Source organism: Psychrobacter sp. TWR1-1-1 (genome assembly GCF_049895865.1).
In the GTDB taxonomy this organism is placed as follows: Bacteria; Pseudomonadota; Gammaproteobacteria; order Pseudomonadales; family Moraxellaceae; genus Psychrobacter; species Psychrobacter immobilis_A.
This window is the reverse complement of sequence record NZ_JAFCTE010000006.1, coordinates 173,015-214,144: the sequence shown is the minus strand read 5'-3', so window position 1 is coordinate 214,144 and position 41,130 is coordinate 173,015. Positions and strand designations below refer to the sequence as shown.

35 protein-coding genes are annotated in these 41,130 nt (G+C 44.5%); 8 read left to right on the top strand and 27 right to left on the bottom strand.

The features are described 5' to 3' along the window. Positions 1–114: 114 nt before the first annotated feature. Positions 115–438, bottom strand: coding sequence for a hypothetical protein (locus ACP69U_RS08305; protein ID WP_426138267.1), 324 nt, complete (start codon positions 436–438; stop codon positions 115–117). Between the two features lie 661 nt (positions 439–1,099). Next, a complete protein-coding gene (locus tag ACP69U_RS08300) occupies positions 1,100–1,978 on the bottom strand; it encodes a LysR family transcriptional regulator (RefSeq protein ID WP_087816195.1) in 879 nt (292 codons plus the stop codon). Between the two features lie 90 nt (positions 1,979–2,068). On the opposite strand from ACP69U_RS08300, the gene ACP69U_RS08295 reads away from it, so the two are divergent. Both ACP69U_RS08295 and ACP69U_RS08290 read left to right on the top strand, forming a co-directional pair. Further along, on the top strand, positions 2,069–2,518 hold the full coding sequence (locus ACP69U_RS08295; RefSeq protein ID WP_045445595.1) for a PACE efflux transporter: 450 nt from the start codon (positions 2,069–2,071) through the stop codon (positions 2,516–2,518). A gap of 198 nt (positions 2,519–2,716) precedes the next feature. Next, on the top strand, positions 2,717–3,205 hold the full coding sequence (locus ACP69U_RS08290) for an META domain-containing protein (RefSeq protein WP_314886318.1): 489 nt from the start codon (positions 2,717–2,719) through the stop codon (positions 3,203–3,205). Positions 3,206–3,416: 211 nt separating this feature from the next. Here the strand turns inward: ACP69U_RS08290 and ACP69U_RS08285 are convergent, their stop codons facing one another. Both ACP69U_RS08285 and cynR read right to left on the bottom strand, forming a co-directional pair. Next, on the bottom strand, positions 3,417–3,803 hold the full coding sequence (locus tag ACP69U_RS08285) for a DUF6122 family protein (protein WP_314886319.1): 387 nt from the start codon (positions 3,801–3,803) through the stop codon (positions 3,417–3,419). A gap of 47 nt (positions 3,804–3,850) precedes the next feature. After that, on the bottom strand, positions 3,851–4,759 hold the full coding sequence (gene cynR / locus ACP69U_RS08280) for a transcriptional regulator CynR (protein WP_314886320.1): 909 nt from the start codon (positions 4,757–4,759) through the stop codon (positions 3,851–3,853). Between the two features lie 138 nt (positions 4,760–4,897). On the opposite strand from cynR, the gene ACP69U_RS08275 reads away from it, so the two are divergent. From ACP69U_RS08275 to ACP69U_RS08260, 4 genes are all read left to right on the top strand, one after another. Next, positions 4,898–5,560, top strand: coding sequence for a carbonic anhydrase (locus ACP69U_RS08275; protein ID WP_314886321.1), 663 nt, complete (start codon positions 4,898–4,900; stop codon positions 5,558–5,560). Between the two features lie 113 nt (positions 5,561–5,673). Beyond that, positions 5,674–6,144 carry a cyanase gene (cynS, locus tag ACP69U_RS08270; RefSeq protein WP_238049890.1) on the top strand — a complete coding sequence of 157 codons (471 nt, stop codon included), beginning with the start codon at positions 5,674–5,676 and terminating at the stop codon, positions 6,142–6,144. Between the two features lie 152 nt (positions 6,145–6,296). Then, positions 6,297–7,508: a CynX/NimT family MFS transporter gene (locus ACP69U_RS08265; RefSeq protein ID WP_426138266.1), complete on the top strand. Its 1,212-nt coding sequence runs from the start codon at positions 6,297–6,299 to the stop codon at positions 7,506–7,508. A 55-nt stretch (positions 7,509–7,563) separates the two neighbouring features. Further along, entirely contained in the window at positions 7,564–8,124 is a 561-nt protein-coding gene (locus tag ACP69U_RS08260) for a GlcG/HbpS family heme-binding protein (protein ID WP_228244495.1), read from the top strand. 218 nt (positions 8,125–8,342) lie between these two features. On the opposite strand, the gene ACP69U_RS08255 is transcribed toward ACP69U_RS08260, so the two are convergent. From ACP69U_RS08255 to ACP69U_RS08210, 10 genes are all read right to left on the bottom strand, one after another. Continuing rightward, on the bottom strand, positions 8,343–9,089 hold the full coding sequence (locus ACP69U_RS08255) for an HAD family hydrolase (RefSeq protein ID WP_426138265.1): 747 nt from the start codon (positions 9,087–9,089) through the stop codon (positions 8,343–8,345). Continuing rightward, positions 9,089–10,231: a TIGR03364 family FAD-dependent oxidoreductase gene (locus ACP69U_RS08250; protein WP_314886329.1), complete on the bottom strand. Its 1,143-nt coding sequence runs from the start codon at positions 10,229–10,231 to the stop codon at positions 9,089–9,091. Before ACP69U_RS08250 ends, ACP69U_RS08255 begins: the two co-directional genes overlap by 1 nt. Positions 10,232–10,372: 141 nt before the next feature. Beyond that, complete coding sequence (locus tag ACP69U_RS08245; RefSeq protein ID WP_314886326.1) at positions 10,373–11,377, bottom strand: ABC transporter substrate-binding protein; 1,005 nt, start codon at positions 11,375–11,377, stop codon at positions 10,373–10,375. 102 nt (positions 11,378–11,479) lie between these two features. Next, positions 11,480–13,174: an iron ABC transporter permease gene (locus tag ACP69U_RS08240; RefSeq protein ID WP_314886324.1), complete on the bottom strand. Its 1,695-nt coding sequence runs from the start codon at positions 13,172–13,174 to the stop codon at positions 11,480–11,482. Between the two features lie 64 nt (positions 13,175–13,238). Further along, complete coding sequence (locus ACP69U_RS08235; protein WP_426138264.1) at positions 13,239–14,162, bottom strand: ABC transporter ATP-binding protein; 924 nt, start codon at positions 14,160–14,162, stop codon at positions 13,239–13,241. 581 nt (positions 14,163–14,743) lie between these two features. Next, the gene (locus ACP69U_RS08230) at positions 14,744–16,429 is read right to left on the bottom strand and encodes an AMP-binding protein (protein ID WP_314885962.1); all 1,686 of its coding nucleotides are present in this window, start codon (positions 16,427–16,429) and stop codon (positions 14,744–14,746) included. Positions 16,430–16,500: 71 nt separating this feature from the next. Then, positions 16,501–17,568: a CaiB/BaiF CoA-transferase family protein gene (locus ACP69U_RS08225; RefSeq protein WP_314885985.1), complete on the bottom strand. Its 1,068-nt coding sequence runs from the start codon at positions 17,566–17,568 to the stop codon at positions 16,501–16,503. A gap of 64 nt (positions 17,569–17,632) precedes the next feature. After that, positions 17,633–19,804: a 3-hydroxyacyl-CoA dehydrogenase NAD-binding domain-containing protein gene (locus ACP69U_RS08220; protein ID WP_314885964.1), complete on the bottom strand. Its 2,172-nt coding sequence runs from the start codon at positions 19,802–19,804 to the stop codon at positions 17,633–17,635. A gap of 85 nt (positions 19,805–19,889) precedes the next feature. Next, the gene (locus tag ACP69U_RS08215; protein WP_314885966.1) at positions 19,890–21,098 is read right to left on the bottom strand and encodes an acetyl-CoA C-acetyltransferase; all 1,209 of its coding nucleotides are present in this window, start codon (positions 21,096–21,098) and stop codon (positions 19,890–19,892) included. A gap of 101 nt (positions 21,099–21,199) precedes the next feature. Further along, on the bottom strand, positions 21,200–22,351 hold the full coding sequence (locus ACP69U_RS08210; RefSeq protein WP_314885968.1) for an acyl-CoA dehydrogenase family protein: 1,152 nt from the start codon (positions 22,349–22,351) through the stop codon (positions 21,200–21,202). A gap of 329 nt (positions 22,352–22,680) precedes the next feature. Here ACP69U_RS08210 and ACP69U_RS08205 point away from each other — a divergent pair, with 329 nt between their 5' ends. After that, positions 22,681–23,319 carry a TetR/AcrR family transcriptional regulator gene (locus ACP69U_RS08205; RefSeq protein WP_045445568.1) on the top strand — a complete coding sequence of 213 codons (639 nt, stop codon included), beginning with the start codon at positions 22,681–22,683 and terminating at the stop codon, positions 23,317–23,319. Positions 23,320–23,463: 144 nt separating this feature from the next. On the opposite strand, the gene ACP69U_RS08200 is transcribed toward ACP69U_RS08205, so the two are convergent. The 7 genes from ACP69U_RS08200 to ACP69U_RS08170 form a co-directional block, all read right to left on the bottom strand. Next, positions 23,464–23,919: a hypothetical protein gene (locus tag ACP69U_RS08200; RefSeq protein WP_201540306.1), complete on the bottom strand. Its 456-nt coding sequence runs from the start codon at positions 23,917–23,919 to the stop codon at positions 23,464–23,466. 373 nt (positions 23,920–24,292) lie between these two features. Further along, positions 24,293–25,579, bottom strand: coding sequence for an L-pipecolate oxidase (locus ACP69U_RS08195; protein ID WP_314885973.1), 1,287 nt, complete (start codon positions 25,577–25,579; stop codon positions 24,293–24,295). A 17-nt stretch (positions 25,580–25,596) separates the two neighbouring features. Continuing rightward, the gene (gene nhaC, locus ACP69U_RS08190) at positions 25,597–27,057 is read right to left on the bottom strand and encodes a Na+/H+ antiporter NhaC (protein ID WP_298908983.1); all 1,461 of its coding nucleotides are present in this window, start codon (positions 27,055–27,057) and stop codon (positions 25,597–25,599) included. A 285-nt stretch (positions 27,058–27,342) separates the two neighbouring features. Continuing rightward, a complete protein-coding gene (locus ACP69U_RS08185) occupies positions 27,343–28,833 on the bottom strand; it encodes an aldehyde dehydrogenase family protein (RefSeq protein ID WP_426138263.1) in 1,491 nt (496 codons plus the stop codon). Positions 28,834–29,003: 170 nt separating this feature from the next. Beyond that, positions 29,004–30,404 (bottom strand): 2-oxoadipate dioxygenase/decarboxylase HglS, encoded by a 1,401-nt coding sequence (gene hglS / locus ACP69U_RS08180; protein ID WP_426138268.1) that lies wholly within the window; start codon positions 30,402–30,404, stop codon positions 29,004–29,006. A gap of 199 nt (positions 30,405–30,603) precedes the next feature. After that, the gene (locus ACP69U_RS08175; protein ID WP_426138262.1) at positions 30,604–31,875 is read right to left on the bottom strand and encodes a 2-aminoadipate transaminase; all 1,272 of its coding nucleotides are present in this window, start codon (positions 31,873–31,875) and stop codon (positions 30,604–30,606) included. 270 nt (positions 31,876–32,145) lie between these two features. After that, entirely contained in the window at positions 32,146–33,111 is a 966-nt protein-coding gene (locus ACP69U_RS08170; protein ID WP_426138261.1) for a LysR substrate-binding domain-containing protein, read from the bottom strand. A 404-nt stretch (positions 33,112–33,515) separates the two neighbouring features. Between ACP69U_RS08170 and ACP69U_RS08165 the strand changes: the two genes are divergently transcribed. Continuing rightward, positions 33,516–34,715: a sugar transporter gene (locus tag ACP69U_RS08165; RefSeq protein WP_201565330.1), complete on the top strand. Its 1,200-nt coding sequence runs from the start codon at positions 33,516–33,518 to the stop codon at positions 34,713–34,715. A 101-nt stretch (positions 34,716–34,816) separates the two neighbouring features. On the opposite strand, the gene arfB is transcribed toward ACP69U_RS08165, so the two are convergent. The 6 genes from arfB to ACP69U_RS08135 all read right to left on the bottom strand — a co-directional run bounded on the left by arfB (position 34,817) and on the right by ACP69U_RS08135 (position 40,935). Next, complete coding sequence (gene arfB / locus ACP69U_RS08160) at positions 34,817–35,230, bottom strand: alternative ribosome rescue aminoacyl-tRNA hydrolase ArfB (RefSeq protein ID WP_426138260.1); 414 nt, start codon at positions 35,228–35,230, stop codon at positions 34,817–34,819. A gap of 75 nt (positions 35,231–35,305) precedes the next feature. Next, entirely contained in the window at positions 35,306–36,145 is an 840-nt protein-coding gene (locus ACP69U_RS08155; protein ID WP_426138259.1) for an HpcH/HpaI aldolase/citrate lyase family protein, read from the bottom strand. 220 nt (positions 36,146–36,365) lie between these two features. Next, positions 36,366–37,130, bottom strand: coding sequence for an SDR family oxidoreductase (locus ACP69U_RS08150; protein WP_372815288.1), 765 nt, complete (start codon positions 37,128–37,130; stop codon positions 36,366–36,368). Between the two features lie 171 nt (positions 37,131–37,301). After that, positions 37,302–38,096 carry an SDR family NAD(P)-dependent oxidoreductase gene (locus tag ACP69U_RS08145; RefSeq protein WP_087813786.1) on the bottom strand — a complete coding sequence of 265 codons (795 nt, stop codon included), beginning with the start codon at positions 38,094–38,096 and terminating at the stop codon, positions 37,302–37,304. A 3-nt stretch (positions 38,097–38,099) separates the two neighbouring features. Further along, positions 38,100–39,107, bottom strand: a complete 1,008-nt coding sequence (locus tag ACP69U_RS08140; RefSeq protein ID WP_314886410.1) for an NADP-dependent oxidoreductase — start codon at positions 39,105–39,107, stop codon at positions 38,100–38,102. 22 nt (positions 39,108–39,129) lie between these two features. Beyond that, positions 39,130–40,935 carry an acyl-CoA dehydrogenase gene (locus ACP69U_RS08135; protein WP_426138258.1) on the bottom strand — a complete coding sequence of 602 codons (1,806 nt, stop codon included), beginning with the start codon at positions 40,933–40,935 and terminating at the stop codon, positions 39,130–39,132. Between the last annotated feature and the right edge of the window lie 195 nt (positions 40,936–41,130).

Below are 41,130 nucleotides of genomic sequence, written 5' to 3'. Positions count from 1 at the left end.
ACGATTGGTTATGTGTCACCTTTTGAGTTTGAAAAGCAGTATTATGATAATTTAATCCTGTCAGGTGTTGCTGCCTGACTCAAGTAAATAAGCCTCCGATAAAGTCGGGGCGGTTCACACGCCTTGCTTGGGCAAAACATCGGTATAAGTGAGGGATATATCACGTTCACTTGGTTCGGCAGCAACCACTACCTCAGAGCAATCTGAATCTCTCTTCATCAGCTCATAAGGAGCAACAAAGCTCAATGTCTCATCGCTATTATTCACAAAGTAGATATCATCTTCATAGTTATTGATAGACTCGTTATGCAGATAAAACAGCGGCGTCTTTTGCTTAGTCTGTAAATCATTTTGAATTAATTCAGAAAGTCCTGACACCCCTGACCAATTTAAATTATCGATACGTTTTTGCTCAAAAGTGTTAGTTGTGTTCGTCATAGTATGGTCCTCATTTTTTAATTTATTTTGAATATCAGTAGCTTGTAGTATTTTTAATTTTGGGTGATTCTCAGAGCAAATTTAAGTCAGCCGAGCGTGTCCGCCACTTTTAGAGCAACGTTAAAAAGTAAAATGAGTGTTTCACTGATGATTTTAGAAGTTATTTAAACTTATTTTTAACAATATGAAATCTGTGCCATCATCGATATGACAGCTATAATTTATGAGTAGCTTGGGTTTAGTTGATTAGAAAAATAATGATTAATGCCAACCAGAGTGTTGATAGTTAACAGCAATAGCGAAGTTATAGGGTGAAGCGTTGCGCCTCGAGGGTTAACTCTATGTTGCTGTTTTCCTGACTGAATTACGTCCTAACTCAGTAACTATAATATAAGAATTGAGAAAGATAAAGCGTCTAATTAAAGTGGGCGACAACTGCTGTCGCTCAGCGGTATCGAATACTTAAGTTAAAAACATAATTTGGATTGAAGCATAGTATAACTTGACCACTAAAGCGCTTATATTAAAAACCGTCTAAATTTATAACCTACTCAAACTTATAGCCTATTAAAATCTATCGACAACATTATAAATTTTATAGACAGTACACCCGTAATAAATGGACGACCCTTTAAAACTCACTATTATTAACTGCTCAATATTACTTATTTAGCGCAATCGCAGCCGACTTCAACCAAGCAGCTGCTTTACCTAAAGGACGCTGCTTGTGCCATACAATTTCTAAAGCCACTGGCCAATCATGATCGTTAAAGTCCAATATTGGCTCGACTAAAAAACCATTATCCAAGGCACTGGCTACCACATGTTCAGGCACGAATGCCCAGCCTAGATTGCGCTGTACCAGCTCAACGATAACCCACTGGCTCTCAACCCACCAGACATCAGATGCTATTCGCAACCGTGCTTTTTCTTCGCTATGGTTACGTGTTGCCACCATCAATTGCCGATAGCGTTTCAACTCCTCCCATCCCACTGGCTGACGAGCTAGCTCATGGTTCGGCGCGCACACCATTTTCATCGACACCCAACCAAGCCCATGAAAATTCAGCGCTGAAGGTAGTATCTCTTGACGCCACATAATGCCTAAATCGGCGCGATCTTCTAACACCAAGCGGCTGACATCTTCCATCAGCGGAAACAATAGTTCCAGCTCCACACTAGGAAATCGGCGTGAAAACTCTTCCATCAAGCCGCCCAACGTTGCTTCGGGATACAGCTCATCAACCGCCAGTACCAATCGGCTCTCTACTCCTTCGCCCAGACTTTTGGCCACCCCGCGAAAATGCTCACAACGCTCTAGTATCACTCGCGCCTCTACCAGTAAGCGCTCTCCAGCTGGCGTTAGGACTGGATAGCGTCCACTGCGGACAAATAAGCTGTTGTCCAAATCAATTTCTAAATTTGACACCGCCGTGCTAATAGCAGACTGCGCCTTGCCTAGATAACGGGCGGCGGCTGAGAAAGAACCGGTCTCTACCGTGGCGACAAAGGCTTGCAGTTGCTCTAATGAAAGGCTCATCTATCTAAAAATCCTATAGGTTCTAACTTGGTTATAATAGTTTAACAGATACAATAGGCGCGAAAATAACTGATTCAACTAGGAAGCTTCATGCGCACCGTGAAAGATCGTATTCGTCATACTTTGGGTTTTGAGATAATAGGTTTAATTATATTTGTACCGTTGGCAAGCTGGTTATTTGGCTTTGATATTCAGTCGATAGGTCTTATCGCCGTGGCTGCTTCGATTATCGCGACGTTGTGGAACTATTTTTATAACCTGTTATTTGACCACAGTATGCTGAAGCTACGTGGCAATGTACATAAGACGGTTCCACTACGGATGTTGCATGCCTTTTTATTTGAAGGTGGTTTGCTGTTATTATTCCTACCAATAATTGCGTGGCACTTAGGCATCAGCCTTTGGCAAGCCTTTCTCATGGATATTACAATGGCTACTTTTTACTTGGTACATGCTTTTGTTTATAACTGGATTTATGACAATGTGTTTCCTATTCCAGCAAACCATCTGCTATCTCAACGTAATGACGTGGTCGCCTAATAGCAATGAGCCGTGCTAAAGATTTATCAACATAAAAACAACTTGGTATTTGAATGGTTACTGGCGCTTGTATCGCTATTATTACTTTGTAATAATGCCTGCATCTGCTAGCGTCTCATGTCAGTTATTGGGGCAGCGAGCACAATAATTTTGAGATAAATGTCTCTATATAATAATTGAAGCAATAAAGGACTTTATATGAAAAATATGACCAAGGTAATGATGGTAAGCGTTTTAGCAGTGGGAACATTGGCAGCAGGTTGTCAAACCACATCTACGCCAAGTGCATCCGTTACCCAGCCTATTACCTCGGATGCCTTGCAAGCCTATCATTGGCAACTCGTGGATGCCAAAAACACCAAGGGCGAGACCATTATTCCATTATTCTTTAATCCAGCCGAACCATTAACCCTCAATTTTATGACCGCGAATGGAAGCAATATCGTTACTTTGATGAATACTTGTAACAATATGAGTGCTGAATATAAGGTAGCAAATGGCGAGGTAACCTTAGGTCCAGTAAGAAGCACAAGAATGGCTTGCCCTGCCCCACAAGCCAGCTTTGATAGTGCCGCACTAGCAACCGTAAATGGTAAATATAGCATGAGCAAAAATGCCAATAACGTGCCTGTCTTGACCATTACCAATGCGAACCAAGTAGCGAATTTTAAAGCGGTTGCTAAATAATTATTGTCGTATAGAGTGCTAAACTAGCCACTCAATAAAAAAGCCTCACTTATTAATAGTGAGGCTTTTTTTGTCTATATTTATTGTCTGAATACTGAATTTAGGCTTAGCGCAGAACTAAATCCTCAGTAAATAATACGATTCTTTAGAAAATATAGTGTGCCCATAATAAATACGGGATTAATGAGCATGCGATGAAAAGTTAAAAATACTACTTAAACCTATTTGCTAGCCATATGACCAGCTCACGAGCTGGCGCATCATCCAACGCTTGGGGGATTTGGGCATACGTCATAACACAGTCATTCAGATCCGTCATCATATGCAACAGTAAGCCCAAACCTGTGACTCTATATGGTTTAGGCAGCACTAACATAGCCACATATACTGCCATTGCATAATAACTGTGCAGCGGGTGAAAGTTAATACTACAGCGATTGGGCGAGAAAATAGGCGTTGCTAGCAGATGATCCAAATCAACCAACATAGTGGCGAGCAGTATCAGATAAACCCTTTTGTAATCATTGCGGAAAAACACATAAGCCACGATTAAAGGCATGCCGAAATGAAAAAAGTAGTGAATTAAGGTTTGCGTCATTGACCTTTTGCCTGTCTCATCGTGACCGTTCGTTTTTTGAGTTTATTCTACCTAAAAAATAGTACATTGGATTCAACCGTGCTTGAGCAGACCTCATGTGCCAACGCAACAAACGCCTTGGTAGCAGCGCTCTGATACGCACCTTTTCGTTGTAGTAATACCGCCGTACGCTGGAGCAAAGACGGCGCTAAGGTAATCGCCACCAGCTCATCATAATTATGAGCGATGTTGGAAGGTAATAAGGTGGTCAGTTGGGTATGGCGAACCATTTCGATCACTGCGCTGAGCGAGTTTGCCTCCATCAGTACGTTTGGCGCAATGTCATGCTGGCGACAGTAATGCTCAATCTGTTCGCGCGTGGCAAATTCGCGGCTCAGCAATACCAGTGACTGCGCGTGTAGCGTTGGCAAGTCAATCGCCATTTGCTTAGCAAGAGGGTTATGTTTACTAACAACCAGTGCAAGCGTCTCTATCAGCAAGGTTTGTGTATCGATATCGGCAGACTGCACATCTTCAAAAGCAATACCCACATCAAACTCATCATCGAGTATTTGCTTTTCCATCTGCTCCTGTGATATTTCCTGCACGCTTAGCGTGAGACTCGGATAACGAGTATGAAACGCTTTGATTAAAGGTCCAAGCAAATACGTGGTAAAAGTAGGCGTAATCGCAATCCGCAACGCACCGCGACTGAGATCCTGCACATCGTGAATGGCGCGCCGTCCTTCCTCCAAATCCTGCAAGGCTCTATGGGCATAGCGCGCATAGACGTCACCGGCATCGGTCAATGTGACACGGCGACCAGAGCGATCAAACAAAGTCGCGCCTAGACCCTCTTCCAACTGCTTAATCTGCTGCGATAACGCTGGCTGTGAGACGTACAAAGACGCTGCTGCTTGGGTAAAGCTTTGGTACTCTGCCACTGCCAAGAAATACTTAATGTGCCGAAGAATCATGGGTCATCTCGTGTGGATTAGGGATTGCTCAAGGTTTAGTCATAAGTAATTATTATCGATATCATAATATACTGATATTTTACCTTATAACGATAGCGGCGTATCATTCCTTTCGTCAACTACACAGAGACCAACGCGATGAAAGATATTATTGAAGGTTTTCTAAAATTTCACAGTGACGCCTATCCTAAGCGCGCCGATTTATTCAAAAATTTGGCGACCAAACAAAACCCGCGCACACTGTTTATTTCTTGTTCAGACAGCCGCTTAGTGCCCGAGCTTGTTACTCAACACGAACCCGGTGGTCTGTTTGTGATTCGAAATGCAGGCAACATTGTGCCTTCTTATGGTCCTGAGCCTGGTGGTGTATCGGCCTCAGTTGAGTATGCTATTACCGCTTTAAAAGTCACGGATGTGGTGATTTGCGGGCACTCAGACTGCGGCGCGATGACTGCGATTGCCAACTGCACCTGCATGGATCATATGCCAGCGGTAGGCAGCTGGCTACGCTACGCTGACTCAGCACGGGTGGTCAATGAAGCCCGTGAACATGCCAGTGATAGCGAGCGGGTCGCCTCTATGGTTCGTGAAAATGTCATCGCTCAAATCGAAAATATCAAAACCCATCCTTCGATACGTTTGGCGCTAAGAGAAAATCGTTTGGCACTACATGGCTGGGTTTACGATATCGAGTCCGGTGACATCGATGCCTTAGATGGCGTGACCAATGAATTTGTCTCATTGGCCACGCACACTGAGGTTCGCGCTTATCCGCTAGCGCCACTGGCAGTCGCCGTTTAGCGTTACATAACTGTCATTATCAATGAATATGCATAATCAGAAAATCAATTAACCCAAATAATTCATAAGCATTATTAACCCAATAACCACCACCAACCTCAAAAGGTATTATTATGATTCAGTCTCAAGTAAGCAACACCGCACGTCAAACATTAACTGACACCATCATTGCTGCCAAAGCGGCAAAGAATCTGTCATTCGAGCAAATCGCTTCAGGAACAGGCTTGAGTGATGTCTTTGTCACTGCCGCTTTGCTAGGTCAGCATCCGCTACCTGCTGATGCCGCCCAAAAAGTTGGTGAAACTTTAGGACTTGATGAGGACGCCATCGCGTTACTACAATGCATTCCATCACGAGGCAGCGTTGGTAGTGAGATTCCTACTGACCCGACAATTTACCGTTTTTATGAGATGATGCAGGTATATGGCACCACGCTAAAAGCCTTGGTTCATGAGCAATTTGGTGATGGTATCATCAGTGCCATTAATTTCAAAATGGATATCAAAAAAGCAGCTGACCCTGAAGGTGGTGACCGCGCAGTGATTACTTTAGATGGCAAATTCCTACCGTTCAAACCTTTCTAAATGACGCTTTAAATAGCAGTTTTATCAGCGGTTTGTAAAAGTAGTACTTATTGAAAAAGTCGGCGTTCGACATATAGTGACGTCGGCTTTTTTGGCGACTCAGGCGGTGATTTTTTGATACTGCCTTTCTTAATATGGATTTTATATTATTCATGAGTACCGATCATATCTCCTCCACGGCGCGTTCGTCGATACTGACCTTGTTGTTTCCTATGCTGGTGATTGCTGGGTTGGCGATGACGCTGCGCCCAACGATCACTTCTACTGGTCCGTTGCTAACAGAAATTCGCCTAAGCACAGGTATGGGTTTGCAAGCCGCCTCTTTATTGGTGGTGCTGCCGATGCTGTGTATGGGTATATTTCCGCTACTATTGCCTTGGATTGGGCGACGATTTAGTGAAAGCGCGTGGATCACAGGCGGTCTGTTTTCGATTGCCTTAGCGGGTTTATGGCGCTTGTGGTTAGATACTGGAGGGACGCTGATAGCCAGTGCCTTAGTAGGCGGCACGGGTATCGCCATCGTGCAAGCAATGGCACCTGGTGTAGTTAAGCGTTGGTATCCTGCGCGTGTACCACTTGCTATGGGCGTTTACTCTGCTGCACTGATGACTGGTGGCGGGGTTGCCGCTATCTTGAGTCCCGTGGTCGCTCAACATTACGGCAGTTGGCAATCTGGTTTGGGTATTTGGCTGATAGTGCCAGTTTTTGCCCTCGTGCTGTGGTGGCGACGCCCCTCCGAGCAGATGGAAAATCGAGACGACGGGGTAAAAATCAACTTTTTTGGCAATCGCCGTGCTTGGCTGCTGGCAAGTTATTTTGGTCTGGCAAATGCTGGATATGCTTGTATGATTGCATGGTTGCCAAGCTATGCGCAGACTTTGGGCTGGAGCGCGCAAAGTAGTGGCGAGCTGATCGGTATCATGACGATTTTTCAGGTCATTGGTGCGCTGGTTATTCCAATGTTATCCGCCCATCGCCTCGACCGCCGACCTTGGTTGTTTTTTGCCGTAGGGATACAAATCGCTGGATTTATAGGTTTGATTACCATGCCGACAGCTTTGCTCATCTTATGGATTGCCTTGATTGGCTGTGGTCTTGGTGCCTGCTTTTCATTGACATTGACCGTCGCGTTAGATCATTTGTCCAAACCCAAACTCGCTGGGGCACTGGCAGCATTTGTCCAAGGCATTGGCTTTATTATTACCGCCATCGCGCCTTATGTCGCAGGTGTGCTTCGCGAGTCGACTGGCAGTTTTAAGGCGGTTTGGTGGATGCTATTGATCAGCCTTATCGGTATGCTGTTTGTCACCATCAAGTTTGCCCCAGCAAGTTATCATCAGGCAATTAACTTGTCTAAGCTTTGATTCAGGCGTATTGAGTCACGTCATGCAATATTCAAAACAACCTCAAGGATTAATTATGAAAGGGCTGATTATGAAAGAACTCGTTATCTATGCCGCGCTTGCAACTTCACTGTTGTCCATCTCCGCGTGTGCCAACACCTCACACTCACAGTATCAAGTACAAGTGATCAAACCAAACGTAATAACTCAAGGAGCAGAGATGGCAACCATTCCATTATTGACTGGCGAGATGGCACAAAACATGGTGAATGCCGCCGCATTAGAAGCCAAAAACAACAATTTGATGGTATCTGTCACCGTCGTTGACGCCTCTGGACAAACCTTAGCAGTGCTCAGAGATCACCGCGCAGGCGTGCATACCGTGCGTGCCAGTTACAAAAAAGCCTATACCGCAAACTCACAAAAAAGAGAAACGGCGGTCATCGCCAAAGGCATCAAAGACGGCACGATTCCTGAAGACCTACGCTATCTGGATGAAAACATCCTTATCTTAGATGGTGGCGTGCCCATTTATATCGATGGTATCGTAGTTGGTGGTATTGGGGTGGGCGGCGCACATGGCAGCGAAGATGTACACATCGCCAAAGCAGGTCTGAAAGCATTAGAGCAGCAGTAGCGCGGGCTAAAGTTTTAAGACAAGTATTCCACATATTATGCTGTTCGAAAATCGATAAGCCTGCCTGTCCTTATGTTTATTGTTACTTCTATAAAAGAAGAAGGAGAGAAACCATGTAATGATTTCTCTCCTTATAAAATGCGCCATTAAAGTACCCAATGTCTTAATCTAGCCATTTTTAGCCCATATAGACGCCTCAATTAAATTGAGGATATACTCTAGATCAATGCCGCTAGATCCGTGAGCTTCTCAAGCACGATATCTGGTGAATATTTTTCCAGTTGCACATGGGTTTGAGCACCAGTCAGCACCCCAACACATAGACCACAATGGGCATTTTTGCCTTCTTCGATATCAATGCCGCTGTCCCCTGCTTTCAATACCTGTTGCGAATGCTCAATCCCAAACTTGTCCATAGCAAGGGTAATCATATCTGGTGCAGGACGGCCATTGTGCACATCATCTGCTGTAATCAAAGCATCAATATCACGACCCACTGACCATCCTAAAATGGTTAATATTTTATTGGCTGTCTGAATATCGTAGCCCGTATTTAGCACGACTTTTCTACCCGACTGTTTTAACTGAGTGAAAAAGTCTAGCATGCCATCGAAGGTTGCTACCGTGTCCTTGGTATAGGCTGATGCCAACGCTGATTTAAACCTATCAAAGGCAGCATCCGTCCATTTTTCACTATCAGCGGCCGCGGTATTGTCATGTTTGCATACTTCATTGAGTATATCGCTAATGGCTTGTCGCTTTTCTTTGCCAGCCCCAAACTCTAAACACACCTCTAGATTAACCTGAATGTCTGTTTGACCAGCCTGTTGTAGGGTGTGATTGATCGCATCACATACGGTCTTATAAACCAAATTGTTTTCATTGACGGTCGTGCCTGCCATATCAAAGACACACAGTTTGATCGCGTCGAATGGCGCTTTGATACGATGAATATCTGTATTCATTATTTTGACTCCAATACTAAATTAATTAACTCTTCACCAAAGGCAAATCCCGTTGATGCGCCTGTGCCGCTTGTGATGGTACCGATGGCAACGCCTGCTTCTGGTGATGCTTTAAACACGACATTGTCGGCACTTGGATAGACCCCTAACCAGTGCTGAGTGATGTCTACCTCACCGATATCCATGACTTTTTTGAACTCGTTGATGATTAAGTTATCTTGATAAGTGTCTCTAAAGGGCAGCTCTTTATCACAGTAATTATGACTGTCACCAATGATAAGTGAGCCATCCGCTGATTGAACAACGATTAAATGTACGCCAGCCTTGCGCTCAGCAGCTTGGGTGGTATCAAGTAAGCTGGTAAGCGCACGGGCTTCTGGTAGCTGGGCAAACCCATCATAACGAGCAAAACTCAGATCTGACATGACAGCAGCATTTAGTTTGAACGCTTGCCTTGGCATCACGCGCATCATATTGAGGGTACAGAGTTTGGCATCAGACTGCGCTAAAGTATCAGGATATAAGCCATGTAAATCTGCCCCAGGACAGATCACACAATGCGCCGTATGTAATGTCCCTCGACTGGTATGAACAGTGGGCAAGTCAACCACCTGAACCGTGGTTTTGTTATAAAAATCCACGCCATGCACTTGTGCTAACCAGTCCGCAAATTTGCCAATCGCGGTATTTGACTCGACTCTCAGCTCGTGCGGGCTATATAAAACGCCCAACCCTGTTCTAAGATAAGGCGTCTGCTCCTGTATTTCTGATTGGCTCAATAAGCGACAGGACTCGCCCATGTCAGTCTTCAAAAACGCATCGGCAACGCTCATCGCTTCAGGGCGCTGAACCAGCATGTGCAGACCGGTATGCTCAACCTTGATACCGGCTTTTGGCGCGATGTCCGCCCAGATATTGCGTGAGTGCATGGCACGTTGCCAATGCTCACCGCTACGCTGACCACTAACCGTCACAAAGCCAAAGTTACGAATCGAGGCATCTTTGTTCTGTGCTTCACGCTCTACCAGCGCCACTTTCAGCCCTTTTTTTACGGCAGCATACGCGCTGGCAAGACCAACGATACCGCCCCCAACGACGACCACATCATACTGTTTATCTGATAATTTACTTGTCCCTGTCATAGCTTTTTTCTTCTTTATGATTGATTCCAAATGATACGCAATTTATGTTTTAGCGGCTCAATCCTTGTTTTAAGGATTTCACTAGCCGATGAAATAGTGCAATTGAACAATGACTACTCATCACGGTTTTTATAGATTCATTTACAATTCAGTTTGTCCATGGAAAAACGCTCTGTGCTTATCTAACAGCTCAGCCGTCAGTGGCTCGCCGTACGTTTTACTGTTTTTGATTTGATTGTCAGGAGCGACTGTTTCACCGTCATAAATCACATTTGGGTATATCGTCAATAATTTTGGACGCGCATTCTTAACAATGATTTCAGCCATTTTTATCGCATTTGGATTGGTGTTCTCGCCTTTATCAATAACGGCTACCGATTCCGTCAGCGTATAATTTCCCTCGCTTGGGTCAACATAATCAATAGGCAAGCCTTGTACTTTGTTTGCGATTGCTTGATGACGCAAGCCAAAACCAATCGGCACCTCACCTGCCATCACTTTTTTGATCGGACCTGAGCCTGACAACTCCAAGTTTGGACCCGCATTGGTGCGGATATCGTTCATAATTTTCTGCCCTTCAGCGCCCATTCCATAAGTAGCGGTGACGTCTTGAATAAAGAGCCAACCTGTCGATGAGCCATTAGGATCCACCATCGCAATTTTATTTTTGTAGATCGGATTTGATAAATCCTTGGCACTGGTTGGTTTGGGCAGATTTTGCGCCGCCATCTCTTTTGTGTTTAAAATAATAGCGCCCGTAAAGCCCAGTATTGGTGCATAGTAATTGGGGACCGCCACTTGCGGGTCAACGTCAAAGGTCAATTCTTTAAACATAGGATGCTTGGCTTGGGCGCTTTCTAAGTAGAACGAGCTCATCGTCACCATATCCGCCTCTGTATTATCGCCTTCTGCCAGCAAACGCCCACCCAACTCCCCTGTCCCAAAAGACTGAAAGACATACTGACCTTCATAGCCTGCTTCGTCTAAAACCTCTTGGATGACCTCGACCGCTTCTTCGTCGGCATTGCTATAAATGACGACTTCTTCGATATTGCTAGAAGCATCTCCTTCCGACTCAGGTGAACTACAACCTGCTAAGACGATTCCACACGCGAAACTTGCCACTAACGTTTTGAATAAAAACATTATTTGCCCTATTATTTGTTGAGGTTTTAATAATGAAAAAGGTGTTGCTTAAAATATAAAACGAAAATAAGTCTTATCAATGCGCTTGACCGATGGGTAAGACTAAGAAGACGTTGGTACCACCATTGACTTAGGTTTTTTCTTGGTTTTTATTGCCGTTGTACCAGAGAGCCTTTTGCTATAAATATGACGGACAATAGCAAACAACATCAGTGCGCCAATATTGGTCAGCAATATCATCAGCGACAAGATAAAAATCTCATCGAAGCGCGCAAAGTGCTGTAGCTCGACTATCTTGGTGGTGAGTACCATGGTTTTGGCACCTGAAATAAAGATAACCGCGCTAATCGTCACCATGGCGCTGATAAAATAGAATGAAGCGACTTCAATCAGCGTAAAAAACGAATTGGGCACGACGATGCGGCGTAATGATGTAAACCATGAGTCACCCAATAAACCAGCCGTCGTCTCCCAGCCCAAATTCATTTTAGACAGTGCGTTTTTACTCATCAAATAAGGCGTGGCAAAGTAATGAATGATGTTGCTAATCACGATGATAAAAATAGTATTGGCGACCGCCGACCCCGAAAACACCATCAAATAGGCAATACCTACGACCATTCCAGGCACCGTATTGGTTACCAATGCTGAGCTTTCAATACTGAATTTACCCAGTTTAAACAGGCTTGAGCGCTCGTATAACAGGGCTGAAAAATACGTAATCAAGGTGCCAAACACCGCCGTTAATACCGCCACAAGTAATGAGTTTTTATAGACCCGCATCAGATTGGCAGACTCTAAAGCCTCGCTGACAATCTCGGTGGTGAAGACCATCTGATAAGGCCATGACTTAATCCATGGGATAATGAATATCACGGCGAATACCAGTAACAGTGAGGCTAAAATCACACTCGATAACACCGCCAAAACACGGTCTTTGATTTTTGAGGTGGGCAGATCAATCATTTCAACTGAGTCATAGCGCACATTGAAGCGTGCCACGTACCATAGTATGGCGATGCTTAGGATGGATGGCACCAGCATAAATAACGCAACCACTGCCCCTTTTTCGAATGACGGTGACGCGCCTAAGATTTGGGTATAAAGCTCAGTGGCGATGACCCTATATTGCCCCCCAATCGACGCTGGAATACCAAAGTCTGTAAAGGCTAAAAAGAAACATTGAATCATCGCTGCTGCAAAGGTGCCGATTAGAGGGCGCACCACAGTCATATCAAACTGGCGGTAAGGAGAGTCTCCCATCAACTCTGATACAACGACGAACTTTTTGTCCAAATACTGGAAAGTATTGTTCAATAATAAAAAAGCAATGGGCAAGGTATAAATGGTATAACCAAGCCACATGCCATAAAAGCCGTATATGTCCTCAAACAGCTGAAAGCCAAGAATCTGAGTAAGCAAACCTTGTTTGCCAAAGGTATAAATAATGGCAAAGCCGTAGGTTACGGTTGGCAACAACATAGGAAATAATGCCGCCAGCTTAATAAATTGTTTAAAACCTTTGGGCAAATTGGTCCAATGCACGGTATAAGCCAAAATAAAGCCCAAAAACGTCGCGCTAAGCGCACTCATCGTCGCCACAAAAAAGCTGTTTTGCATGGTCTGCAAAAAGCCATCACTGCTCAAAATACTGGTGTAGTTTTCTAGCCCTAATGTATCACCGACATTCAAAGACAGTGCCAGCAGTTTGACTAATGGCACAAACATAAACATGACGAATAAAACAGCAACGAATAGCCAAATTGCTTTTACGAGGGGTGAATTGCTCAATTTCATAAATATCCAAGACGATCAAATGGTCAAATACGTTCATTCACAACATTTTTATTTTTAATCAATATTAGTTGATGGTGGCATCTTTTCGTTTTTGCTGATGACTGTCTTTAATAACGTTAAGATCGTCGGTATTGTCGATAGTGTCAATACCATGGATATCGTCATAACGATGAGTCACCACACTGTCATCCTGACCGTAATGTTGGCGCTGAGTATATTTGCTTAAAGGGTCGATGTTTGCGCCATCATCCGCGAATAAACTTAAGATATTGCGACGCTTAATATTGAGCTGATTGAGAATGAAGTTTTTGACAAAATCATTGGCTGGGTTGCGAATGATTTCCGTTGGTGTCGCGAACTGTGCCACTTTGCCGTCTGAGAGCAGTAAAATACGATCAGATAACGTCATGGCTTCTTCTGGATCATGAGTGACTATTAAAGTCGTCAACTGATAGCGAACGGAAATCTCGCGAATACGCGCTTTGATGGTTTCTTTGATGACACCATCTAGCGCAGATAAAGGCTCATCTAATAACAGGATTTTAGGCTTCATCACCAAAGTGCGTGCGAGTGCCACGCGTTGCTTTTGACCACCAGACAATTGGCTGATACGTTTATTTAGGTGGGCTTCGATATCGAGTAAGTCGACCAGTTCATCGACTTCTGCTTGCGTGCTAATATGAGGATTATTGCGTAAACCGTATTCAATGTTTTGTTTGACATTTAGATTGGGGAACAGTGCATAGTCTTGAAAGACAATATTAAAGCCTCTTTTTTTCATCGGCACTCGTGTAATGTCTTCGCCGTTATAAGCAAGACGACCGCCATTGATGCCTGTCAAACCTAAGATAATATGCAATAAAGTCGTTTTACCACAGCCAGAAGGCCCTAAGATTGAGACAATTTCGCCCTTATTAATTTTGAGGGAAATATCTTCAAAGATAACTTTATTCTCATACTTTTTCGTCACACCTCTAAGCTCTAACATATCAACCAACCTGATCATTTATTATTTGTATTGCCTAGGTCAGCAGTGTAGCCAGTAGTTGTGACATTTTGGTTAAAGAGCCATGACAATACGATGACATCAAACAACGTTAGGGCGTGTCCTCAATTCAATCAATTACTCTCTAAATGGGCTAAAAATGGCTAAATTTTGTTAAACATCGTCAAACAGCTTATCAATATCTCGATATTAACAGCGCTATATTCCTTGTTTGATGGCAATTTATCTCATGTTTATCACCATTTTTAAAATGAGGACACGCCCTAGATAAAGTATCGAAAACAACCCCATAAGCATTTGCCAAAATATAAGGCCTCATTTAATACCATTAAATGAGGCCTTACAGAAATAGCTGGCGAATCGATCATTTACATTTTCAGACGGAACAAACTAACCGTGAGCGTCATTGACTGGAGGCGGTAAATTGTATCAAGAGCTTTTACTCTCATTGAATGTCGGTATGAATCCTGATTATTGGTGATTAATTATTGCGACTGAGATTGTCATGCTTTAGTAGTAAAATGGTCATGAGATGGTCATGCAATGTTTTTCTTGAGTAGTCGTTAGGCTTCATGAGCCAATTTTCTCAGCTTGTGACGCAGTATTTTTCCGACAGTTGATTTGGGTAACTCGTCTATGAATTCGATATGACGCGGGCATTTATAGGCGGCCATATTTGCTTGGCACAGCGCTCTAATATCATATTCATTTAAGCTGTCATCAGCTTTTACAACGTAGGCTTTGACCGACTGACCCTGCAACTTATCATCGATACCCACCACTGAACATTCGGCAACCTTAGGGTGCTCCTCAATGATGTTTTCTACTTCGTTAGGATAAACGTTGAAACCACTGACGATAATCATGTCTTTTTTACGGTCATATATCTTAATAGCACCCTGCTCGTTCATAGATGCAATATCACCTGTCTTTAAGTAACCATCAGCGGTAAAAAACGTCGTATTGTCAATATTATGATAATGAGTAATGACGTTGTCACCTTTGATACACATCTCACCAACTTCATTTATGGCGAGAATATTTTCATCGTCATCACGGATATTGATATCGACACTAGGCAGTGGTAACCCTACATTGCCACTATATTCAGTGCCATTAAATGGATTGGCGGTACCCACGCCTAGCGTCTCAGACATACCCCAGCCTTCGAGGATAGGCAGACCTGTGACTTCACGCCAGCGCTTAGCGGTTTCAGGGGTCGCTGCCATACCACCAACTACAGTTAATTTGCATGCAGAAAAATCTAGCTCCTTAAATTTGGGATTCATCAGCAGGGCTTGGAACAAAGTATTGACACCAGGCAATAGATGAAAAGGACGCTTGCGCAATATCTTGATAAACCCTTCAATATCACGTGGATTGGTAACCAGTGTGAGATGCTGACCCACACTCAACCCAACTATTGAGCAGATAAACGCATAAATATGATACAGCGGTAAAGCGACAATGGTATTTATTTGAGTGCTATCAGACATGGCGTCATAGACTGGCTTGAACCATTCAACAAACTGATAAGTGGCGGTCACAACATTTTGATTGGTAATCAAAATACCTTTGGCAACGCCTGTCGTGCCGCCAGTATATTGCAGCATTAATAAGTCGTCCGCTTGAATGCTAGGACGAGAATAGCTTAATTTTTTGGCGCGTTTTAAAACGGCTTTATAGCGAGTCACGGTATAATGAGAATTGGATTTCAGCTCATAACGGGGAATGGCTTTTTTGACATATTTGGCAGCGATATTAACAAGCGCACCTTTCACTACTCCTAACATATCGCCAATCTTGCTGGTGACCACGGTTTTGACAGGCGTGTCTTTGATGATTTTCTCTAACGTTTTGCAAAATGGTTCTAATATAAATAATACAGCAGTATCTGAGTCAGCCAATTGATGTCTCAATTCACGAGGACTATACAGTGGATTGATGAGCGTTGTGACCATACCAGCGCGAATTATCCCTATGACAATAGGCAGGTACTGGTTGACATTGGGCATCATGATGCCTATGACCGAACCCTTTGCTAGACCCAGACTTTGAATCCAAGCCGCAATAGCCAATGACATGCTATCCACTTGCCCATAAGAATAAGTAACACCCATGTTGGTGATAAATTCATGGCTGGCATATTCCGTTAATTTGTCATCAAACATGTCAATCAATGTATTATGTGGCGGCACTATCTGTGCATTTATCCCTTTAGGATAATGCTGCGTCCAAAACTGATCCATAACTTACCTTCCTTGGTAATCAACTTATGAAAAACTCAATGGCTTTGAAGCATTTTTCATAAAAAACCTAACTACTGAACCTGCTGCCATCCTGATGTTGCATCATACTCATCTTGATGGGCAAATAAGGGATGTGCTTTTGCTTCACTGAGGCTAAGCACAGGAGTCACACAGACATCAACGAGCGCAAAAACTTGCTGCCAATGCTCAAGCGTTTGACTAGCAAATTTATCGCTTATCGCCTTAGCCGCCGCTTGGCTTTCAGAGGTATTAGGCATAATACCAAGTTGCCAATGGCTATTTTTGAGCGCAGACAAATCCAATACTTCACACAATCCCTGCCAGAATTTTAGCTCTAACGAACCAACGGCCATATAGCGCTCGTCTGAGGTTTTGTATAGGCGATAGCAAGGCAATAATCCACCCAAAAAATCATGATGCGGTGCTGGTTGTTGTCCTGAGAAACTTTTCACCAGTGTTCCCGTTGCCTTTGGCATGACCATATGCTGGTACAAGCTGTGCGTCATACTAACGGCAACATGACGACCTTTTCCCGTCCGCTGGGCGGCGAATACAGCAGCAAGCAGTGCAATCACAGCGGTATCACTGCCGCCTGCCAAATCTGCAAATTGAACGTTAGGCATTGCCTGCTCGCCATCCGCCGTCTTTAATTGGTCTAAAACACCGCTCATCGCCATAAAGTTAATATCATGACCGGCTTTATCAGCCCAGTCATGATTAATATCAATTTTCGAATCGCTAGATGCCAAACCGTAACCAGTAATCGATACCATGACCAATTTTGGATTAATCGCATGCAGCGTTGTAGCATCTAGTCCCATGCCTTTTAGGACGCCAGGGCGAAAGCTATCCAACATAACATCAGCATCTTTGAGGTGCGCTTTGATAGCAGCAATACCTTGAGTATCACGAAAGTCATGACTTTCAATGGTTTTGCCATGATTTAGTGCTTTAAACAATTCGCCAAAGGCTCTGGCAGGATCACCATTTTTAGGTTCAATCTTAATGATTTCTGCGCCCAAATCTGCAAGCAAACGTGTGGCAAAGGGTCCCGGTAAATTACGAGTCAAATCAACGACGCGCAGCCCTTGTAAGCAATCTGCCATTAAATCTATCATTGAACCAGTGCTCGTATTAGTCACAGAATCAAGCATAGAATGAATCGTAGAATTAACCATCAGCTCAGTCATCAGAAAACACCTCACCTTTATCTGCCATATCTAGCAGAATTTGCGCTGGCTCAAAACGCTCACCGTATTGAGCCACGAGTTCACGGCTACGGGTGATGAACGCCTCTAACCCCATGGCATTGATGAACTGTAGCGTACCACCTTGATGTGGCGCAAAGCCCCAGCCAAAAATAGAGCCGATATTGGTATCAGCGACAGAGCGCACGACGTTTTCTTGATAGCATTTAGCAGATTCGTTGGCTTGGATAAACATCAAACGATCGATTAAATCTTGCTGTGATGGCTGCTCTGCTTTTGCTGGGTATAAATTCATCAGCTCAGGCCACAAGTATTTGTCGCCCTTATCGGTATACTCATAAAAGCCTTTGCCATTCTTTTTGCCCTCGCGATTGTGTTCTTTGACCAGCGTTTTGAGTATCTCGTACGAAGGACGCACAGCAATGGTTTTACCTTCAGCCTCCATATCTAGCTGCTGCTGTTCGCTCACATGCAATGCCAAACTTAATGACACCTCATCTTGCAATGCCAGTGGCGGCATGGGCATGCCAGTTTTCATACCAGCAACTTCGATGCTGCGCGGATGGACGCCCTCGCCTAACATCGCCACCCCTTCTGACACATAAGTGCCAAATACTCGTGAGGTATAAAAACCGCGACTGTCATTAACGACGATAGGTGTTTTACCGATTTGTAGCACATAATCAAAGGCTTTTGCTAAAGTGGCATCATCCGTTTGCTCGCCCATGATAATCTCAACCAACGGCATCTTATCGACTGGCGAAAAGAAGTGTAGCCCGATAAATTGATTGGGGCGGGTGCTGGCTTTAGCCAATCCAGTAATGGGCAGTGTCGACGTATTAGATGCATAGACAGCAGTGTTAGAAATCACCGCCTCAGACTGCTCAGTACACTTGGCTTTAATCTCACGATTTTCAAACACCGCTTCGATAATCAGATCACAGTCTGCCAAATCATCATAAGACACTGTTGGCTTGATGCGATTAAGTAACGCTTGCTTTTTCTCTTCCGTGGAGCGTTTACGGCTAATGGCTTTATCCAAAATGGTGGCAGAATATGCTTTGCCTTTTTCAGCGCCTGCTATGTCAGTGTCAAGGAGTACAACGTCGATCCCCGCCTTTGCAGTGACATAAGCAATGCCCGCGCCCATCATGCCTGCACCTAAAATACCAACCTTTTTGGTTTTATAGCGCTCAAAACCATTTGGACGAGATTGACCTTTTTTAATACTATTCAGCTGAGTCCATAGCGTATTAATCATATTTCTAGATTCAGCAGACAGCACACAAGCGGCGAAGTAACGCGACTCAAGCTCAAGTCCCGTATCGATATCCACTAAGCAGCCCTCGAACACGCAAGACATGATGTGAGTAATGGCTAGATAATTGCCGTGTGACTTTTGGTTGGCCATGGCAGGCGCGATAGAAAATATCGGCACAATACTAGGATATTTACTATCACCGCCGGGAATTTTAAAACCTTTTTTATCCCATGGCTGCTGGGCATCGGGATTAGCTTTGATCCAGTCTTTTGCCTGCTTGAGCATATCTGCTTTGTCAGTGGCAACGGCATTAATTAGACCCATGTCTTTAGCAGCAGTTGGACGCAGCTCTTTACCTTGGGTCATCAGCTCTAAAGCTGATTGAATACCAACCAATCGCGGTAAACGCTGAGTACCTCCGCCGCCCGGCAGCAAGCCCAATTTGACTTCAGGTAAACCCAATTTAGTCTTAGGCGAATCAATCGCGATACGATAATGACAGGCCAATGCCAACTCCAAACCACCGCCAAGTGCCGTTCCAGTCATAGCAGCGACGACAGGTTTACCTGAGGTTTCTAGCTTGCGTAAGCTAGCTTTCAGCTCTTCGACCAGCTCAAAGGCTTGTTCAGCAGTTTCAATATCAGCCAATTGGTCAATATCGGCACCGACGACAAAGGTCTCTTTGCCAGAGGTTAAAATCAAACCTTTGGCAGACGCATCGTTAATAAAGCTGTCAGTCATCACTGCAAAATTATCGGTGAAACCGTCGCCGATGACATTCATTTTGCGACTGCTTTGGTCAATCGTAACGGTGATAATGCCCTTATCAGGTTCGGCAGAAAAGTGGTTCAATGCATTGATGGCGTCTACGCTGTTTGTGCTCATTTCAAATCCTTTTTATATTATTCTATGTCGATATCAGTCACTAGAAACTAATGACAATCACTAAAATCTATTAGCGCTATCAGCACTATACGCGCTCAATGATAGTGGCAATACCCATACCGCCGCCCACACACAGCGTAATCATCGCAGTTTTTAGATCGCGACGTTCTAACTCATCAAGCACAGTCGTCATGAGCATCGCGCCCGTTGCGCCAAGTGGATGACCCATAGCGATAGCGCCGCCATTGACGTTGACGATATCAAGCGAGATGCCGAAGTCATCGGCAGTATTCAGCGGAACGGCAGCAAAGGCTTCATTGATTTCCCATAAGTCTATATCTGAAGCTTGCATACCTGCTTTTTTGAGCGCTTTTTGGCAGGCAGGCGTTGGCCCTGTCAGCATAATGGCAGGTTCTGAGCCAATGACTGAGGCCATGGTGATTTTGGCGCGTGGTTTTAGACCTGATTTTTGACCAGCAGCAGCACTACCCACTAAGCAAATTGCGGCACCATCGACGATGCCTGATGAATTGCCCGCATGATGTACGTGATTCACTTTTTCAATGGTGGTATATCTGTCCAAGATAACGCTATCAAAGCCCATCTTGCCGGGCATAATAAAAGAAGGATTGAGACCAGCTAAGGTTTCGACATTGGTGTTAGGACGAATGGTTTCATCTTTATCCAATAATGTCATGCCATTGATATCGGTGACGGGAACGACCGATTTGTCATAATAGCCCTGCTCCCAAGCATGCGCGGCGCGGCGATGTGACTCGGTAGCAAACTCGTCCACATCGGTGCGACTAAAGCCTTTTAGCATCGCTATGGTATCCGCGCCAACGCCTTGCGGGACAAAATGCGTCGCTTCATTAACCCGTGGATCCATATACCATGCACCGCCGTCAGAGCCCATCGGTACGCGGCTCATCGACTCTACGCCACCTGCGACTACCATGTCCTCCATACCTGACATGATTTTGGCGGCAGCTAAATTGATAGACTCCAGACCTGAGGCACAAAACCGAGATAAAGTGACACCCGCGACACTTTGCGCCCAGCCAGCATCAATAACGGCTATACGGGCGATATCAGAACCCTGCTCACCAACGGGCGTCACGCAACCGAGCACCACATCATCGACCAAACTGGTATCCAAATGGTGGCGCTGTTGCATTTCCTTTAACAAGGTACGGGCAAGCCAAATTGGTGACGCCTGATACAAGGAGCCATCCTTTTTGCCTTTACCACGTGGGGTACGGATAGCATCATAAATGTAAGCAGTCTCAGTCATAAAAATCCCTTTTTATTTTTTGAATAAATAACCATGATGGATGATGGCAATATAATCTATTTCTTAGAATCAGAAGTAGAACCAAAAAGCAAATCAGCCACTTACATAAAGCGTGACGCCAGCTCTTTCATGATTTCATTGGTGCCGCCATAGATTTTTTGTACTCGCGCATCAGCATATAGGCGAGCAATCGGGTATTCTGTCATGTAGCCATAACCGCCAAACAGCTGGACGCATTCGTCTATCACATCACACTGCTTTTGCGTCACCCAATATTTAATCAAAGACGCCTGCGGTACCGTCAATTTGCCTTCTAACATGGCATCGACAGCGGCATCACACATCGTGCTGGCAGCGAGATAATCAGCGTAGCATTCTGCCATTTTAAAGCGCGTATTTTGAAACTTCCAAATAGGCTTACCAAAGGCTTCCCGACCTTTGACATACTCTAGAGTCAAATTAATCGCCAATTTCATCGCACCGACGCCTGTTAAGGCAATAATTAGACGCTCGCGTGGCAGCTCTTGCATCATTTGAATAAAACCCATGCCTTCGACAGTGCCCAATAGATTTGTTTGCGGCACACGTACATTGCTGAAAAACAGCTCTGACGTATCTTGTGAGGTCAGACCAATCTTATCGAGATTACGACCACGCTCGAACCCTTCTACCTTGTCCGTTTCTACCATGATAAGCGAAACACCTTGCGCACCTTTTTCACGATCGGTTTTGCAGGCGAGCAAAATCAGGTTGGCATGCTGACCATTAGTAATAAAGGTTTTTGAGCCATTAATAATATAATCATCGCCGTCTTTTACGGCATAGGTTTTAATGTTCTGCAAATCTGAGCCAGTGCCTGGTTCGGTCATGGCAATCGCAGCCACATACTCACCGGTCGCCATCTTAGGTAGCCATTCTTTTTTCTGCGCTTCCGTACCATGACTCAAGATATAAGGCGCGACAATACCTGAATGTACCATGCCGCCGAATCCGGATTGATTGGCCTCCGCTTGCGCATAAAGAAGCGCTGCTTCATGACCAAAGTCACCGCTGCCGCCGCCATATTCCTCTGGAATCGATGCACATAAAAAGCCCATCGCGCCTGCCTCCTCCCACGCGGCGCGGTCAATCATGCCGTTTTTGCGCCACTGCTCATCTTTTGGCTCCCACGATTGAAACATTTTAAGCGCACTATCATGCACCATCTGGTGCTCTTCGGTCATCCAGTTCGGGGTGAATTTTTCAATACTCATATTGTCTATCCTTGACAAGGGGAAGTTGATAATGGCTAGGGCGTGTCCTCAATTCAAACGAGGACACGCCCTAATATAAAATACTATTGAGTGTAAACATATTATTTATGGTAATTTTAATTACCGTTATATACAATCTTAGTATTCTTTATATTTAATATCATACAAAACTTATACTAGGACAGTAAAAGACAATGCGCAACCAATTAAATAATAATAGTAATTAAAATTACCCAACTTACTTTTATCTTATTAATCCTTAAATGATGTACTACTTCAAGCATGAGCTATCTAAAAATACCTACCGTAAAGGAGCTACGAAACCAACGATGAAAACCACGAGCCAGATACCTAGCACGATTGAAACCCGCGCCTTGGCACCCTTATCCGATATGCGCCCTGCTACTTTAGAAAAAATTGAAAAAGCCGTTCGTAAAGTGTTTGCAGGTTTTGACTCTAATGAGGTGACCATGGCGCAGATTGCAAAGTCTGCCAATGTCTCACTACAGACGCTGTATAAATATTTTGGTGATAAGCAAACACTGTTTTATACCATCATGGATATTGTATTAGGCAGGTTGGCGGCGCGCATCATGGATCATTTGCAAGGCATTGATAGCGTGCAAGATCGGCTGCGCAAGACATTATGGGTCTGTTTTGACTTTGTAGATTCGCATCCTGATGCCGTGATGGTGCTGTCTTCGGTATCGGCATCGCGTATACGTAATATTGCAATTTATGAAAATAAGGAGCTGATTGGCGCATTTTTGAATGTATTAGAAGATGGTCAAAACCGCGGAGTACTAAATGACACCGTGCCCCTTTATATACTTTTTGATGTGTTTATGGGTTTTATCAGTCGTCTTGGCTTGATGCATATCATCCGCCAGACCGATACACCCATTAATGCAGAGTTTGATGCGTTATTCGTGATTTTATGGCGAGCCATATCAAAGCCTGATATATAGTCAGTTCGATATACAATAACTTGTACGATATTATGAAGTATTCATACCAGCCAATTTTTCAATTTCACCATAAAAGATCACAACGAAAAAAGCCTCACTTTGCAGTGAGGCTTTACTTAATGCTTAAAAACTAATGCTTAAAAATTAACATTCCTTAGATTTTTTTAGCTTATATTTTTCTAATCTATCAACCATTTCATAATCTTGTTCACTCATCTGTTGATAGGCATTGCTTACACTGCCATAGGATGAATTTTTATTATCATGCTGAGCGTGCACAGCAGCATCTTTGATCTGGGCAATGTCTTCTGCAAACGGAGTATGAGGGATATCCAGCACAGAAAATAGCACGGCTAAAAATTCTTCAGCGGTAAAATATTTATCCATATAGCTGCCATCAAGCCCAAGGTATTTATTCGATAATACATGACGTAGGCGCTCACAAGCAGGGATGGTATGCTTGATAGGATAGCCCATGGCTTTGACAATATCTTGCGAACGCAGCTCAAGTGTCGCTATCTGATTGATCGCATACTGGGCAAGAAGATGGCGTGGATGATAATGACGGGTATATTTGGATTGGTTAGCAATGTGGCTCATGATATTGAACACCTTAGACTCCTGTAACTCCGACGAAAAAGGTTGAAATACGCCCAAATAGGCAAATAAAATCAGGCACAAATGAGGATGTCGGAGTACAGGCTCATGCGCTTTACCAGAATTGTTTTATATCGTGCTGGAAGTTGCAAGGTTTGTACGCCACCATTTATAACGATAATGGCTGGCAATGACAAAACTGTTAAACCCACGATAATGACTTAAAGATGATAGCATATCAGATAATAGAAAATAAATACTGATATTAATACGCTTTGGTAATCACACGATTGTTACGGTCTCTCTATCGCCGTCAAAGTCTGAATACCTTTATATTTAAAAACGGTAGAAAAAATCAGATGATGACTCAACAAAGCTATCTAATTATTTTTAGACATTGACCTGCATGATATAAAGTCAGTCCCAACTCAGTAAAGCCAGATTTCATCCCGCCAAAAGAGACTTTTGCCTCTTCTAAGGTCTTAAATGGCAAGGGAATACTGTCTCTATTACCGGTCATTATATAATCTGCAAAGCACTTACCCATTAGCGTGCCTGTGGTAATGCCGCGACCATTATAAGCCGTTGCGGTCAGCAAGCCCTCGTCGGGCTCCATGACTCGAAAAATATGATCTTGCGTAAAGCCAAAGCTACCAGTCCACTCATACTGCCACTTAAATGCTGGCAAATCTGGATAATAGCTCTTTTGCACCGCATTGGCCCATGATTGATAAAAGGATTTTGGTTTAAGCTGTGTACCACCTACCGTTCCCAATAATAGGCGATCGTCGTCATCACGGCGAAAGCTAGACAAGGCCAAACGAGTATCCCATGCCCCTGTTTTGTACGGTAAGATACGATCTGCCGCCTCTCCGCTGAGCGGCTCAGATGCAATCTGATAATAATAAACCAAATAAAATGTTTTTTTGATTTCTGTCCACTCGCCTTCGGTATAAGCGTTGGTCGCAATAATGACGCGCTCAGATTTCACTCGCGCTTTAGAAGTCCTTGCATACCAATAGCCATCCACCTTTTCTAAGGCTTCAACAGCGGAATGCTCATAGATAGTGACACCAAGACTGGTTGCTACTTTTGCAAGTCCTCTGACATAAGCCAGTGGATTTATAGTACCAGCCCGATGATCGAGTAGTGCTTTATTGATACTTGTCGTCCCGCAATATTCATGGCATTTACTGCCCGTTAGTACTTCAACATTCGCACCGCGACGGCTCAACTGCTCGTATCTAATATCGACATCGACTTCACCTTTGGCGTTATGTGCCATGTGGATATTACCGGCTTGAGTGGCTTGGGCGTCGATATTATAACGTTTGATTAAGTCGAATACTAAGCTTGGCGCCTGCCCAAGGGCGTCTGTCAAGCGCTCACCTGCTACTTCACCTAGCGCAATATTCAAATCATCAGGGCGCGCCCAAGTACCTGCATTGACGAGCCCTACGCTTTTACCAGAGCCGCCACTGCCAATGGTATGGCTCTCTAAAAGGATAACTTTGACGCCTTTTTCTGCCAAATGAATCGCCGCCGATAACCCTGTATAACCGCCGCCTATGATACAAATAGTCGCTTCAGTATCGCTATTCATCTGGCTGTAGGTATCAATAATAGGTGCGGTCATATTCCACAAACATTGCTCTTGCAACATCTTATATTCCTTCTAAATTACACGTTGTCTACAGTGGAGAGCGTGCTTGTGTCGTTATTAAGAATAGGTTCTTCACGGGGAATGAATTTATCTAAGAATACCCATAGCAAGCCAAATAGCGGCGATAACCAGCAGGCAAAAGCAAATGGCGCATAAGTAAGCGTTGCAATACCTAAGGTTGCCGCGACGAAACTACCACCCATGTTCCAAGGAATCAAAGGAGATAACAGAGTGCCGGTATCTTCAATAGAGCGGGTAAGCGTCGTGCGCTTGTAACCCATTTCTTGATATTTGTCTTTGAGTAGACGGCCTGGCAATACCAGTGTGGTATAGACGTCACCGATGAGCGTACCGACACCAAGCGTGCTGGCATACGTGGTAATTACCAAACCAAATCTTGATTTCACCATCTTATTGATTTTTGCCATGATGGCTTTGAGCGTACCGTAATGCTCAATTGAGCCGACGAAAGCTAAGGCAAAGATGGTCAAGGTCACAACCCATGTCATCGACATGATGCCGCCTTTAGACAGCAGTTGGTCGACGACAGCAAAGCCTGTTTCACTGACGAAGCCATTTTGTAAGACAGTAAAAATGTCGTGCACACCCACGCCTTGCATAAAGAACGCGACCAATCCTGCAACCACCACACCTGATAATACCGTTGGAATAGCAGGCATTTTCATTACTGCCGCAATGACAACGACCACAGCAGGCAATAAGGTAATTATGCTCAAGTTATAGTTGGCCGCTAGTGAGGCTTGAATGTCTCTGATTGAAGATAAATCGACATTTTCTGCGCCGTAGCCCATCCCAATCCATGCATAGATAATCAATGCAGTCACCATGGCAGGTACGGTGGTTGGCAACATACCGCGGATGTGCTCCCAAAGGTCAATACCGGCAGCGGCTGGGGTTAAGTTGGTGGTGTCAGATAAAGGGGACATTTTGTCGCCGAAAAAAGCACCAGAGACGATAGCGCCGCCTGTTAGTGACGGCGGAATGCCCAAGCCTAGCCCAATACCCATCATGGCAAGGCCGACCGTACCAACCGTGCCCCAAGAGGTACCGGTTGCAACAGAAATAATGGCGCAAATTAGACAGACAGAGACTAGGAATGATGAAGGAGAAAAAACGCTAAAACCGTAGTATAAAATCGTGGGAACCGTACCAGCGATAATCCAAGCACCGATGAGCATACCAACGCCCATCAAGATAATCATGGCCGGCAGACCAATTTTGACAACCTTTAAAAAGCGTTGTTCCATGCCATCCCAGTCACGGCCACGCAGCTTCATAAACAAGCCAGTGATTAAAATACCGCAAGCTAAGGGAATGTGAGGGGTAAAATCTTTGAATACAAAAAACTGAACCATTAGAATAATGGCAGTCAACACCAGAGGTGCAATATCTAATAAAAAACTAGAAGACGGACCATAGCCATCTTTAGCTTCGTCATAAGGTTTATCATCCATCATAAGACACCTACCTTCCTTAGTAGTGGATACTGCTGTCATGGATATAACAGTAGTGTAAACAACCAATCCATGGCTGCTGATAATGCTGAAAAAAGTGCGAAAAAGGTTACGGCAAAGGGAGTAAAAAGCCTGTCTTTGAAATCATGAATGGTTATTCATCACTTCCGCAGGCTTTCATACTAAAACAATAAGTACTTAATAATTGGCGACCAAAATAGCTAATAACTGGCTTGTTAAATAGGCACTGAGCCTACTTAACAAGCATCACGTCACGTCACATTGTTATTAGCCAAAGTTGATGCCTTGTGCCAGTGGCAGCTCGGTTGAGTAGTTGACCGTATTGGTCTGACGACGCATATAAGCTTTCCATGCGTCCGAACCTGATTCACGACCACCGCCGGTTTCTTTTTCACCGCCAAATGCGCCGCCAATCTCAGCGCCACTGGTGCCGATGTTGACGTTGGCGATACCGCAATCACTACCGCGGTCACTGAGGAAAGTTTCAGCTTCACGTAAGTCATTGGTAAAGATACAAGATGACAGCCCTTGTGGCACATCGTTTTGCATCGCTAGCGCATCGTCAAATCCTTTATAAGGCATGACATATAAAATCGGTGCAAACGTCTCACTACGTGCCACGTCATTTTGCTCATCAAGCTCAACAATCGCCGGGGTCACATAATAAGCATCGGGGAATTTATCCATTAGTACACGTTCGCCGCCCGTGACTTTACCGCCAGTATTGCGGGCTTTTTCTAACGCCGCTTGCATGTTATTAAAGCTGTCTTCATCGATTAGTGGACCGACCAAATTGCCTTCAAGCGGATGGCCGATGCTCACCGTCTCGTATGCAGACTTAACGCGCGGTAAGATATCGTCTTTGACCGACTCATGAACGAACAGACGGCGTAAGGTGGTGCAACGCTGGCCTGCCGTTCCTACTGCTGAGAATAGAATGCCTCGTAGCGCCAAATCTAAATCGGCAGTGGGTGCCAAAATCATGGCGTTATTACCGCCAAGCTCTAGCAAGCATTTACCAAAACGCTCAGCGACTTTTGGCCCCACTTCTCGGCCCATACGCGTACTGCCGGTGGCACTGACTAAAGCGATGTCTTTGTTTTCAACCAGCGCATTACCGATATCGGTTTTACCCAATATGATTTGCGATAAATGTGCTGGTGCTTCACCAAATTTTGCCAAGGCCTTTTCAAATAACGCTTGGCAAGCTAAGGCGACAAGTGGGGTTTTTTCTGAAGGTTTCCAGATGACAGGGTTGCCACAAACGATGGCCAATGCCGTGTTCCAAGACCAAACGGCGACTGGGAAGTTAAAGGCAGAGATGACGCCGATGACACCAAGTGGATGCCATGTCTCACGCATGTGGTGACCTGGGCGTTCTGAGGCGATGGTTAGACCATAAAGCTGACGCGATACGCCCACGGCAAAGTCACAAATATCAATCATTTCTTGTACTTCGCCAAGACCTTCTTCTTTGATTTTTCCGGCTTCTAGCGATACTAAGATACCTAAATCTTCTTTGTGCTCACGCAGGACTTCACCCAACAGACGAATCAGCTCACCACGTTTAGGGGCAGGAACGACACGCCATTCTTGAAAGGCTTGTTTGGCATTTTGGATTTTAGTATCGACGTCGGCCACTGTATCTAACGTGACTTTACCGATGACTGAGCCATCAATTGGGGTGGTGACTTCAAAGTCGCCATTTTGATAGTGTGCTTCTTCTACGCCCATTGCAGACATATATTGCTTAATCATAATCAATCCCTTGCATATTGGTATAATGGTTTACTACGTCCTTGACTGACTTATAAAATTACCCTGCTACCTACTAAGTTGCAAAATAATAAATTTCTTGCAGTCATTCCTTTTTGGAATGACGTGCTAATAAGTCGGCTATAAGCTAGACATTTCTAGCATAATTTGTACTAAATACTGACACTAGACAGGCACTGCTCAAGGCTTTGCGCCTGCATCGCTTCATACAATGCCATCTCATCATAAATGGCTGCGCCCAAATCACGCTCAAACTCTTGTTGGCTTGAGTAACCGTCATATTGGCTTGGCTGCGCCTGTTGCAGATTCGATTGAAAGATACCAGCGGCACTGACGGGCAAAAAGTCCTCATAAACGATAGGTTCAATGCGAAGCACCTCGTCATTAATCAGAGCAGTCAGCTTAGCATTAGGCAGTTTATTCAAATCATCAGTGCTTAAGCTGCCGGCCAACAACGCTTGACCGTCTTCAGAATCAAGAGTGCTATCCGTCAACTGGTAATAAAAATACGCCAGCCCCTCATCGTGTAGAGTTTGATAATCATCAGGGAAAGCGGTAAATATCTCAGTCAAAATTTGATTATACTGAGCCGCATTGTCCTCATTTGGGGTAGCACCAAGCTGGCGGCGAGCTGCGGCCAATAATTCATCATAAAGCGCGCGGCCCTTTTGTGTTAACGCCACACCGCGTTGCTCAATCTCTCCAAAGCGCGCGGTATGGTGCCCTTGCTCGTACTCTTCATGGCTAGCGTCTGAGTGATTAGCAACTTTAAAGCCAACCGCTTCTTGTAGCGCCTTAAAACTGGTTTGCCTTAATAAGATAGGACATGCTCTACGCGGTGGCCCTTCGATAATGGCTTTTGAGGGTATGCCTCTTGCTTGCATGCCTTGTTGTACGGCATCAATATCCAAGGTTCTAGGCGTTAAATGATTGATATGCGGACCCTTAAAGCCAACCACATCAGCGACCAGCGGATGCTGATTTAATAAACGCTGATAGAGCGCTTTTGCCACCGGCGTTTTATCATGCCAGCGAAATGTCTCTAACGCTTCTTGGACAAATTGCTCTGCTTGCGCAGCAGTTAAACCACCTTGCGCCTCAAAAATCTCAATGAGCTCAATAACGCCAGCAGTGAATATCTGACGCTGCGCCAGCGTGGCCGTGGCTTCTTGTTTTAAGGTTTCATCGGCAATCAAATCTAAACGCAATAACGAGGTAAAAACGCGAAAGGGGCTTTTATGCAATGAATGCGAGTCAAGCGCGCGAAAAGCTGTTGAATGTACCGGCACGCCAGCAGGCGCTAAATCGTAGTAGCCGACAGGGTGCATACCCATCACGGCAAAAAGACGGCGCATCATGCTCAGCTCTGCTGCGGTACCCAGTCGAATCGCCCCGTGGCGCTCCATGCTTAGACGTTCAATCTCGCCCGTATGCAGCAGCTGTGATTTAATATCGGGATGTGAGGTTAATACTTCGGTATTGACATCACTGACCAAATCAACCAAGTCGCCGTATAGCGGCACCTCATCTTGGTACATCGCTGACATTGCCATAGAGAAATCATGGCGGATATCATCGCTACAGATAAAATCCTTATCTGGACTGACGCTACTATTTTTCACAAATAAACATCCTTGTAATAGAGTTAATAAATTTTTAGCTTAATAATAAGTATTTGATTTCGAGCATTTGGTTATGACGATGCACTATCAATCCTAAGCACGCCTAAACATGCCTAAGCATTCCTAAACATTAAGCGGCAGGCAATCCATCAGGAAGCGCGATGAGTACCTCTTTTAGAATATCCAACCCTTCTTTTAGGGTGTCAGGCTCTATGGTGAGTGGTGGCAATAAGCGAATGATATGGCGATGTTGCCCACTTGGCATCAGCAATAGACCACGCTCGCGGGCTTTGGTTAATACTTGCGCCATCACACTTGGATGGACATCATGCTCAGGATGGCGCAGCTCAATACCGCGCATCGCACCGATACCGGTAAGACCAAATAACCAAGGTGAGATACCTTCTTGCTGCCATTGGCTGATGGTCGTCTCAATCGTCTGGGTATAATGCTTGGCTGACTGCCAAACGTCATCAGCTTGCATGATATCGAGCGTGGCATTGGCAGCGGCGCAAGCCACTGGATTGCCAGAATAAGTACCACCCAAACTGCCTTTGGGTAGACCATTGACCACACTAGCCTTGCCTATGACCGCACCTAAGGGCAAGCCGCCTGCGATACTTTTGCCAAGTAAAATAAGGTCAGGCTCAATCCCTAAATGGGTAAAAGCAAACGGCGTGCCCGTACGACCATAACCGGATTGAATTTCGTCCATGATAAGTAACATGCCGTGCTCATCACAAAACTTACGTAGATATTGCGCAAAGGTGGGCGATAACAACTGAAAGCCGCCTTCCCCTTGTACAGGTTCGACGATGATGGCACCGATATTGTCGATATCGGTTTCTACCATAAATAAACGCTGGAGCGCGTCAATCGCTTGCTCGTCGCTGATATTGTTATCGGGACTGGGAAAAGGAATGTGATAAACGCCGCTCCCTAATACACCAAGCCCGCGCTTATACGGCGCGACCTTACCATTGAGATTGACGGCAGCCAGTGTGCGCCCATGAAAGCCACCATCAAACGCAATGACGCCTGTGCGACCCGTTTTCATGCGTGCTATCTTGATGGCATTTTCGGTCGCTTCTGCGCCGCAGTTGGTGAGCATTCCCGCCAGCTCGCCGCTAATAGGCACAAGCTCACATAATCGCGGCATAAAGCTTTGATACGGCTGATGCGCTGCCGCATTGTAGGCATAGTGAATCAGCGCCTGGGCTTGCTGGATGATGGCGTCAACGATGTGAGGGTGGCAATGACCAAAGTTTAAAACACCAATACCACCGACAAAATCTATATAGCTGCGGTCATTGTTGTCCCAAACTCTGGCATTTTTTCCTTTGACGAGCGTGAGCGGATGCACCATCGTAAAGGCATCGGTCACATTATAAAGCTTGTCCATGATGAATCTCTATCTCTTCCTTGAGTTAGACTCATTTCAACAAAACATCATTCCGGCAGCAAACGAATAATAGTTGTGGTGGCATTCCTTTTTGTCATTACCAGTAAATTAGCTTCCTAAACGAATCTTTTAAAAACAAAAAAACTGCGTATCAAGGCAGTTTTTTTTGTTTAGCTTGTTAAATTCTCAAAGCAAACAACTTTGTAGGATAAAAACCACAAGACCAGTGCTATAAAAAATACTTTAGGTTATAAATAAACGTAAGTGACATTATAAAACCAACCCTAACGCCTTTTCACGTTCATCTGAGATTGCTAAATAAGCCGTAATCCATTCTAAAACCGCTTTGACCTTATGCGATTGCCCTGAAGAGACAGGATAAGTCACATAGTAGCTACCGCGACCCTTTGCCGCATAATCCCACGCCATCACTAAAGCGCCTGATTGTAGCTCGGGCTCAACCAAACGTAACGGCACTAAGGCTATACCATAACCCAGTAAGGCGGCAGAAATGCAGGCATGAAAAGTCTCAAAACGTGGACCTACAAAGGTGCCATCGACGCTGATATCTTGTTGCTTAAAATACTCATACCACGCACTTAAGCGCGAGCTTATTTGCAATAACACATAGTCATCCAAACACTCCCTACTTGTCAAACACTCAGTACTCAGTGTTTTATCTCGCAAATACTGCGGCTGACAGACCGCAACGCAGTATTCATCGAACAGTTTTATAGACTCCATATTGCTCCACATGCCATCACCATACAAAAAAGCAATATCGACATTTTGGTCTTCAGAAAAAAACGGCCCCACCAGCTCTTTAATATCCAAGTTAATAAGTGGATATTCTTGACTAAAGCCACTGAGTGCTGGAATCAACCAGCGGGCACAAAATGTCGGATGCGAGACGATTTTTAGCAGCTCAGTATTACTGCTATGCGACATCAGATTGGTGGTCGCCACCTCGATATGTTTTAAAATCTCTAACACTTCAAGATAATATGACTTGCCAGCAGGGGTCAATGAAATCCGGTGCGGCGTCCGATAAAACAAAGACAGGTTTAACATCTCCTCCAACTGCGCCACTTGCTTACTGATGGCGCTTTGGGTCATGTGCATCTCTTGCGCGGCATTGGTAAAACTCAAATGACGAGCAGCGGTCTCAAAACATTGCAGCGCCGTCGTTGAAGGGTATCTTCTAAAGGCTAATGGTTTATTGGTGTCTGTTTTCATAGATTGCTTTTCTTTTATTCCATCTTAGTAAAATATCAATGATTATTTAAAATCACGTTATCAGGCATTCCTAGCCTATGGCGTCATCATACCTATATTCAAGCGTAAATAGCGATACCTCACTATAAACACTATGTAACTGACACTGATGCCATCATCAGATTTACTTAACCATTCAACCAATTATTCGGTCGCTAATTTTAAAGACTCTCCTACAAAAAACACGGTCTATTCCTGATAAAATAGTAGGGTCTGATGATAGGCTCTGACATACCGCAACTGATTTGCTATCTTGCCCTCCTCTTTTTCATCATTACGACCTATGCCGCCGTTATTCTTAAACTCATGAATTATTTTTCAGCTAATTTGCACTATTAGCGCCTTCTTTATTTGTATTGGATCATATGAAACATAACCTTGAGGTGAGCGCAAATGCTCGCCGAACTCAGTATTTCCAAGTATTTTTGATGGGCGTCAGCGCCTTTATCATGAATACCACCGAATTTGTCCCCGTTGCCCTATTAAGTGACATTGCCCAAGATTTTTCCATCACTACGGCTGAGACTGGCTGGATGTTGACGCTGTATGCGTGGATTGTCGCGGCCATGTCATTGCCATTGATGCTACTCACCAGCCGCTTTGAGCGTAAAAGCTTACTTTTGGGCTTGTTTGTGGTATTTATTGCCAGTCATGTATTGTCCGTATTTGCTTGGAGCTTTGATGTATTGCTGATTAGCCGCGTGGGTATTGCGCTATCGCATGCGATATTTTGGTCAATCACCGCAGCGATTGCGATACGCGTAGCACCAGAAGGCAAAAAAGCACTGGCGCTTAGTGTACTTGCGACCGGTACTTCATTGGCGATGGTGCTTGGCGTGCCACTAGGGCGCTTAGTTGGTCAATGGTTTGGCTGGCGGGCGACCTTTGGCGGTATTGGCGTGATTGCTTTTATCGTCTTTATCTTGCAAGCAAGGCTATTGCCAACGCTACCAAGTATGTTTGAAGGCTCGTTTAGAAAAATCCCAGAATTGCTTAAAAACCCCTTATTGGTCTGTTTGTATCTACTCATTTTACTGGTCTTTACCGCTCACTATACCGCTTATTCTTATATCGAGCCTTTTATGCGTCAAGTCGGCGCCATCAGTGAAAACGCCGCGACGGTTGTCTTGCTATTATTTGGAGTAGCAGGGATTGCCGGCAGTGTTATTTTTAGCCGTTGGGGTGATCGTTTTAATACCAGATTGATGCTGATATCGATCATATTAATGCTGATATCTATGCTGGTACTATTGTTTGCCGTGACTTCTATCTGGGCGCTGAGCTTCATTGCGTTACTGTGGGGCGCGGCGCTGATGCTGCTGATTATCTCTATGCAAGCCAAAGTCATCATGGTCGATGTCACGGCGCAAGACATGCTGATGTCGATGTTCTCAGGCATTATTAATTTAGGAATTGGCGCCGGTGCGCTGTTTGGTGGTTATGCCGTAACGCATATTTCAATATCAAGCGTCGGCTATGTTGGTGCCGCTATCGCCAGTGTGTCGCTGCTGTTGATGTTATTTATGATAAAGCGCTTTCCCGAGTTAAGTAGAAGACTTGGTTAGCTAAAAATCTGATAGTAAATAAGCATAAAAAATGCCAGCCACTTACATGGGCTGGCATTTTGCTTTCTCGTTCATTTAAAAATAGGAAATAAGCCACCTATTTAAAAATCCACTTTACCGCGCAAGGCTTTTGTTTTGCCGCGCTGGGTCTTTTGATCCACCCGTTTGCGCTTAGCATTTCTGCTAGGTTTAGTTGGCTTTCTGGTTTGATTGACATGAGTGGCTTTTATAATAAAGCTTTGCAGCCGCTCAAAGGCATCTATCTTATTCCGCTCTTGGGTACGAAATTGCTGCGCCTTAATAATTAGTACGCCTTCTTTGGTGATTCGGCTGTCTTTACTGTCTAATAAACGCTGCTTAATGACATCACTCAGGCTTGAGGCATGGATATCAAAACGCAGATGGATAGCAGACGACACTTTATTGACGTTTTGCCCACCTGCCCCTTGTGCCCGTATGGCACTAATCTCAACATCACTATCATTCAGACTAATGGTATTACTAATAAAAATCATAGAGCTCTTTTTAAATCATAAATAAGTATGATGAATAATAAACCATTATTTGCTTCCCTGCTACTTCGTCAATAACTAAGCTAATAGCTGGCGACAGCGCGCAATCACTGGCGCGTCTACCATTTGACCATCTATCTCAAACACTGCCTGCCCGCTTCGCTCATACTCTTCGACCACACGCTGAGCAAATGATAGCTCACTCTCTGTCGGCTTAAGGGCGCGCTGCACAACAGCCACTTGTTTGGGATGAATACACAGCATTCCTGACATACCCATCTGTGACCATAAACTTACTCGGGCACTTAGTCCTATCTCATCATTAAAATCAGGATAGACCGTATCGATGGGCGCTGCTAACTTATGTACTTTAGATATCAAAACCAACTGATAGCGAATCTGATTGGCGACGATATCAGCAGCAGGCGTACCTACTTGCACGTGCAAATCATTGCATAAATCTAAAAAACCATAGCTGAATCCGACCAAGCCTGACACTTTAGCCATCGCATCAATATAGTATAACCCAACCGCACTTTCTATCAGTGCAATAATAGGTAAGCCAGTACCCAGATAGGCTTTCTGTATATCTGATGCTTGCTCCGCCTTGGCCAGTACGATTCCTACAAGATTAGGCATCTGCTGACACAGCGCGATATCTTTTATAAATGCATCACTGCCTGCTCTATTAATACGTAGCCAAATCGGCTGATAATCTACACTGTCATGATATTGTTGTAATGCTTTGCGGGCGTCTGCTTTATCTTCTGGCGCAACAGCATCTTCTAAATCGACAATAACCGCACCTGCGCCACTAGCAAAGGCTTTCGCTACTCTGTCGATGCGAGTCGCTGGCACGAACAGCCATGTTTTATTTTGAGAAATTATATTTGTTTTATGATTGGTCACTGAATCCATGATTGATTTCCATATTATGCAAGTAGCGGTTAGTACCTTCATTATGCCATTACACAGCCTATTTTTACTTCAAATTATAATCTATCGATGCAATGACACTAAAAGGATCTAGACACTCGATCAAAAAAAAATCAAAAAAAACTGCATGGAAATAAATCTCATGCAGTTCTTAATAGTCATGCTTTCTTTTACTGGTATTCTAAGTCTTCTGAGGGGCTAACTAAGCCAACATACCACCATCGACAACGATAGTCGCGCCTGTGGTATAGCTTGATGCGTCAGACACTAGATATAATACCGTGCCAGCCATCTCGTCAGGCTCAGCCACACGTCCTAGCGGAATCGAGTGTAGTGCCATTTTTAACACTTTATCATTGGTCGTCAAGGCAGAAGCAAACTTGGTATCAGTTAGACCTGGCAGTAAAGCATTGACGCGGATATTAAGTGGGCCACACTCTTTAGCAAAAGCTTTAGTCATGCTAATGACCGCCGCTTTGGTGATTGAGTAGATGCCTTGCTTGTCGCCTGCTACTAAGCCATTGACCGATGCGGTATTTAAGATGACGCCGCCACCTTGTTCTTTCATCATTTTGCCAGCAGCAGTCGACATAAAGAAGTAGCCGCGAATGTTTACCTCAACCGTCTTATCAAAAGCGGCTAAATCCGTATCTAAGATATGGCCATAGTAAGGGTTGGCTGCGGCATTATTGACCAAGATATCGATTTGGCCAAACTCGCTTTTGATATGCTCAAAAATCGCATCAATCTGCGCCATCTCGCCCACGTGACAAGCAAAGGCACTGGCTTTGTGACCATCAGCGATGATGCTATCAGCGACTGCTTGGCAAGCATCGATTTTGCGGCTTGAGACGATCACATGCGCGCCTCTTGATGCCAATAAACGAGCAATAGATTCGCCAATACCGCGGCTAGCGCCAGTAACCAAAGCAACCTTACCAGTTAAATCAAATAAATCTTTCATCATGATTCCTTATATTTTTATAAAATTTATATTTTCAATCATTCTTGAGCGCTGAATTCATCTATCCAAAACATATGTCTAAAACTGGATAACTAAACGCAGATAATCGCTGTCATATCTAACGGCGATTATCGAGCACCAACGAATTGAATAATGAGCGCTCAACAGTCGTAGTTACGCTAGCATACCACCATCTAAGGTAAAGGCATGACCGTTCATAAAGCTGCTCTCATCGCTTGCCAGCCATGCAATTGCGGCAGACACTTCGTTAACGTCTCCCAAACGGCGCATTGGACTGGCCTTAATCGTTGCTTGCTGCGTACGCTCGTCCATGGTCGCCATGGTATTGCGTACCATAGGGGTATCGATAAAACTTGGGCAGACCGCGTTAAAACGAATATTGGCACGAGCATACTCATGTGCAGCAGATTTGGTCAAACCCATCACTCCATGTTTAGCCGCACTATAGGCTGAGAGCATAGGCGCTGAACGTAGACCTGCGATAGATGCGACGTTAATCACATGACCACCACCATTAGGCAGCATACAGTTGACGGCGGCACGCATACAGTGCCATACACCTTTTAAGTTAACAGCGATATTACGATCAAAATCATCATCGCTTAGCTCATGCATTGGCGAGGGCTTATGGTCGATACCAGCATTGTTTACCACCACATCTAGACCGCCAAGCGTTTCTACTGCGAAGTCGAACAACGCACGTACTTCATCACCGCTGGTCACGTCTACTTTTTTGAAGACGACACTGTTACCAGCGTCTTGACCTTGCTTGGCAACCGCAGCACCCATCTCTTCTGCCATATCACCAATCACCACTTTTGCGCCGCGACTGGCTAACAATAATGCGCTTGCTGCGCCGATACCCGAGGCACCGCCCGTGATTAAAATTCGTTTGCCAGCCACATTGCTAGCTACATCTGATGCAATTCCATTTGTATTCAGTGTCATGATCTATCCCTCTACCTTAAGTACTAGTTTCCCGAAGTTTTCACCGTTAAAAAGCATCATCAGAGTATCAGGGAATGTCTCAATACCTTCAATAATATGGTCTTTCACTTTCATATCACCTGACTGAATCCAGCCAGCGATATCTTTCATGGCGACTGGATATTCCTTGATATTATCGAATACCACGATACCTTCCATACGGGCACGATTGACCAGTAATGATAAATAGTTCGATGGGCCTTTGACTTCTGTGGTGTTGTTATACTGACTAATCGCACCGCAAATAACGATACGCGCATGCAGATTTATTTGTGTGAGCATGTCATTCAAGATATCACCGCCTACGTTGTCAAAATACACATCAACACCATCTGGGCAGGTTTTCTTTAGTGCTTTTTTCACATCTCCGTTTTTATAGTCAATCGTCGCATCGAACCCAAGCTCATCGACTAAGAATTTACATTTCTCAGCGCCGCCCGCGATACCGACAACACGGCAGCCTTTGATTTTGGCAATTTGACCAACCAAGCTACCAACAGCACCAGCTGCACCAGAGACGACCACGGTCTCACCCGCTTTTGGCTGACCTGTTTTTAGCAGACCAAAATACCCTGTCATACCTGGCATACCGAGCACGCCCAAGTAATAAGACAATGGTGCCAGTTTTGGATCAACTTTATACAGATTGGCACCATCACTGACGGCATAGGACTGTACGCCATCGTGACCTGCGACATAGTCACCAACCGCAAACTTCTCATGCTTGCTTTCAATCACTTCGCCTACAGTACCAGCACGCATAACGTTACCAATCTGTACCGGTGCAATATAAGACTTGGCATCGTTCAACCAACCACGCATCGCCGGATCGATAGAGATATATTCAACCTTAATCAGTAACTGACCATCAGTGATAGTCGGGATGTCCGTCTCGGTATAATCCCAAGTCTCGGCACTAGGCTCACCTACCGGTCTTGCTTTTAATCGCCACTGTTTATTCATTTTTGTCATGTCTCTTTCCTTAGAGTTGTCCTTAGAACCATTCTGTTTGCATATCAGTACAAACCGAGTTGGTGTTGGTTAATAATTCGATGTCGCGTTTAACTAATGGTAATTCCCAATCAATAAAATATTTGGCTGCTTGTATCTTGCCTTTGTAGAAATTCTGCTGCTCAGCATCTTGCGTCGTGCTTAATAGCTGCTCAGCCTTACTTGCTTGACGAATCCAAATCCAGCTCAACACAATTGAAGCAAAAATATTCATCAGTGCTTGCGCGTTGCCCGTCAACGTGACTGCTTCTTCGGTTTGTAGCACTTTGCTGAGATGCACCAACACTTCATGTAGATGACCCATGTAAGGCATCAGCTTACCTGCAAGTTGGGCGCTCTCAGTTGTAGTGATATTTTCTAGATCTTTTGTGATTTCACGTTTGAGGATTTGGATGCCTAACCCACCTTTTTGCCACAACTTACGAAATGACAAATCCAATGCCTGCACGCCATTCGTGCCTTCATGAATAGGATTTAGGCGATTGTCACGCCAGAACTGCTCAGCCTGATACTCACGCGTATAGCCTGCACCGCCCAATACTTGGATACCCAAATCATTGGCTTTTGGCCCATACTCAGATGGCCATGCTTTTAATACTGGCGTGAGCAGGTCTAATAATTCTGTTAGCTCATTTTTTAAAGTTTTGTCTTCACAAGTGTTGATACGGTCAATCAGGTTTGAGCCATATAGACATAATGAAATGCCGCCTTCAGAGTACGTTTTTTGCGCCAGTAGCATGCGCTTTACGTCACCATGATTGATGATGGCAGTTGCCGCATCTTCAGGCTTGTTGTTCGGGGCGATTCTGCCTTGCGTTCTGTCTTTGGCGTAATCTAGCGAATACTGATAGCCACGATAGCCAATCATCGCTGCACCAAAACCAACAGCGATACGCGCCTCATTCATCATTTTGAACATATAGCGCAGGCCAAAATGCTCTTCACCGATCAGATAACCATGGCATGCGCCTTCGTCACCGAAGCTCAGAGCCGTCGACGTTGTGCCTCTATAGCCTAGTTTATGAATGAGTCCTGTTAAATGTACGTCATTGCGCTCGCCCACCGATGCATCCTCGTTTAAGCGATACTTAGGCACGGCGAATAAAGAGATACCTTTGACCCCACCTGGACCACCTGGCACTTTGGCCAATACGAGATGGACGATATTGTCAGACAGTTCGTGATCGCCGCCTGAGATATAAATCTTGCTGCCTTTGACGCGGTATGAGCCATCATCTTGTTTTACTGCAGTGGTTTTGATGTCAGCAAGTGAGGAACCTGCATGTGGCTCTGTTAATGCCATGGTTCCGGTGAACTCACCTGTCAGCATGCGCGGCATAAAGGCGGCTTTAATCTCATCACTGGCAAAATGCGAGATGACGTTGATTGCAGCAGTGGTCAAAAATGGATAGGCAATCGTTGATGGATTGGCAGCCATAAAATAACCTGCCACGGCTGTCATCACTGTTTCAGGTAACTGCATACCGCCGTCTTCAAAACTATAACGACCAGCGATAAATCCTGACTCACGAAACGCATCAAAAGCGACTTTTACATCACTTATCATGCTGACTTTTTTGCCATCGAACTGTGGCTCGTTCTTGTCTGCTACATGGTTATGCGGCAAAAACAATTGGGTCGCAATTTTATTGGCCGTATCCAATACTGCGTCAAACGTTTCGCGGCTATGCTCTGCAAACTTAGCATGCTCGGTTAAATTTTCAGTGCCCAATACATCATATAATTGGAACGGTAACTCAAAGTCATTGATTAGCGTATCTGCTGCCATAGTATTCTCGTTAACTGATTAAATTTGGTTATCAATCGATATTAATCTAATTTAACGCCTTACCGTATTGTCATTTATGACATAATTATGGTCAAATACGACATAAATAGTGTTTATATTTCGAGAATTCAGATAAAAAATCGATACTTTTGGTTAGAAAATTAAATTTTGGTCAGCCACAGCGAAAGGGAAATA

Bases quoted from the DNA above. Each gene is read 5' to 3' on its own strand.
- ACP69U_RS08170 (WP_426138261.1), bottom strand. From the start codon at position 33,111: ATGAAAACAGACACCAATAAACCATTAGCCTTTAGAAGATACCCTTCA.
- ACP69U_RS08295 (WP_045445595.1), top strand. From the start codon at position 2,069: ATGCGCACCGTGAAAGATCGTATTCGTCATACTTTGGGTTTTGAGATA.
- ACP69U_RS08235 (WP_426138264.1), bottom strand. From the start codon at position 14,162: ATGTTAGAGCTTAGAGGTGTGACGAAAAAGTATGAGAATAAAGTTATC.
- ACP69U_RS08195 (WP_314885973.1), bottom strand. From the start codon at position 25,579: ATGTTGCAAGAGCAATGTTTGTGGAATATGACCGCACCTATTATTGAT.
- ACP69U_RS08140 (WP_314886410.1), bottom strand. From the start codon at position 39,107: ATGACAAAAATGAATAAACAGTGGCGATTAAAAGCAAGACCGGTAGGT.
- ACP69U_RS08185 (WP_426138263.1), bottom strand. From the start codon at position 28,833: ATGATTAAGCAATATATGTCTGCAATGGGCGTAGAAGAAGCACACTAT.
- ACP69U_RS08155 (WP_426138259.1), bottom strand. From the start codon at position 36,145: ATGGATTCAGTGACCAATCATAAAACAAATATAATTTCTCAAAATAAA.
- ACP69U_RS08255 (WP_426138265.1), bottom strand. From the start codon at position 9,089: ATGAATACAGATATTCATCGTATCAAAGCGCCATTCGACGCGATCAAA.
- ACP69U_RS08165 (WP_201565330.1), top strand. From the start codon at position 33,516: ATGAAACATAACCTTGAGGTGAGCGCAAATGCTCGCCGAACTCAGTAT.
- ACP69U_RS08240 (WP_314886324.1), bottom strand. From the start codon at position 13,174: ATGAAATTGAGCAATTCACCCCTCGTAAAAGCAATTTGGCTATTCGTT.
- ACP69U_RS08230 (WP_314885962.1), bottom strand. From the start codon at position 16,429: ATGGATCAGTTTTGGACGCAGCATTATCCTAAAGGGATAAATGCACAG.
- ACP69U_RS08300 (WP_087816195.1), bottom strand. From the start codon at position 1,978: ATGAGCCTTTCATTAGAGCAACTGCAAGCCTTTGTCGCCACGGTAGAG.
- ACP69U_RS08215 (WP_314885966.1), bottom strand. From the start codon at position 21,098: ATGACTGAGACTGCTTACATTTATGATGCTATCCGTACCCCACGTGGT.
- ACP69U_RS08205 (WP_045445568.1), top strand. From the start codon at position 22,681: ATGAAAACCACGAGCCAGATACCTAGCACGATTGAAACCCGCGCCTTG.
- ACP69U_RS08260 (WP_228244495.1), top strand. From the start codon at position 7,564: ATGAAAGGGCTGATTATGAAAGAACTCGTTATCTATGCCGCGCTTGCA.
- ACP69U_RS08210 (WP_314885968.1), bottom strand. From the start codon at position 22,351: ATGAGTATTGAAAAATTCACCCCGAACTGGATGACCGAAGAGCACCAG.
- ACP69U_RS08135 (WP_426138258.1), bottom strand. From the start codon at position 40,935: ATGGCAGCAGATACGCTAATCAATGACTTTGAGTTACCGTTCCAATTA.
- ACP69U_RS08145 (WP_087813786.1), bottom strand. From the start codon at position 38,096: ATGACACTGAATACAAATGGAATTGCATCAGATGTAGCTAGCAATGTG.
- ACP69U_RS08290 (WP_314886318.1), top strand. From the start codon at position 2,717: ATGAAAAATATGACCAAGGTAATGATGGTAAGCGTTTTAGCAGTGGGA.
- ACP69U_RS08305 (WP_426138267.1), bottom strand. From the start codon at position 438: ATGACGAACACAACTAACACTTTTGAGCAAAAACGTATCGATAATTTA.
- hglS (WP_426138268.1), bottom strand. From the start codon at position 30,404: ATGGCAATGTCAGCGATGTACCAAGATGAGGTGCCGCTATACGGCGAC.
- arfB (WP_426138260.1), bottom strand. From the start codon at position 35,230: ATGATTTTTATTAGTAATACCATTAGTCTGAATGATAGTGATGTTGAG.
- ACP69U_RS08225 (WP_314885985.1), bottom strand. From the start codon at position 17,568: ATGATAGATTTAATGGCAGATTGCTTACAAGGGCTGCGCGTCGTTGAT.
- ACP69U_RS08175 (WP_426138262.1), bottom strand. From the start codon at position 31,875: ATGGACAAGCTTTATAATGTGACCGATGCCTTTACGATGGTGCATCCG.
- ACP69U_RS08250 (WP_314886329.1), bottom strand. From the start codon at position 10,231: ATGACAGGGACAAGTAAATTATCAGATAAACAGTATGATGTGGTCGTC.
- nhaC (WP_298908983.1), bottom strand. From the start codon at position 27,057: ATGATGGATGATAAACCTTATGACGAAGCTAAAGATGGCTATGGTCCG.
- ACP69U_RS08275 (WP_314886321.1), top strand. From the start codon at position 4,898: ATGAAAGATATTATTGAAGGTTTTCTAAAATTTCACAGTGACGCCTAT.
- cynR (WP_314886320.1), bottom strand. From the start codon at position 4,759: ATGATTCTTCGGCACATTAAGTATTTCTTGGCAGTGGCAGAGTACCAA.
- ACP69U_RS08245 (WP_314886326.1), bottom strand. From the start codon at position 11,377: ATGTTTTTATTCAAAACGTTAGTGGCAAGTTTCGCGTGTGGAATCGTC.
- ACP69U_RS08285 (WP_314886319.1), bottom strand. From the start codon at position 3,803: ATGACGCAAACCTTAATTCACTACTTTTTTCATTTCGGCATGCCTTTA.
- ACP69U_RS08200 (WP_201540306.1), bottom strand. From the start codon at position 23,919: ATGAGCCACATTGCTAACCAATCCAAATATACCCGTCATTATCATCCA.
- ACP69U_RS08150 (WP_372815288.1), bottom strand. From the start codon at position 37,130: ATGATGAAAGATTTATTTGATTTAACTGGTAAGGTTGCTTTGGTTACT.
- ACP69U_RS08265 (WP_426138266.1), top strand. From the start codon at position 6,297: ATGAGTACCGATCATATCTCCTCCACGGCGCGTTCGTCGATACTGACC.
- ACP69U_RS08220 (WP_314885964.1), bottom strand. From the start codon at position 19,804: ATGAGCACAAACAGCGTAGACGCCATCAATGCATTGAACCACTTTTCT.
- cynS (WP_238049890.1), top strand. From the start codon at position 5,674: ATGATTCAGTCTCAAGTAAGCAACACCGCACGTCAAACATTAACTGAC.